We start from the raw sequence: 57,671 nt of genomic DNA, 5'->3' as shown, positions 1-57,671 counted from the left end.
TATGATTTTCCGCTCATCGTATTGACCGGAGGCGCGCAATTCAAGCGCTATCAGCGGCTGCTGGGCGCGAGCGATGCTCAGGTTGCCGCGGCGCAACGCGCATGGAGCGCGATGCACGACGAACAGGCTCGCCTCTCGGTCCGCGGCGTCAACGAGCACGTCCCCGGCGCCGGGCACGACATCCAGCTCGATCGTCCGGACGCGGTGGTTCAGGCCGTGCGTCGCGTCATCAGCGAGAGCACGCCGATATGAGCGTGCACGCGACGATCGAGGACCGCATCGCTGAAGGCCTTCGCGAAAGGATTCTTTCCGGGAAATTGCGGCCCGGCGAACGGCTTCGGCAGGCGGAAATCGCCGAGCAGTTCAGTGCGAGCCACATCCCCGTCCGGGAAGCGCTGCGGCGGCTCAACGCGGAGGGCTTGGTTTCGATCGAATCACGCCGCGGGGCCGTCGTTTCGCAGCTCTCGCAGCGCGAACTCGAAGAGATCATCCGCTTGCGCCAATTGCTCGAAGTCGAACTTCTCACGCAGGCGATCCCGAAGATGACGGATGAGGATTTCGCACGATCGAGAAAAGCGCTGGCAGCGCTCACTTCGAACCGGCGAGGCGGTTCCTACTCGGCCCACAACTGGGCCTTTCACGAGGCGCTCTATCACGCCTCTGGCGCACCGCTGACGTTGAGTCTGGTCGAACGCTTGCACCGCATCGGCGAGCGATACTTCGAACTCAAGCATGACCTCGACGAAGTCAACGCGGAACACGGCGCGCTCCTCGATCTCACGAAGAAACGCGACGTCAAACGCGCAGCCGAGCTACTCTACAAGCACATTGGCCGGCTGAGCGAGCGCATTCCCATCTCAACGCCGACGAACCCTAAGGGTAAGACTCCGGCGGTGAAGACTCGACGCTGATCGCAAGCCGCGTCGAGAACCTACGGGTCGGCTGGCACGGACGCACGACATCCCATAACTTTGACCCCGCGGGCCCAAAGTGCAGACTCAAGCCTCTCGTCGGCGGGAAACGCCGCGGTTCGGTATTCGTACGCCCTCAGTCCATAGACTCGTGCGATTTCACCCCTTCCCGATACGGCGACGCTGAGTTGCGCAGACGGCACGACGCGCGGCGTCTGATTGTACAAGGAAAACGAGACTTCAGGCGCTCGATGGCCGGCATGCGTGGGCATCGTGACACTGCAGGCCGTGACCACGACCGGCAAGAGATTGATACCCGGAACGCCGGTCCTGAATGACGGCCATTCCTTTAACGCGAGAGGCTGAATTGGGATGCCGATGACGGCGGAAGCCTTTCCTGAAAACCTGATCGTTTGCATCGTTGCGAAAGGCGAGATGGGCACGCCGTTCTTGTCACCCGGCTTTGTCGATAGGAGGAACGTGTTGTTGGTGAGGGACATCGACGCGAAAGGGTAGACTGTTCCATCGGCGCCCTGGTCCGGTCCGGTACCGCAAAGGTAGAACGTCGGCCGCGCTGCCAGCAACACCGCAACGCCAGCGTCATCTTCGCTCGAACGGGTGAACGCGACGCGACGAAATTCGTGGGCATTCAAATTGAAGATGAATCCGCCTTGGAAATTTCCGCGGTCAAAACGATCGGTAACAGCCACGTATCGCAGCTTCTTCGGCTCCTGGTTGTACACCGAGAATGAATACGTAACCGTCTGATTCGGAGAGCCAGGGGGCTTGCCGAATCGCAAGCCGCACGAGAGCATGAGTACCGGCGTCTGCTCCGTCTGCACGGGTGTCCCGACCACGAGTTGTGACGACTGGTCCAAGGTTTCCGAGCGAACCGTGGCGGCCCTTATCGCGTCCCTTGCGACGACCGCCTGCGGCGCTCGTGCTGCATAGGTCCGTGCTCCGCCAGCGGTACCTGCCCCCAAACCCACGGCGGCAGCAAACAGGAGCGAAGAGAGACTCAAAATGCCTTTCAAAGGGCGGCTTCTTCTTTCCACCGCAACATCTCCAACGCTGTTACGTTTTTTGCGGAGGCGAACCTTCGCCGCACCTAGCCCGTAGCGATCATGGCGGTGCGCGCGACACGGGGGTTCCGCTCCGTCACATGCAGACCGATATGACCGCGCTAAGGATCGACGTTGATCGCGAACCGCGTCGCGTGGCCGGCGCAGACGAGCCGCTGCGCTTTCACGCGAATAGCAGCGCACGGGAAAACATGGACCGCAAAGCGCGCCGCACGGCCGGAGTGTCTCACTCGTCACTCGATCCCCAATCGACTGGGGAGATCGGCGCGACCCGGAAAAGCGCCCAGTAAGTGGCGGTCCAAAACACCGCCGCTACGAGATTGCCCATAACCACACCGAAAGCGATAAATGGTAATAGGGAGCTGGAGAGATAGATGGATTGGAACGCAATCGCTGGCGAACTAAGTATCCAGTAAACCCGCTGTTTCATTTCGCCCGAGAGCCTTGCTCCCAAGAGCGCGATAAAAGCAAGGGCCAGGGGCCCTGCTAGGATTATCGACGGGACCCCCGCCATAAATGTCAAGCCATAAAAACTCTCCGGAGGCACTCGGTTGTAGAGCGAGAGCATCAGGATCCACGGAGCGAACGAAACAGCAACCGCAAGCGCCGCCGAACCGATCGCACACGAGAATCGTATTTTTTCGATCGACTGCTAACCTCCGATTTCAATTGTGGCAGGTTCCGCCTTGGGACCATCCCGCTTTATGGAGCCGCGTTGATCGCAAGGCGCGACGCGCGCAAGGGAGTCCGGTTCCCTACATGCAAACTTGGCCGTCGTACTCACTCCACGCCGCGAGCTTGTCGCTCTCAAAGGTTAGGCGCACGTAATAGGCATCGCTACACGGCGTGAAGAGTCTCCATGTCTGTCCTACCTCGGCCGTCAAAGTGTTCGCCGATGCTCCCTCAACGCCGCCGATCGGTATGCCCATCGCAAACGCTATTCGCCTTACGTCGGTCACACTCTGCCCTTGTTGCAGCCGGCCTATGAAAGCATCCTGACGCCGCTGTAACCCAGCCTGCGTTGCAAGTCCCCATAGGAAGAACACGACCAGCGCAACTATGGCAAACATGAGCACCCTACGCGCCACCGAGCATCCTCCCAACCGAGCCAGCGAGCGGGCGCAGTAGCGCGCCCAGGCTCCGCTCACAAACAATCACTCAATAGGAATAATCCAGGCTCGTATTCAGCCCATCCTGGATTAGTACTGATCGTTGCCGTCGCTGCCCGCCCTTTCAAGCACGAGTTCATTACCAGCGGCAATTTTCTGGTTTGCTACTGGGAATAGCGCCCGTTCTTCATTGTGCGTTCCTTAAGGATCGACATTGATTGCCAGGCGCGTCGCGCGGTCGGCGCGAGCGAGGGGCACGAGCTTCTCTCGTATGGCTGCGCGGAGCGGCTTTGGTGTTCGCGTCTTCACCGCAATGCGGAAGCGCCACTCGTTGTTGACGCGCGCGATCGCGTACGGCGCCGGCCCGAGCACCTCGCCGATATTCGCGGCGCGCAAGATCTCCGCATAGCGCGCCCCCGCGCTCTGCGCGGCTTTACGGCCGCGCCCGATGACGCCGAAATAGACGAGCCGCGAGAACGGCGGGTAGCGCAGTTCGCGCCGCTGCTCGAGTTCGCCGCGCGCGAACCCCTCGTAGTCGTGCTCTGCGGCGTAGACGATCGCCGGATGCTCCGGCGCGTAGGTCTGCACGATCGCCTCGCCCACGCTCGCGCGCCCGCTGCGCCCGCAGACCTGCGCGATCAGATCGAACGTGCGCTCCGCGGCGCGGAAATCAGGAATGTGCAAACCGACGTCGGCGGCTACGACACCGACCAATGTAACCGTCGGGAAGTCAAGGCCCTTGGCGACCATCTGCGTGCCGACCAGCACGTCGCCGCGCTCGCCGAACTCCGTGAGGAGGCGCGCGTGATCGCCGATGCGCGTCGTCGTATCCGAATCCATCCGCACCACCCGAGCATCCGGAAAAAGCCGTGCCACTTCTTCTGCCACCCGTTCCGTGCCCACGCCGAACTCGCGAATCGTTTCGAGCCCGCACTGCGGGCACACACGCGGCAGCGGCATCTGAAAGTCGCAGTAGTGACAGCGGAGGAGACCTTCGCTGCGATGTGCGGAGAGCGAGACGTCGCAGCGCGGGCAATGCGGCACGTGACCGCAATTACGGCAGAGCACGAAGCCGCCGCTCCCGCGCCGGTTGACGAAGAGCACGCACTTCTCGCCGCGTTCGATCCGCTCGCCGAGTGCCTCCGCAAGCATGGTCGAGAAGATCCGGCGGTTGCCGGATTCGAATTCCTTGGCCAAGTCGACGATATGCACGTGCGGCATCGGCTGCGCGCTCGCGCGTACGCGCAGCGCGACCAACTCGATCTTGCCGCGCAGCGCAGCTTCGTAGCTCTCGAGCGGCGGCGTCGCACTGCCGAGCACCAGCACGCCGTTCGCGGCGCGCATCCGCTCGCGCGCGACGGTGACCGCATGATAGCGCGGCACCGTCTCCTGCTTGTACGAGGTCTCGTGTGCCTCGTCGACCACGCACAGCCGCACATCGCGCAGCGGCGCGTAGATCGCGCTGCGCGCCCCGACCACGATGTCGATCTCGCCGCGCGCGCAGGCTTGCCACGCATCGAAGCGCTCGCGCTCGGAGAGCGCCGAGTGCAGCACCGCAACGCGATCGCCAAAGCTCTCCTCAAAGCGCCGCGCCGTCTGGGGGGTGAGCGAAATCTCGGGCACGAGCACGATTGCGCGCCCGCCCTCGCGCACGACGCGTTTGATCGCCTCGACGTAGACGTAGGTCTTGCCGCTGCCGGTCACCCCGAAGAGCAGCAGCTCGCGAAATGCGCGCGTATCGAGCGCCGACCCGACGCGTTCCAGTGCGACAGCTTGTTCGGGCGTCGGCGGGAACGGCGCATCGCCCAGCGCCTTGAACGAACGCGCGCGTGCCGGTTCCACCTCGCGCTCCTCGAGCGCGCCGGCTTTGACCGCGCGCGCGATCACCGCGTTGGAGAATCCCGCCAGCAGCGCATCGGCGCGCGGCACACCGGGCTGCTCGCGCACGAACACCGCCAGCGCCCGCGCTTTACTCCCGCGAATCGGCGCATCGCCCGGATAGAGCACGCGCATGCGGTATGCACTGGTCTTGGGCTGCACGAAGCGCCGCTCGCGCCGCAGTTCGCCGCTGCGCACGAGCGTTTGCAGGTGCCGCAGCAGGGCGCCGCGGTCACCGGCGCGGCGCGCGTCCGGATGACGCAGCAGCGTTTCGAGCGCGAAGCCGTCGCCGAGCTCTTCCCAAATCAATCGCACGAGCCGCGCCGGAACCGACGGGTAGCGCCGCGGACTCGGCTGCGCGACCGTGCGCACGAAGCTATCGATCGTGCGCGGCAGCGCGCCGGCAAGCACCGCGGCCGAGAGCGCTTCGCCGAGCGTGCACACGTAGTATTCCGCGACGAAGAGCGCGAGATGCAAACCGTCCTCGTCGAACGCACGCGGCACGTCGAGCCGTTCGAGCACCGCCTTGCGTTTGGAATCCGGCGGCGCCTCGTAGGGAGCGGTGACGACGTAGGCCAGCACCTCGCGATTGCCGAGCGGCACGCGAACCACCTCGCCCACCGCTAACTCGAACGCGCCCGCATCATAGGTGAGCGGCAAATCGAAGCGCGACGAGCGAATCGTCGCGAGCGCATCCACCACGCGGGGCATGCGTCAGCCGAACGATTCGGGCGAACGGCGAAGCTGCGCGAGCACGCTGCGCACCGTGCGCTCGGGCACCTCGATGCCGTATTCCACGTCACCGATCGCACGCGGCAGCACGAAACGCAGCTTACCTCCGCGCTTCTTCTTATCGCTCGCCATTGCCGCGAGCGTGGCTTCGACGCCGACCGAGGTGCTCAGCGGCATGCCCAGCAGCGCCATGGTCGCGAGGATGCGAAGATGTTCTTCCTCCGAAAAGCGGCCGGTTCGCATTGCGAGCAGGCCAGCCGCGCGCAAACCCAACGCTACGCCGACGCCATGCGAAACGCGATAGCCGCTGGCCGTTTCCAACGCATGCCCGAACGTGTGACCCAGGTTGAGCAGTTCGCGGATCCCCGCTTCCTGGCGGTCGTCGGCGACGATCATCGTCTTCACCTTGATCGCCTCGGCGACCACTTCGAGCCACGGCCAGCGCCAAAATGCGTGCGGCGCGAGCGCCTCGATCGATTCGAAGAATGCATCGCCCTCGATTATTGCGGCCTTCACCACTTCCGCCAAGCCTTCACGCAGGTGACGATACTCCAGCGTCTGCAACGCGCCCGTGTGTGCGAACACCGCCACCGGGTCGGTGAAGCTGCCGACGATGTTCTTGCCCGCGCGCACGTCGACGCCCGTCTTCCCGCCAACCGCGGCATCGACCATCGCGACCAGCGTGGTCGCGACATGTACATAGGGCACCCCGCGCATATAGGTTGCGGCGCAGAAGCCGAAGAGATCGCTTGCAACGCCGCCGCCTACGCCGATGATCAGCGTGTCGCGCGCTACGCCCAACTCGAGAAGCGCATCGTGCACCATTTCGACCGTCGAGAGCCGTTTGCGGCTCTCGCCCAGCGCGAAGGCGAGCATGCCGAGCGAGCCGGGCAGTTTGTCGATATCAAGCGCGACCCGCACCACGTCGCGATGCGCGTCGCTGAGTATCATGAAACGCTGCCCGCGATGCTCGATGAACGAGCCGAGCGGCGCGCGCACGTCCTCGCCCACGCAAATGGGATAGCGCAGGTCGGTATTGACGATGAAGTCCGAGGCTAGATCTCGATTTTCTTCTTGTGCAGCCACTCGACGATCGCCTCGACGACTTGAGCGGAGCTCATGCCGTCGGCTTCAATGACGCAATCCGCATGCGCGTACTGCGGCATCCGTTTGGTGTAGAGATGCTTGATCCGCGCAAGCGATGGCGTTGGTCCGAGCAGAGGCCGGACGGTGCGGCTCTTGCGCAGGCGCTCCAGCACTTGCTCGGGCGTGACTTTGATGAAGATGCGATAGGCGCGTTTCTTCAGCAGCTTGGCCGAGGGCTCGTAACTGAGCGCGCCGCCGCCGCAGGCCAAGACACCCGCCTCGCCCTCGCTCACCACCGATGCGATGGCGTCGTGCTCATAGTTGCGAAACGCGTCCTCGCCCTCGCTGTAAAAAATGTCGGAGATCGCGCCGTGCTGCTTCACCACGATATCGTCGGTATCGAAAAAGGCACATTTGAGCTTACGCGCGAGGCGCTTGCCGATCGTCGATTTTCCCGACGCCATGAAGCCGACCAGCGCGATGTGCTGCTTCACACACTCTCCGGCGCCGGCGCGAAGAGCGCTGCCGCCGCCTCGTTCGCGCGCCGCAGATTATCGCGCGTTTCTTCGATCGAATCGCCGCCGTATTTTTCGAGCACCGGCGCCACCAGCGCGAGGCGCACCATCGCTTCGCCCACGATGCCCGCCGCCGGCACCACGCACACGTCGCTGCGCACGATCGTCGCCGGCGCGTCGGTTTGCTGGTGCAAATTCACCGACGGCAGCGCTTTCATCAACGTGGGAATCGGCTTCACCGAAATGCGCAGCACGATCGGCTGCCCGTTGCTCATGCCGCCCTCGATACCGCCGGCGCGGTTGCTCCCGCGCACCACCTCGCCGCTTTCCAGCCCGAACGTGTCGTGCGCTTGCGAACCCGGGCGCGACGCGACATCGGCGCCGAGCCCGACTTCCACCGCCTTCACGGTCTGCATGCCCATGAGCGCACCCGCCAGCACGCCGTCGAGCCGGGTTTCGGGTTGACGATTGCTGCCGATGCCGACCGGCAGACCGTCGACCCGCACCACGAACACGCCGCCCAGCGTATCGCCCGCGGCCTTGGCCGCGTCGATCGCCGCGATCATCTTGGCTTGCGTGGCCGGATCGGGATTGCGCACGTCGCTCGCCTCGACGTCGTCCTGGGAAAAATCCTCCAACTCGGGCGAGACCACACTGCCGATTTGATGCACGTAACTGCGCGTGCGGATGCCGAGCGTCTCGAGGAATTGCGCGCAGATCGCGCCGAGGCAGACGCGCATCGCGGTTTCGCGCGCGCTCGCGCGCTCGAGCACGTTGCGCAGATCGCGCTGGCGATATTTAAGCGCGCCGGCGTAATCGGCGTGGCCGGGTCGCGGATTGGTGAGCTGCTTGCCGGCGCCGGTGATCGGATCCATCAGCGCGCGCACGTTCTCGTAATCGCGGTTGCGCACGATCACCGCAATCGGGGAGCCCAACGTTTCGCTGCCGCGGACACCGGCCAGAAATTCGACCTCGTCACGCTCGATTTTCATGCGTTGGCCGCGGCCGTAACCGCCCTGGCGGCGAGCCAGGGTTTGGTTGATGCGTTCGACGTCGAGCCGGAGATGCGCGGGCAGCCCGTCGAGGATTCCGACGAGCGCCGGTCCATGCGATTCGCCCGCCGTGAGATAGCGGAACACAGCGCTCTCTTGGCGGGTTGTGGTGCACGCGCCTCCTGCGGGTACCATGCGAGCATCATGTTGCAAGAACTCGCCGGACTGCGCATCGCCATCCTGGTGGACGACGCGTTCGAACAAGTCGAGATGACCAAACCGCGTGAAGCCTTGAATGAAGCCGGCGCGCAGACCATCTTGATCTCGCCGCAAAGCCCCGAGGTACGGGGCTGGAATCAGCACACGCCGGGCGATACGTTCGCGGTCGACATGCCGCTTTCGCAAGCCCACGCGGGCGATTTCGACGGCCTGCTGCTTCCCGGCGGCGTGATCAACGCCGACACGTTACGGACCAATCCGCAGGCGGTCGAATTCGTGCGCGGATTCGTGGACGCCGGCAAGGCGATCGCCGCGATCTGTCACGCGCCCTGGATGCTGGTGGAAGCAAACGCCGTACGCGACCGCACGCTCACCTCGTGGCCGTCGCTGCAGACCGATATTCGCAACGCCGGCGGCAACTGGGTCGACCGCATGGTGGTGGACGACAACGCGCTGGTGACGAGCCGCAAACCGGATGATATTCCGGCCTTCAACATCGCCGCGATCGCGTGTTTTGCGGGCCACCGCCCGGTCGCCAAGGCGGTTCAGCGCTAGCGACATGAAAAAGAGCCGCCCGATCGGGCGGCCCTGATTTCTCGGGGATTAGCGGCCTTTTTTGCGAGCCGGGCTCTTTTTGGCGGCAGCCTTCCGAGCCGGAGCCTTTTTGGCCGCCGATTTTTTGGCCGTCGACTTTTTGGCCGACGACTTCTTCGCGGCGCCGCCGCGCCGGGCGGTGCCGACGGCTTCCTTCAACGTGCGTCCGGCAATGAATTTCAGCACGCGCTTGGCCGGGACTTTGATCGGCTCGCCCGTCTTCGGATTGCGCGCGATGCGGGCCGCGCGGTCCCGAACTTTGAACTGGCCGAAGGGGGTGAGTTGAACCTTATCGCCCGACTTGAGCACGTCGGTGATCTTCTCCAGCATCGCTTCAATCAGGTCGACGACCTGGCGACGCGGGACATCCATCTCTTCGGCGAGCTCACGAGCTAACTCGTTCTTGGTCATGCTGTCCTTTCGGAAACGTGGGCAGTAATTGACCAAGCGCATTATCGAAAAACCCCCATTTCCCTTGTGGAATTGGGCCCTTCCGAAAATGCTCCGGGGCCCGCGCCGCGAAAAGTCATTCGCCGGATGGGCTGACAAAACGCGTCCCCTGGAGGGCGGCCTGTGAGAAAGCAACTTATCTCCTGCGTTATTTTCAGTGTGACTCTTGCGTACGCAACGGTCGCCCCGAGCCAACCCTTGGCCGCGCAGGATCAATGGCACAATCCGGATATGGCGGAGGATATCGCTGATGCGCTCATCACAAGCGTAGCCATAACGCTCCTGACCGCCGATGACCTGAATGCCTACGCAAATGGCGGAACCTTGTACGGACCGATTCGCTTAAGGTCCGGCGCTCTCGTCAACAAGCCATACAATCCGTTCGTGATCAATGGGAGCCCACTAATCGACGGGCCCGTGACCATCGCCAAGATTGAAGGTCGGCCATTACGGATAGCAGCGGACGTACGCCGCTTCTCGATCCGCGCGATCACGTCCGCGGGCGCCGTCAGAATCCCACGCATTGACCCCGGAAACTTCGAGCAGAGGTACGGGAATTCTCGCTATTATCTGGACACTGGGCCCTTCGTCATGAAAGGGTTCGCAATTCCCGGACCGATCGATGTTCCAGGAGCAGCCGCCGGCGCGCACATCTTTTCCGCACCTCACATCGAGGGCACTATTACGATTTCGAATGCGATCCGGTTCGTTATGAGCCACGGGAACGAATCGATTTTGTTCGAGGGACCGATAACGCTTGAAGGCCCGGTCGACATCGACAGCATTAGTTACGGACCGTTCTCGAACGATATCGGGGGGCTTATTGACAACCCCGGTCTGATCACGGTCACCGGCCCGATCACAATCGACGGGCCAATCGAAGTCGACCTATAGGCTAGTGCGCATGTCCCAAAAGATAGGCGAATATGGACGACACTGCGCCGGAGATAGCCGCCGTAATCGTGCTGAGGTTGTTGGCGCCGGTCGCGTATAACGTCCCCTTCTTATTGACGTCCATTATTACGCAGAGTCCTGACCCACGGTGAATCTCGTACTCCATGTTGTCATTGAAGCAATGAGGGTCCCCGCCCTCGGTCAATAGATGCGTCGTTCTAAATCCTACCTGGTTGAAGATAACCGTGACATTTCCGGACGTGTAAGAGCCGCCGACGTTGAGATAGAACACATCCCTGGATTGACCGTCGACCGTGTCTTGTGACTGCGCGTAGGCAAAGGACGTGATTATCATGCTGGACTGGGGTGTGATCTGGATGGGTAACATACCGTTGAACGCGACGATTCGACACGTCCTTCCAAATCCGACGCGCGGCGTCAGCCCTGAAGAATCGACGCTCGCGGTCCCGATGCTGATGTCCGAGATCGTCAGCGTTCCCGTTAGATAGAGGTCGTTGCAGGAAAGCGCAGTCAATTGCTGCGGGCTTACGAGGTCGGCGAACCCGCCGTAACCCACAAAGCTTGGCGGGGACGGCGCGGGCGTCGCGCCCTTCGGCATCGGCGTTGGCGACGGCGTTGGCGGCGGCGGCGACGCCAGGGCGAGATCCATGCGCGTTACGACCATCTCGCCTGCACCGAAACGAAAACGAAACGGATTCCCCGCTTCCCTGGCCGGGGTCTGCGATGCGTTGAGCGCGGTCAGCAGCGCGAGAAAGTTCTGTCCGGTTGTTGTTTCGTTGGATTGACTCGCGGGCTTTGCGGGGAGCGGCGTTGCCGCCGCACCGGCTGAAGGGCTCGGCGAGGGAGCAGGCAGCACAACCGATACTTCGTCGATGTAAAATCGCTTCGACTGATCGCCTTTGGTTCCGCGGTCGCCGATGGAGAAAAATGCATACGCAAGGTCGTCATTCGACGTCTCGTCGTCGATGTGCAGTGCGAGGCACCTAGGCGTAAGCTTATCAGAGTCCGCCGGGGGAGGCGGCGGCGATGGCACCCCAGGGAGGAGACTTCCAGAGGCAGTGTAGCACGAGGCGGCTGGGTGGCCAAAAAACTTCTGATTCGTGCTAGCCGGCGCGAACTCTGCGCTATTAAACGAGTACTCCCACGTCGCAGGATTAAGGGGGTCCGTCGCTTCGGTGGCTGTAGCGCCCTTGAACGCAAAAGAGAAGTCGTTCTGGCTGAAAACACTCATACTCAACGTGCCCTCGATGCCGGAGACGGGGGGCGCCGGCGTTGCCGAGGGCGATGGCGCTGTGATCGGCTTCTCCGCGTACGTTAGCGTTGCGCTGCTCAGCGTTATCTCCGCAACGCCAAGTGCTGCGCTTGGCGACGGCGACGGCGACTCAGATGGAGCTGGCGATCGCGTCGGCCACGGCGACGGTTTGAACGTTACGTTCATGAGCCAACTCGAGGCGTGTTGATTGAAGGCAACGCCCGTAAGGGCCTGGGCCGCGCCTTTGGGGCACATCTTGGCTTCGGACACCATTCCGTTCCCAATATCCAGCTGTCTCGTATCTGCATCAAGCGTTAGTGAATCGCCGCATACGTAGAGTCGCGGCAGCTGTAGGCCTGCTGCAGCACCACCACTCTGCGAGACCTGTGCCGTTTGGGTGCTGCTCGCAGAGACCTTGCTTGCGAACGTTACGTAATCTGCTCTAAGCGACATTGGGACCGCCGTGCCACCGGCTCCGTTCCCTCCCAAGGATAGGCTTAAGATAGCTTGCCTCGGCACGTGCAACATATACGACGTGCCAGAGCCGCATTGGAAGTCAACAGTATTGAACAGGTCAACGGACGAATTGCTGCGACATTCGAAGCCATCTAATGTTAGCCACCACGGCTGGTGGAAGAACAGATTCGACGTCTTTATAGCGACGAACCATGGCGAACGGCTAACCGCTCGCTTTTCAAGTGAAAGCGAATACGTTTTTCCCGAACCCGAGCCATCCAGTGTCACCAGCGTCTGGCTCTGAAGGTTATGCAGCGTCAGATAGCCGGTCAGATAGAGATGCTCTGCATCGCGCGAGACGAACGCGCGTGACAATGAGAAATTATCGTCGAGTGCGACGTCGCCGATGAAAACCGGGTCCCACGCTGCCCCCTGAAGCAGCTCGACAACCAGTCGCCTCAGTCCGGGACGCGGTAGAGAAAGAAACGCGAGGCGGCTCCGGCAGACCGGCCTCCCTAACTTAAGAAGCGTGATCGTTCCGGACTGGTACGCATAGTGCACGTCGATGCGGTCCTCGTCAGCCTTGGGATCTCTCCTGGTCGCGAGCCTCCTCACAATGCTCGTGTCGTCGAGATCGGTCTTCCAGTGATCCGCCTCGTTTACGGGCGCGCTTACGGTCAGGATTATCGTGCTGTCGTCGGTCGCTAGTGTGCTTGTCGACGACCGAACGTTGCTGGTGGAATGGATGGCTGCTGTGAGTTGACCGCATAGTTCGGCTGCCCCCACGGGCGTGGGCGCGGCCAGCACCAGGGCGGTCGCCAAAGAGAAAAGCAATACACTCCGCATGAAACACCTCTTTCAGTGCGTCCCCCAGCCGCTAAGGATGCCAAGTATGCACGCCTCGTGAAGGCGCGATAACCCTGGTTATTAGAGCATGCGCGAATCCTTGCGCCGACGCAATAGTCCAGCAGGACTATCGAAGAACCGTTCGCGCCAAAAATGCCCCCAGGCCCGTGCCGCGAAGGAACCCGCTAATGAAGAAACTCGCGCTGATGCCGCTTTTGGCATGTGTCTTTCTCGTGCCCCATGCGCTTGCTGCGCGCGCTGCAGCGCCGCCGCTGACCTTAGCGGGCCTACGTTCCTTGGTCGGTGTTTCGCACGTGAACATCAGTTCCGACGGCACAAAGGTCGTCTTTATCGCATCGTACGGCGACTACAAGCACGATAGATACGAGAAACGGTTGATGGAGGTCTCGAGTGCCGGTGGCGCGACCGCGATGCTGACCGGCGTGCTCAAAGGATTGGACGACCCGCAATGGTCGCCTTCCGGCGATCGCATTGCGTACCTCGCCGACGACGATCACGACGTCGCGCAGGTGTATACCGTGTCGGCAAACGGCACGAAGCCCGTGCAAGTCACGCGCGCGAAGCGCGACGTGGAGCAGTACGCGTGGAATCCCGCCGGCACACTGATCGCGTACGTCACCGCAGACGGGCCGGCCGATCCGGCTGCCGCTGCTCGTCACGACGACCTCTGGAGCGTGCACGACGACGGCTTTCTCACCACGTACCAACCGCGACCCTCACATCTTTGGATCGCGCAATCCGACGGCAGCAGCGATCGCCGTTTGACCGAAGGCTCCTGGGGCGTGCTCGAGGCGGCGCCGCCGTTCGTCGGCACGGCAACCGATCCGTCGTGGTCGGCCAACGGCAAATCGATCGTGTTCACGATGCAATCCAACGCCGATGATTCGGACTCCGATCGCACCTCGATCGCGATGGTCGACGTGGCGAGCGGCACGGTGACCAAACTCGATAAGCGTACGCAATACGAATATCAACCCGTCTACGCGCCGCGCGCGAACGACATCGCGTATCTCTACCCGCACGGTCCCGGACCGATCAGCGTGCTCGACGTCTTTATCGGCAACGCGAATTCGAACCGCGACGCCACGCCCGCACTCAATCGCGACGTGACCGACGTCGGCTGGCTACCCGGCAATCGCTTGTTGATGCTCGTGTCCGACGGGCCGCAAACCGCGCTCTACGCGCAAGGCCCCACCGGCCGGGCGGCGCGGCTTCCGCTTGGCGCGCTCAATCCGTCGGAGTTCAGCATCGCAAAGAACGGCGCAATCGCGTTCGTCGCGAGCACGACCGCACAACCGTCGGAAGTCTATCTTCTTCCCGCGGCCGGGGCGACGGTGCGCCGCCTTACGAATCTCAACCCGCGCTTCAATCTCTTCGCCTACGGCAAGAGCGAAGAAATCACGTGGAGAGCGGCCGACGGCACGCGCAGCGACGGCATTTTGACGTATCCGGTCGGCTACGTTGCGGGGAAGAAATATCCGCTGGTGCTGCGCATCCACGGTGGACCCGAGGCATTCACCTCGCTCGCGTTCGAGCCGCTGCGCCAACTTTTCGCCGGGCTCGGCTACTTCGTGTTCGAGCCGAATTACCGCGGCAGCGACAATCTGGGCAACGCGCACGAACACGCGATCTACAAAGATCCGGGCGAAGGCCCGGGCAACGACGTGATGGCCGGCGTCGCTGCGCTCGAGAAAACGGGGATGATCGACACCTCGCGCGAGGCGGTGACCGGTCACTCCTACGGCGGCTACATGACCACGTGGATCATCGGCCACTGGCACCATTGGCGCTCGGCCGTCGTGGGCGACGGCATGGTGGACTGGGTCGAGGAATACAATCTCTCGGGAACCGGCAATCTTGCCTGGACGCGCGATTCGCTCGGCGGCTCGCCGTGGAACCCGCGCGTCGCCCCGCTCTATCGTTCAGGATCACCGATCACGTACGTGCACCAGATCGTCACCCCGACGCTGATCATCTCGGGAACCGCCGACGAACAGGTGCCGGTCTCCGAATCATACGAGTTGTATCACGCGCTGCACGACGAGGGCGTGCCGGTGCGCTTCATCGCGATCCCGACGGCCAAGCATCATCCGAACGATCCGGTTCGCACCGAAGGCTACGACCGCGTGACGCTCGATTGGGTCGAACGGCACATGAGATAAACTCAAAGGTCATTTGCGCGCTCTCGCTAGCGGTTGCCGGGCGTCTCCTTGGGATAGATCACATGTGGCGTGATGAGGAACACGATCTCGTCGCGCTCGTGCGAGGTTTCTTTATTCTGAAAGAACTTCCCAAGAATGGGTATGTCGGCGAGCCCCGGCACTTTCGTGATCGTTTCGCTCGTTACGTCGCGCATCAGGCCGCCCAGCACGATCGTTTGAGAATCGTTGACTCGCAACGTGCTGTCGATTTTTCTATTCGTGATAATCGGGTAACCCGTGTCGGTCAAACCTTCGATTTCGCTGTATTCCGGATGCAATTCAGCGGTAACGACGCCGTCGTCGCCGATCGTGGGCGTCAATCGAAGCTTCACGCCGATGTCCACGAATTGCACGTTCTGGCCACCGAGAACCGACGTATTGAATACGATCGGATACGTCTCGCCGATCAACAGGTCGGCTTCCTTATTGTTGAGCGTAACGAGCTTCGGGGTCGCGAGTATCTGCGCTCGACCCTGCGTAATCAATGCGTTGAGCGTCACGTTTACCGGAACTGAACCGCCGGCAAAGGCGTAGGCGGTCGAACCAAGCGTCGTCGTACCTTGGAGGTTCGTGCCCCCGAATTCGAGCCCAAAGTTGCTGCTGTCGTTCTGTGGCGTCACGTCCGCAACTTTGACCTCGAACATCACCTGCGGGCTCGGACGGTCGAGTGTGGCAAAAAGGGTGGCGACCGTACTTTGCACGCCGTCACTCCCGTCCACGATGACGCCGTTGTGCTCGTCGTCGGCAACGTAGGTCCCTTCGGGAGCGAGAATTTTGAGCTGCTTTATGGCGTCGTCCGCTTTGACGTACTTCAGCGAGTACGACCGCGTCTCGCTCCCGCTCCCTGCTCCTATCGTCGGTGCGTCCAGCGCGGCGATCAAACGGCGAGCGCGAGCCACCGTATCGCCGCTGCCGGTTATGACCACGGCGCTGGTTCGCCGATCCGGCACGATGATCGTGCCTAACGGGAGCGCGGAAACGATCTCCTTGGCCACGTCGTCCGGGTTCGCATGCTCGAGCTGTAACACGACCGTTTGCGCGCCCACATTGGCTTTGCTTTCGTCATAGCGCCGGTTCATCGTGTCGGCAGACCCGACGATCAGGACGTTCCCCTCGCGATGAACCTGCAGGTCGTGCGCGCTGACCAGCACGGCGAGCGCACGCCCGAAGGTTACGTCGTGCAGATGAAGCGTGATCCGCTCCGGCTTCATCGAGTCGTCGGGCACGATGTTCTCGCCCGACTGCGCAGCCAGCAACGCGATCACATCGCTGATGTCGGCATCGTGGACGTCGATGGTTATCAGGTTCGGAGCCGTGGCTCGTGCTGCGCAAAGCACCGCTAAAGCCATGATGAGGAGCGCTGCTTTCACCGCTGTTGCCTATCCAACGGTAGACGCGAGCCGTCGGAAAGGAAGACGCTCGACGAGGTGATTTGAACCACGGTGAGATAGCCGATTTTGTCGCCGACGGCGACGACACGAACGGCGCCATTGATTTCGACGAGCGCTCGGGCAGCGTCGCCAACCACGACCGCCCGCACGATTGGAGCATTCGCCATTGCGCCGGCGTTTGGCGGAAGAACGACGCTGACGTCCGCTTGGAACCGCCGATCCGGAACAAAAGGATCACGTGCGATCGAGTAGTCGGGAAAGGCCATTTGTGACGGGAGCGCCAGCCGCGTGCGAGGCCCGAGGGGTGATTGGGTGCCCGCGGCACCCGCGATCATCGTGCTCTGGCCGGTCAGCGGCAGGACGGCGCAAGCACCAAGTACGAGCATCGCCGCGAATCGCGCCAGCACGCGCCGCTCGCTATCATAGAGGGCCGGCAGCACGTCATACCTCCTTTGGGATGGAACCGGAGTAGCGAAACATCGTTGCACGAATTCGTGCGTTGAGGAGCGGCTTCGGCGAGGCGTCACCGGCATCGGCAAAACTCGCGCTCTCGACCTCGATCAAGACGTCATGACGAGGGAGATCGCCGATAAAATGGAGCAGGTCCCGGAAACGTCCACGCACGTCGATCTCGATCGGCACACCCGTCAACGTCTCGTTCGAGACGGATTGCTTCGCAACGGGCGAAGCAGACGGAGCCGGCTCGGGCACGATCGAGCGAACATCGACCGCGAACACTCGCCCCTCTGCTCCGAGCAGACGTACGGTGGCCGCCAAGGTAGCACTTCGAGACTCCTGGCCGGAGAGCAGACGCACGTCTTGTGAGACACGTTTCGCCAGCGAGCGCAGCTCCACGGCGTGCCGTACCGCGGCTTCGTTTTGATCGGCCTGATCGTAGAGCGTCTTCGCCTGAGCCTCGAGTGCCGCAATATCTTGAGACGTCGGCCACCAAATCAGGGCAAACCCTACGCCAAAGAAGAGCGACGCTGCGAGAATCCACGTCATCCGGACGCCGGCGCGGATATCGAACTTCTCGAGCTTCATCGAAGTTCTCCGACGCGAACCACAAAGGCGATCAGCCGACCGGTCCGATCCCCGTCTTCTTTGCTCGCCCGCACCAAATCAGGGGACGCAACGTGCGAGCTCGACATGAGGTCAGCCAGAGTCTCGCTCAGACCATCAAGGCCTTCCGCACGGCCGTCGATCTCGAGGCCGTCATCGACGCGAGCAATGCTGGTGAGCCACGCGCGATTTGGAACATGATTGGCGATATCGGCCAGTCCGCTGGCGAGGGCAGCGCCGCTGCGGCGGATCTCCCGAAGCCGGGAGTCGATGACCAGGAGCGTCTCCACGCGAGTCTGCCGAATCTTCGCCTGGCTCAACGCCGCGGCGCTCACCGTCAAGCGAAACGACTGCTCTTTCACGTCGTCGCGCGCCTGCGCCAACAGAAACTGTTCGATTCCCCACCACGCGCACACCACGATGGCAGTCGTCAAAAGCGCCGCGAGCGGCGTTCTCAACTGCTCCGGAATTCGACTCGGACGAAGACGCTCTAACGCGTCGGGGCGACCGTCGTGAACATAGTCGAAGCGCATTATGCGGTCAAGCTCCATGCAGCCAGACTCGCCGCCAAGGCCCAATCCGGGGCAGCAACCCGCACGACGTCCTCCGGATAGGCGTCCGTGTGCAACACGTCAGGCACCGGCGTTTCTGTGAGGGCGCCGGTTGCATCTTCTAACTCCCGCGTAAAACTAGGAATGCGTGCCCCATTCCCCGTCACGGCGATTCGATCGACTTTCGCTCTCGTTCGAGCTCGTTCGACCAGCGCCGAGATGTCCGTCACAACGTCCTCGTGCGCAGATACTCCGGCGCCGGCACAACCCAAGATGCGCTTTCTGCGTTCAGCAGTCGGAAGATCGATCGACAACTCTTGCGCGATGCCTCGCGTGATCGCGCCCCCGCCCGACTGGACGACGAACGAAAGCGGCCCGGCGGGACCGAAGACGTGTAGGCTCGATCGTTCCGCCCCCACGTCGACAATCGCATCGCAATCGGGGAACAACCGTCGCAGCGCGAAGGCGTCGTGGTCGATCGCGATGACCCGTAAGCCGGTCAGATGCGCCGTACGGACGCGCGAATCGATGCTCTCCTTTCGAGCAACACCGATTGCGTACGCTTCCGTGTCCCGGTCGATTGGATGAATGCGTACGATCGACTCTTCTTCCTCGAGGTCCCAGCCGGCGAAGCGCTGCGCCTCGAATCGAGCTGCGCGAACGCGTTCCGGCCACGTCATCTTCGGGAAACGAACCGTACGCAGGGCGCAGGCCGGAGCCCCGAGCGCCAACACGCATCGCCGTTCGCGCGTGCCAACCTCTGATAGCGCCTCCTCGACGACGGCCGCGACCAATTCGAGCTGCTCAACGCGCAGCGGTGCAACGGCATCTTCCGGCACATCGCGCGCAGCGACGGCGCGTACGCGGACCTCGCCGTCGTGATTCTTCTCGGCCACAGCGACGCGCACTCTCGTCGAACCGAGATCGATCCCGAGGGGAAGCGGTTTCCAGTCACCCATTGTTGTGCACCGAACGCATGAACACGGCGAAGACGGCGCCGACTGCCAAAAACGGGCCAAATGGAACGCGGTCGCCCCGCCGCACGCGACCCAGCGCGAGCATTGGAAGCGCCCACAGCGCCCCAGCGACGAAGGCAGACCCGATTGCCGTAGCGGCGCCGACACCACCGATGCCGGCGCCGATTACCGCACTAAGCTTCACATCGCCCAGGCCCAGGCCACGCCCACGCGTTGCGTAATGCACTACGATCATCGGGAGGCCGCATGCGCAAGCGCCCAGGAGCGAGCGTGTCGTGTTGCTGCTCGCAAGTGACCAGACCACGATTCCCAGCGCGGTTGAGCCGGTCACCCAGTCATAAATCAAACCGCGGCGCAGATCGGTAACCGCACAGACGCCCGCGCAGACGAGCATCAAGGCCGGACCCAACCACCCGGCACTCATCGCCGTAACCTCGCCAGAGCGGCTCGTACCGGCAGGTAGCGCGGGTCGATCGAGCGGGCCAGCAGCAAGAGCGATATCGCGCTTTGACTCGACGTGCGCCGGGCATCGGCCGCCGCAAGCGCGAGCGCCTCCACGTCGCGGCGCTCTCTACCGACGCGCTCGAACTCGCGTTCCGCCGAATCGTAGTTTTTGAGCAGTTGCAGGCAGAGCGCCCGGTCCATCCGCAGGGTCGTGTCATGCGGATATGCCTGTAACACTCGACCGGCCGTTTCGATCGCATCTCGCAGCTCGCCGCTCCGACGCGAGAGAAACCCTGCGAAGACGTAACGGTCTGCCGCCGCAAGATTCGCGGGATCGACTTCCAAAGCTCGCCGATACATCACCCGAGCACGCGCGCCGCGCGCGTAGAGCAGGACGTCGCCGCGTGTAACCAGCGCTGAAGAGAGCGCTCCCCGCAGCGTAAGAGCCGCGCATGCCAGCGCGACGGTTACCACCGCAAATCGTCGCAGCGTCGCACGCCAGTCGATCATGCCAAGAGCCCGTAGTAGCAGCCCAGCGCAATCATCAGCCCACCGGCGGTTGTCGCAGCCGCGTCTTCGAGCTGTCCGGCCGGCAACAGCCTCTCGGGGAGCGTGAGTCCGATGCCGACGGCTGCAAGCGGCGCCATATGCCCGATTGCAAACGCCCCGACCGTGGCCAGCGAAGAGCCGAAGGAACCCGACGCCGCGGCGGCACCCGCGATCGCCGGCACGACCGGAGTACAACACGGCGAGAATACGAGCCCGAGGGCGGTTCCGCACAGAGCCGGCGCGCCGAGCGATGCGCCCTTCGCATCATGATGACGACAATGGTGATAAACGATGAGTTGACGCAGACCATAGCCGACGAACGAGACCGCCAAAGCCCAGTACAGCTGTTGCGAGAGCGCGAGGGCCGCGGTAACCAGTGACGCAGCCGTTGCGAGCAGCGTATAACATAAAAGCAACCCGGCAGCAAAGAGCACGACGCGAATCCACCTTGCGGTTCCGCTCGACTTTGCCGTGAGCGCGGCCAAGGCAAGATACCGGGGCGCCATACACGGTCCGACGCTCGTTGCGAACCCCGCCGTAAAAGCGGCCGTCAACGCAAAGGCGTTCATAGATTACTGGCTCGCGACTGCCGTGAAGCCCGAGCTCGACGCGTACTGGATATGCTCGGCCGAGGCGGTCCCGCCGAGGGCGCTAAGCGTCGCCGGGTCGTGTTGCCCCGGGCAGATGATCGTGTAACTCGCGTTGCCGCTCGAATAATTCGCGACCTGGTACTGATAGTAGCCGCTCGGGTTGACTGGATCGATCGGCGTTTGACGAAGATATTGGCCGATGTTCGTGTCGGTCGACGTAACGTTCGTGGGGCTGGTTACGTCGGGATAGGCTTCGTGATCCGTTTGATAGAGCTCGAGAGCCGTCGCAATCTCTTTGAGATTACCCTCGCACGCCGCGGTTTGCGCCTGCGCGCGGGCACGCATAAAATTCGGTACCAAGATAGCTACGAGGATGGCGATGATAGCCACCACGATCATCATCTCGATCAACGTAAACCCACGCTCGCCCGCACGCGACATGTACACTCCGTTTCCGGCTACGGCCTTCAATCCGGAGCAGTGCCATCTCTAGGCGCTCATGGGACGCGCATGCGATCGCATTTTCTCGAGCGCATTGCGATGTAGCCGCGTTATGTGGCGTCGCGAGTATCCCAAGCGCCGCGCAATCTCCCCAATCGGCGTATCGATCTCATAGATCTCGCGGATGATCTCTCGCTCGACCCTCGTGAGACTCTCGAGCCACGAGTCGATCGCAACCCGTTCCAGATGGCTGTCGATGGTGTACGAAAGCGATAGCTGTTCGTTCGGGCGTAGCGCATCGACCGACAAGGGTGTACCTTCGTCTCGGTACCGTATCAGCTCGCGAAGCTCATCCACGCAGACGCCAAGATGCTTTGCCATCTCATGTTCGTACGGCTCGCGACCCAGGACGGCGCACAGCTCCCGCTCGGCGGCGGAAAAGCGCCGGTCCAATTCCCGGATCCGGCGCGGCGCGCGCAACACGCGCTCGCTGTCGCGCACATAGTGCATGAGCTCGCCAAGAACCAGGATCCACGCATACGCTTCAAACGGCGTTCCGACATTCGCGTCGAACCGGTCCGCGGCCTTGATCAGACCGATGGCTGCGACCTGCTCGAGATCACGCCGATCGACGCCTGCGCGCATGAATTTGCGCGCGCCGCGTGAGCACAGGTACTGGTATTCGCGAATGGTACGCTCTCGTTCAGATTCGAAAACTATCACTTGATGCTCCCGATCATAGAATAGAGTGGAATCAAAATCGACGCTACGATGAGCCCGACGAGCGCACCGAGCACAATGACGAGGGCCGGTTCAATGATGCCGCTAAGCGTGGTTACAGCCGTCTCGACATCGAGTTCATAGTACTCGGCTGTGCGCAGCAGCATCGTGTCTAGCGTGCCCGTCTCCTCACCGACACGAATGAGTTGTAGAATCAACGGCTCGAAGAGGGAGTTACGTCCGAGCGCCGCGACGATCGTCTCGCCTTCGCGAAGCGACTCATCGAGGTTACGGATCTCGCGAGCATAAGACGCGTTGCCCACGACGTCGTGCGCCGCGTCGAGGGCTACGAGCAACGGTACGCCCGAACGTAACAGCGTGCCGAGCGTGCGTGAAAACCGCGCCAGTACGGCCTTCCCTAGAATGTTACCGAAGAGCGGCATCGAGAGTACGAGCCGATCCAGGCGCTCGGCAACCGGCTCCGCACGCCGCGCCGCCCCGACTGCGCCGATTGCGCCGAGCACGATCAGGGCGAGCGCTATCCACGTAAGCGGAGATCGCAACACGGCTCCCGCCGCAATCAAGATCCGGGTCGTCATCGGCAATGAGACGTGCATCTCGACGAACATTGCGGCAAATGCCGGCACCGTGCTCCCGATCAGGAAGAGCACCAGCGCCAGCGCGGCGCCGGCTACGATCGACGGATAGGCCATTGCGGAACGGACGCGCTTACGAATCGCCGACGCTCGCTCGAGCAACGATGCCAGTCGTTCCAGGACGTCTTCCAATGCCCCGCCGAGCTCGCCGGCACGGACCATCGCGACGAAAAGCGGCGAGAACTCCTTCGGACGCCTCGACATGGCCGTCGAAAGCTCACTCCCCGATTCGATGTCGCAGGATATCGAACGCAGGGCCTCGCGCAGGCGCGGATCGCGGCACGTGTCGACGACGACGTCCAACGCCCGGCGCATCGGGACTCCGGCTCCGATCAGCGTCGCAAACGAGCGGAAAAAAGCGGTTCGCGCCGAGGCGGAGACGGGCCACGACGCGAGCGCCGAACCGACCGCTCCGGCGGCCGACCCCGCGGCCGCGATCGACGTCACGAACAGCGTCCGGGTACGAAGATGTGCCAGTGCCTGATCGCGATTTTCCGCCCGCAACGAGCCGGCTACGAACCGTCCTTCCGCGCTACGAGCAGTATAAGCAAACAGTGACGCCACGGAGCTATTCGACCCCCTCGATCACGCGCCGGCCGTCTTCTTGCGAGATCTCATTGTTCGATACCAGCTCATCGATGTGGTGTTCGAGTGTTTGCATTCCGGCTTGTCTTCCCGTCGTCATCGCGTTATGGATCAGATGCGTGCGCGACTCTCGGATCATGCTGCGAACCGCATCGTTCACGAGCAGAATCTCGACCGCGGCTCGCCGCCCCGGCCGATGCTTGCGGGGCAGAAGACGCTGGCATACAACGGCCGTCAAACTCTGGGCAAGCTGTGAGCGGACATGCGCCTGTTCCGATCCGGCGAATGCGTCGACGATCCGCTCAACCGTTTGCGTCGCCGATCCCGTGTGTACCGTGGTCAACACGAAGTGTCCGGTTTCCGCCGCGGTGAGAGCCGCGCGCATCGTCGCACCATCGCGCATTTCTCCGACCACAATGACGTCGGGATCGGCCCGGAGTGCCCCCAGGAGCGCCGCCGCAAGCGACGACGTGTCGCGACCAACTTCTCGCTGCGTAATCAACGAACGTTTGCTCTCGTGACGATATTCGACGGGATCCTCGATCGTGATCACGCGCCGCGCCGACGTCGCGTTTATCTGTCCGATGAGCGCGGCGAGCGAGGTGGATTTGCCGCTTCCCGTCGGCCCCGCGAAGATTACGAGACCTCGATCGCGCTCCGCCACCGCCGCTACCGCCGCTGGCAGGTGTAAGGACTCCAGGCTTGGGATTTTCCGATTCAATAGCCGGATCGCGACCGTGCAGCCTTGCGATCCGCGGAACCCATGGGCTCGCAGAATCAATTCGTCGTCGCTCACATGCGTCGTCGTTACGTCACTGCCGGACTCAAGCCGCGCAATCGCGTCCGGCGGGAAGAGCGATCGCGCAATCTCGCTCGTATCGATGCTCGAGAGCGGGGAGCCCGGGAGAATCTGCAGGTCGCCGTCGACTCGCAACGCCGGAGAGAGTCCGGGTACGAAATGCACGTCCGATGCGTCGTGCTTGCGCGCAGCGTGCAGAACATCTGCAAGACGAATGTGAGGGATTGTCGCGTTCACGGCCCTTCACCGGATCCGAGAACTCGGGCAAGCTCCTCACGACTGGTCTCTCCCTCCAAAACCAGTTGCAGCCCCTGACTCGTCATCGGCTGGTAGCCGGCCTGCGATGCGACATGCGCAAGTTCCAGCGTTGTTTCGCCATGTGCGATCGCCAACCGCACCGCGCTTGTCGCCGGCAGGTATTCGAATATTCCAATTCGTCCGCGGTACCCCGATCCGCCGCACTGCGAGCAGCCGCGCGGCTCGAACGCGGTTCCGCGGACCGCGATCACCGAGCGCCGGCATTTGCGGCAGAGTCGCCGTACCAGCCGCTGCGCGACGATGGCGGAGAGTCCCGCCGCCAAGGTATGCCGGTTGAGTCCGAGCTCGATCAGCCGCTCAACCCCGCGCGGTGCGTCGCCGGCGTGCAAGGTCGTCATCACCAATTGACCCGAGAGGGCCGCCGACATTGCGACGCTCGCGGACTCGTTATCTCGCATCTCGCCGAGCATGATCACGTTTGGATCCTGCCGGAGTAGGGCGCGCAGGGCGGATGCAAAGGTCACGCCTGCTTTGGGATTGACCTGTACTTGAGCGACTCCGGCCATCTGCACTTCAATCGGATCCTCCACCGTGCAAATGTGCTGGCTATCGAGGTTTCGCTCTGCGATCGATGCATAAAGCGTCGTCGTCTTTCCGCTGCCCGTCGGTCCGCATACCACGACAAACCCGTGCGCGGCATGTACGACCCGGCGATAGCGCGCGAGCATCATCGGAGCCATGCCCAGATCGGCCAGACTTGGAACTTGCGCTTGCATATCGAGCAACCGAATGACGAGCTTTTCGCCCGAAATCGTCGGCATTGATGAAACGCGTGCGTCCAGACTCCGCCCGAGCCGCTCGATTGTATAACGCCCGTCCTGCGGTTGGCGTCGTTCGGCGATGTTCATTGCGGCGAGAAGCTTCACGCGGGAGATCATCGGATAAAAAAGATCGAGCGGCATCCGTTCGCTTTCGCACAAGATTCCGTCGACGCGCAGTCGCACTCGGCCCCCCGCTCGAGTCGGCTCGAGGTGGATATCGGAGGCGTTCACGCGGATCGCATGTTCGTGGAGCCGATCGACCGCGCGTATCGCGGGAGGGTCGACGGCTGCGTCGTCGTCGGCAGACTGCGCTTGTTGCAAGTAATAGCCGGCGATACTGTTGTGAACGGCTTCTCGCGGCGCCTCAACGGCAACCACGCGCAGTCCCGTCACGGCTTGAACGCGATCAACAATGCTCTCGTCAGCCGGCGCAGGAAGAATGATGTGAAGCTCGTTGCCCTCGAGACGACTCGCAAGAACCGAATATCGCACGGCCATTGCCCGCGGTATCAGCGCGAGTGCCTCAGGCGAACTATGGGGAAGTTCCTCCTCGAGCAAACCTGCCCGAGACCCAGCGGAGAGAGCCACTCCCGTAACTCCTGTCGGTGGTGTTAGGAGTCCCGACTCCCGTGAAGAGAAACCCGGATCATCTTTATGACATATCGGAGCCGAGTTCGCAACACGGGGAAATTCACAGCGGCCTTAATGTCCGCCTTGGTTTGCGGCGTGGTACCCCGTGTTAATTGGGGGGCTCTGCTCCCACGGCCCTCGTGTGTTCCGGCAGCCAGCGCTCTACGATGCCGCGCAGTTCCGTCATGAGAATCGGTTTCGAAAGGTAGTCGTCCATGCCGGCGCTCAGGCACGCGTCGCGGTCGCCTTCGAGCGCATTGGCGGTGAGCGCGACGATCGGCACGCGCCGTCCGGTCGGCGCTTCGGATTTGCGAATTGCGCGCGTTGCCGCGAAGCCGTCCATCACCGGCATTTGGCAATCCATGAAGACGATCGCGAACTCTTCGTGCGCTACCGCGTCGACGGCCGCCTGACCGTTGCTGACGATGACGATCTCGCCCGAGCACAGTTTCTCGAGCTGCTTGCGCGTCACGAGCTGATTGACTTCGTTGTCGTCGGCCACGAGTACGCGGCCCTTGCGGCGCGTTTCGCCGGCGGGCTCCGGCGCAGCAGCAGGTGCCGGCGCGATCTCGCCCTTGACGTCGAGCACCTCGATGATGCAATCGAGCAGCTGCGACTGCCGAATCGGCTTGGCGAGGAATGCCGAAAAACCGGCGGCGATCGCGTTTTTGCCGGTCTGGCCGTCGTCGTGCGCGCTGATCATGATCATCGACAGGTTGGCCAGGTGCGGCTCCGCGTGCACGCGCCGGCCGAATTCGAAGCCGTCGATCGCGGGCATGCGCAGATCGACCAGCGCAAAATCGAAGCGCTCGGCGATTTCACGCAGCGCGCTCAGCGCCTGCGTGGGCGATGCAAACGCGGTCACGACGACGTCCCACGAGGCGAGTTGACGGGTCAAGATCGCGCGTGCGTCAGGATCGTCATCGACCACGAACGCGTGCAAGCCCCGCAAGCTGCGCGGCTCCGGGGCTGCGAGCCCGTCCTCGCTCGTGTTCTGGAAGCGAGCGGTGAAGCTAAAGGTCGAACCGCTGCCCTCACGGCTTTCGACGCTTATCTCCCCGCCCATCAATTCCACCAGGCGCTTCGAAATCGTCAAGCCCAAACCCGTGCCGCCGAAGCGCCGAGTCACCGAGGCATCGCCCTGCGTGAACGCCTGAAATAGCCGTGCCAGCACCGCCGGCGACATGCCGATTCCGGTGTCGGAAATCGCGACTTGCACGTACGATTCGCCGGCCGTCCGTTCGACGAGCGTGGCTAAAATCCAGATGCCGCCGGCCTCGGTAAACTTCAGCGCGTTGCTGAGCAGATTGACGAGCACCTGGCGCAGCCGTCCCGGATCGCCCAACAGCCGGCTCGGAATAGCCGGATCGATGTAGGTCATGAGCGAGAGCTGCTTTGCATGCGCCTGCGCCGCGAGCAAGTCGGCCACGCCTTCGATCACGCGGACCGGTTCGAACGGGATCACCTCGAGGTCCAGCTTGCCGGCTTCGATCTTCGAGAAGTCGAGGATGTCGTTGATGATCGCCAGCAGCGCGTACGCCGAGTCGCGAATCGTCGTTCCATACTCACGCTGCTCGGGCGAGAGCTTCGAGGTCATCAGCAGATCGCACATCCCGATGATGCCGTTCATCGGCGTGCGAATCTCGTGGCTCATCGTCGCCACGAACTCACTCTTGAGCTGCACGGCCTCCACGGCTTGATCGAGTGCGCGCGCCAGATCCTCGCGCACGCGCTGCAATTCGGCATTTTCGATGCGCGAGCGCGCCGCCTCGTGCCGGCTCTCAACCGTGATCGCGCGGGCGGTTGCGCGGCGATTGCTCTCTTCTTTTTGTGCGTCAAACGCGCGGCGCAGAAAATCGAGCGCGCGCCGCTCGTCGCCCACCGCTTCCCACGCCTCCGAAAGCTGCGCGAGCAGCGTCGAGGGCGCGACCCACTTATGCATGGCTTGACCGAGCGCGAGAACGTGCTCGAGGTAGTGAATCCGCGCGCTCGGCGTGGTCATGCCGTCGGGCGCAGGCAAGTCGTGCCGTTGATAGATCTCGGCCAAGGCGGAGGGAATCCCGATCGTTTGCGTCTCGATACGCGTTTCGGCGACCATCCGCTCCGTTTCGCGGATGCGCTCGAGCGCTTCGGCCGGTCGACCGGCCAGCGAGAGCGCGCGCGCCTCCGCGACGTAGGCGCCGATTAGCCCCTCGACGTGACCTTCTTCGTAGAAGAGCTTCGCGGCGGCACCGAGTTGCCGCAGCGCTCCCTCCGCGTCGCCTTGCGCGAGCAGCGCCTCCCCGAGCGCCGCATACGCCGACCCTTTATTGGCGCCGCCGGGGAACGGTTCGAAACACGCGACGGCTTCTTCGAGCGCTTCACGACTGCGCTCGACCTGTCCGAGATCGAGCAGCAACTCGCCCAGGCGCATCAGACATAATCCCACCAGCGCGGGCCAGCGCGCCGTGCGCGCCGGGCCAAGCGCGCTTTCGATCAGTTCCGAGGCTCCGTCGTAGTCGCCGAGTTCGCGAAATTTGCCGGCGGCGTTGAGCGCCGAAATGATTGCATGCCGAACCAAACCCGATCCGCGCGCCGCGTGCGAGGCTTGGATATGCCGCGCCGCCGAGCGCGCAACGTCGCCGTCGCGCGCGGCCAGCACGCCTTCCGTCGCCGCGCGCAACGCCTCGATACCCGGATGCTCCGCGTCCGTCGCGCGTAATCCGGCGATCTTCGCGGCCATTGCATCCGGCTCGCGAAAGGCGAGATAAAACGTGAGCCACGCATCGGCAAAGGCCAGCCGCAGCCGGTCGCCCGCGCGCGTGTAGCGATCGCACGCATCTTCGCACGCGCCGATCGCGCGATCCATATTGCCGCGGGCGTGCGCAACGATCCGCTCGGCCATGAACGCATCGCCCTCGCCCGAGAGGTCGCCGGCCTCGTGGAACGCGTTGCGCGCCGCGGCGACGAACGATTGCGCTTCGTCGAGCCTGCCGAGCAGAGCGCCCGTCTCGGCCCGCACTAGCGCCAGCCGCGCCGACACCGTCCTGCTCGCTTGCCGTTCGAGCGTTTCAAGCAGTTCCTCGGCCTCGTTCGTCAAAGCAAACGCTCGCCGGCTATCTCGCTGGCGCAAATGCCACGCCAACGCGACCAATAGTTGCAGGCGCGGCTCGCCGCCGAGCGTTGCGAGCAAGGGCTCCAGCGCCGCGACGTCGGCGTCGAGCACATATAATTCCAGGGGCTGGAGGGCGAGCATTTGCTCGCCTTATTCTACGGGATGCGCCCCCATCGCCTCGATCTCCGCGCGCATTTGCGCCCAGCCGCGAAAATTCGCGTGAAAGCCCGCATCGCCGGCCGGCGTCGCCACGTGCTCGAACGGGCTCAGGTGCCGATCCGTCCACAATCGTCGGCACAGCTCGATATCGCGTTCGATGTCGCGCTTGCCCTCGTGCGTCAGGTACGAAACGCGCGCGCATCGTGCGGCGCTGATCTTCTTCAACTCCTCGATCGGCAACCCGCGTTCGTCGTCTTGCACGAGGGGAAGATGCCACTCACCGGGCGCGACCGGCGTTGGTTCCGACGCATCCATTGCCGCCCGCATGTGCTGCGCGGCGACGCGAATCTCCGGCTGCGCGTTCGGCGCCAGCCGAAGGGCGAAGAAATTCTTCCACTCCGTCGCGGTGACGATCACCGCGTGCCACATGAACGGCTCCAGCGGCCGATTGATCACTTGTTTATGGACGTTGAATGCCTGCAGCTTGCGAACGTGTTCCACCGCGCTGTCGCGCGCGCGGAGCCATTCCGCTTTCGCTTCTTCCGTTTGTTCCGTCGTCAGCGCTTCACTCGCCGACATACCCGGCTTGTTGACGCCCCATTCCACCGGCAACGCGGGATTTTCAAGCACGCGTTCGATGAGCTTCTTCGTCGGTATTGCTCTGCTGCTCGCGCTATTCCGTGAAAAGACGCGATGCGTGTTGAATTCCGCGAGGATGAAGCGCGGGAAACGCACTTCGAGCGTCGTCAAACGGATGCCCGCGGGGCTGACCGAATCGGCCAGCACCCGGGCGGCAAAGCCCTGGTCGTCCACGGTTTGTTTCTAGCCGCGATACCGCAAGAACGCGGGCACTTCGATGTCGTCCATGTTCACCGGCGTCACGGCGTCGAGCTTGCCGCTCTCGAACGCGTGTCCGGCCGAGGGACGATAGGCGCGCGGTGCGCCGAACCCGGCGGCCAAGACCGTCACGCGCACCTTGCCGGCCATCGACGGATCGACCGAAGCGCCGAAGATGATCTGCGCGTCCGAGTCGACCGCGCGGCTGATCATTTCCGCCGCCTCGTTCACCTCGTACATCGCCATGTCGGCGCCGCCGGTGATGTTGAAGATCACGCCGCGCGCGCCTTCGATCGTCGTTTCCAGCAGCGGCGAGGCGATGGCCTTCTGCGCGGCGTCGGCGGCGCGGTGCTCGCCCGAGCCTTCGCCGATGCCCATCATCGCACTGCCCGCATCGCTCATGATCGTCTTCACGTCGGCGAAATCCAGATTGATCAACCCGGGCTGCGTGATCAGATCGCTGATGCCTTGAATTCCTTGGCGCAGGACGTCGTCCGCGTAGGCGAAGGCCTCATTGAGCGGCGTGCGTTTCTCGATCACCTGGAGAATGCGCTCGTTCGGAATCGTGATCAAGGTGTCGACCTTCGCCTCGAGTTCGGCGATCGCGTGCTCGGCGGTTTGCATGCGCTTGCGTCCTTCGAACGCGAACGGTTTGGTGACGACCGCGATCGTGAGCGCGCCGGAATCGCGCGCAAGCTCGGCGATCACCGGCGCCGCACCGCTGCCCGTGCCGCCGCCCATGCCGGCGGTGATGAACACCAGATCCGAGCCGTCGAGGATCATCGCCAGATCTTCGCGCGAGGCTTCCGCCGCTTCACGCCCCAGCACCGGATTCGCACCGGCGCCCAGGCCGCGCGTCTGGCCGCCGCCGATATGCACGGTGTTCTCGGTGCGCGCGCTGCGCAGCGCCTGCACGTCGGAATTCACCGCGTAGAACTCGACACCGGTGAGGCCCGCCTCGATCATGCGATTGACGGCATTGCAGCCGCCGCCGCCGACGCCGATTACCTTGATCGCCGCGGCATGTTCGGGTTGAAAGCGACGTGCATCTGCCATCTGAGCTTGCTCCTCGATGAAGGTGAGTTGTGTGGGGTTCTTCTTCCGGGTCACAGTGATTCCGTGTCAATTCCAAAGATCTGAAAACCATCGCCGGACTTTCGTTACGATCGATCCGCCGCCGCGCCGCACGCCGTTGCCTTCTTCCATCTCGCCGTTATGACCGAAGAGCACCAAGCCGATCGCGGTGGCGTACTGCGGCTGGCTCATTGCGTCGGTGAGACCGGTGAGCGTCGTCGGCGAACCGACCCGCGTCGGCAATCCGAACACGTCCTCGGAGATCGGCGCCAGGCCCGGCAAGAGGGCGCCTCCGCCGGTGATCACCACTTCGCCCAGCACCAAATCACGCGGCACGTTCTCGATGATCTTTTGCTTGGCCATGCGCAGCGTTTCCAGCACGCGCGGAACGACGATCGCGCGCAATTGCGCGGTCGTGAATTCCTTGTTCGTGCGGCCGTCCAATCCGTACACCGCGAAGGTTTGCTCGCCGTCCTCGGCCACGCCCGCGCCGTACTGCTTCTTCACCTCTTCGGCTTGCGCGAGCGAGGTCTTCAACCCGAGCGAAATGTCGCTGGTGAGAATGTTCCCGCCCACCGGAATGGTCGACGTAAAGATCGCGCTCCCGAGCGAGTAGACCGCGATGTCGGTCGTACCGCCGCCGATATCCAGCAGCACGACGCCGACTTGTTTTTCTTCCGGCAGCAGGGTCGAGGCGGAGCTGGCGAGCGGTTCGAACACGAGGCCCGCCGCTTCCAAACCGGCACGGTGCACGCACTTTAGCACGTTGGTGATGAAACTCGAACCGCCGGTGATGATGTGCGTGTCGACTTCCAAACGTCCGCCGGCCATCCCGATCGGATCTTCCACGCCTTCTTGTCCGTCGACGGTGAAGTAGCGCGGCAGCGCGTGAATGATTTGACGATCGGCGGGAAGATTGATGATCTTGCTCGCGTCGATCACGCGGCGCACGTCGGCGTTGCTCACTTCGCGATCGTCGCTCGTCGTCGCGACGACGGCGCGATTGTTGGTACTGCGGATGTGGTCGCCGGTGATCCCGACGTACACGTCGGCGATGTGGACTCCCGCCATCCGCTCGGCACGTTCGGTGGCCGCTTCGATCGACTTGATCGTCTCCTCGAGGTCGATCACCACGCCTTTGCGCATCCCCAGCGACGGGGCTTCGCCGACCCCGACGATCTCCAAGCCGCTGGGGCCTTCCACGGCGACGACCGCGCAGGTCTTGGTCGTCCCGATATCGAGCCCGCAAACGGTCTCGTGCTTCATCCGTTAGGTCACCTGTGCTCCGAAGGCGGCGATTTAACCGCTATATATTGTGTTGCCCCTCGACAATCCCTACTATTCCTGGTACTAAAAGAGGGAACCGTCAGGGCTTGGCGCACCACCGGCGGACTCCTTGAGGACAGCGTGGGGACAGCCTGCGGATAAGCAGCCCCGACGTTATCCACAGCTGAACAACGGAGCCATAAATACCCATCACAGGACGGCCGATGTAGCTAATGATGATACAGCGCCGCACGAGTTTAGAACGCGGGCTCTTGACGGCCTTTGGCTTGGTGGTCCTCGTGATGATCGCCATGGTCCCGGTCATGCTCTGGGCCTTGAACGGGATCTCTAACCAGGCAGAGGTGCTCAACTCGCGAGTTATCGCGGGCCAAGAGGCCTATTCCAAGGTCGCCTCCGACGCCGACAGCCTGCGGGCTGCCACGCTCGAAGCCGCGACCGCATCCGATCCGGCTGCCGCCGCCAAGCAGCTCGCCCTCTCCAACACCCTGGTCACACAGTTCCCGGAAGACGCGCGCAAGATGGTCAAGATCTTCTGTCCGACCAGCACCGCCAGCAAAAGCGGAGCGGACATGACGACCTCGGCGTGCGCCGGCAACAGCGACGAGATCGCCAAACAGATCGGCCCGCTCGTCGACGCGTTCAGCTCGAGCGCGAGCGCGTACGATTTCCAAGCGCTCTCGGCCGTGAGCCTGTTGCAGAACGGCAAGAGCAAAGCCGCGCTCGCGCAGATCAACGGCCCCTCCGGCGCCGCCTACGAAAAGCAGAGCAGCGATGGGCAAGCGATGCTCAACGCGCTCACTACGCTCGCGAACGATCGCTACAGTAAGCTGCTCGCCGCACGAACCACGAGCCTGTACACCCTCCTGGGCGGGCTGCTGGTCGCGATCATCCTCATCGTGCTCTTCTACAGCTGGCTACGCAGCATCGTCTTGCGCAGCATCGGCCGCTGCGTCGAAATTTTCGAATCGATGGGTACCGGCGATCTCTCGCAGCGCATCAACTGGCATGGCCAGGATCTGCTCGGCCGGCTCGGCCAAGCGATCGACGAGTTCTCCGACCGCATCTCGTCGATGATCGGCCGAATCCAGCGAGCCTCGCTTACCGTGCAGACCAAATCCGAACACAGCAGCAAGCTCGCGCTGCAGGTCGACAGCCGTATGAAGGAAGAGCTGGTCGCGCTGGTCGAGGCGCGCCAGTATTCCAACAGCGTCGCGGGCGCGGGCGGCACTGTCGCCGACAACGCCGAGGCCCTTGCGCGGCGGGTGTCCGATATTTCGAGCGCGGTCGCGCAGATGACCGCGTCGATTCAAGAGATGGATCAAAATCTCTTGAATCTCGCGACCGTAGTCGAACAAGCCGTGGCCAACACGCAGGAAATGTCGGCGTCGATCGTGCAGGTCGCCGGCAACGCCGAGCGCGTGCGCTCGGAATCGAACGTGACCGACCAGCAGGTGCGCGAAGGCCGCAACGAAGTGCTCGCGCTCTCCAAGGGCATGGGCTCGATCAGCGACACGGTCGCCGACGTCGTGACCGAAATGCAGAGCCTCGACGGCGCATCGCGGCAGATCGGTGAGATCCTCGGCTTGATCGAAGAGATCGCGGACCAGACGAACCTGCTCGCGCTCAACGCCGCGATCGAAGCGGCACGCGCCGGCGAACACGGCCGCGGCTTCGCGGTCGTCGCCGACGAAGTGCGCAAGCTGGCCGAGAACTCCGCCAGCTCGACCAAACAGATCGGGCAACTCGTCGCCGATATCCAGCGCCGCACCTCGGCCGTACTCGAGCGCACCGCTCGCGCAAACAACCTCGTGCAGAACAACGCCGAGTCGGCGCGCAACGTCACGCAGATGATCGAGACGATCAGCACGCGCGTTACCGAAGTCGCGCAACTGGTCAGCGACATCAGCATCGCAACCACCGAGCAGGCGCGAGCGTCCGAAGAACTCGCAAAAGCGAGCGAGCAAATGGGGGCGATGACCCACGAAGCCGCCGCGACGATGCGCGAGCAGGCCGTCACGTCCAACCAGATTCTCGAGAGCGTCTCCGAGATCGAAAACCGCACGGCCCAAGTGGCGCGGGCCTCGACCGAGCAGCAGACTTCGGTTCAGGCCGTGGGCGACCGCATCGAGAAACAGCAGGATCTGGTCGGTGAGAACGCCCTGGCGGTCGGCACCATGGCGACCAGCGCGGAAGAGGTGCAGTCCGAGGCCAGCGAGCTGCGCGAACTGGTGGGTCAGTTCCAAACCGGCCAGTTGGCCTTTGAAGACGGGGCAGCCCCGCGTCCTTCGGCCCTGGAAGACCCGGGCGCACTTGCGCTATCATCTTAGGCTAGGTAGTTCCCAAAGCGGAGTTGACGTGCAGAAAAAACTTAGCCTCCTCACCCTCCTCGCGGCCCTCGCGGTGCTCACCGTGCCGGGCATCGCGATGGCCGCAAATACGATCGATGCCTCGCTGATACCCGACGGCACCTATACGGTCAAAATCGAGAAGGTGATCGACAACAAGCACATTCAGGTGGCGATGGACAACGGCGCCGAAACCACGCTTACGGCCGGACGCGAGACCGTTGACTTCAGCAAATGCAAGCCCGGCGACCAGTTGAAACTCTCCACCATCAAAGGCGCGGTAATGGTGTACGCCGATCTGAGCAGTCACTGACGCTATCCGGTTTTTCTAAGCAATGAATCGCGAGCCGCGTGCACAACGCGGCTCGCCTGCTTTCCATGAGAAGCGCGTGAGAAAGAAGCCGAAAACGCCGTTGGTTCGAACTGGTTCGGGCTGGGCACCGTTACCTCCGAAGGCAAGTACTCACCGTGAGGTATGCAATGAATACAAAAATCATCTCCGCGCTTCTGGCTCTCTCGCTGTTCCTCGGTCTCTCCACGGCGTTCGCCCCGCCTGCGTCCGCGCAAGGCTACGGCCCGGTTTACACTACGTGGCAGCCCGGATGGGATCGATTCCAATACGATCGCCGTCACGTCGTGTTGGGTACGGTCGTGCACTTCCGTCCGTATCGCGTCGACGTCCGGCGTCGCAACGGAAACGTTCTGACGATCGATCTGAAACCCGGCACCGTGATTCATCCGACCGGCGCCACGCCTCGCTGGGGCGACCGGATCGCGGTCTACGGCTATTGGAGCAACGGCACGTTCATCGCGAACGGCCTGGTCCTTCGTTAAGGAAGCTTCAGAGCTTCCTTAAAGCCTATTTCGCGTAGATCACCACCGGGGTGGTGATCGCCCGCAGATCGATCGCGGCGACCTTGCGCCGGCCGCGATCGACTACTTGCAGGATCGGTTCGATGAGCGGGATTTTCTGCGTTACGCTCGCGCGATCGCCAAGCATTACCTGCACGCCGTTGCGCAGTACCACGGTCACGTCACCGAATCGGTCGAAGCCGAGGGAACGCGCATCGACGTCTGCGGCCGCCAAATCCGCCGCGCAAGCGGCTAACGTCTGAACGTCCGCGCTCGAGATGCCCGCGCCCGGCGCGGGCAGCGCGGGCAGTACGACCCGCAGCACCGGAAGCGTGCCGGCGAGCGCCGGCGGCGCACCGTTCTGCAGCACGCGCAGCGTGCGATCGACGGTGACGCGCGCGCCGTTACTGTCGACGAAGGCGAAGGGCACCCGTTCGGTGACCCGAATCGCGATCGTGTCCGGCGGCCGCCGCGCGATGCGCGCCGTGTCGATGTAGGGGATCGCCTCGATCCGAGCAGCCATGGCACGCGTGTTCTGCAGCCACATGTTCCGCGCCAGATTGATGTGCGCGCGCTCGACGATCTGGTCCTTGGACACGACGCGATTACCCTCGACGTCGATCGTATGCGGATACAGCGCGGGCCAGGTCGAAAGCAGGTAGAGTCCAACGGCCGCCAATATCGCCAGGACCGCGAGCAAGAGGCGGAACGGGCGCAGTACGCGCGTGGGCGAACCGCGGCGACGGCGCGCCCGCTCGGGCCGGCCCCTCATGCCACGATGTACCGCTCGATCGCTTCGGCCACGCCGTCTGCTTCCACGTCACCGACAACGCCTTGCGCCACCGCGCGCAGTTCCTTGGGCGCGCTGCCCATTGCGATCCCGAGGCCCGCCGCCTCGAGCAGCGGTGCGTCGTTCCACGAATCGCCGATCGCGGCGACGTCGCGCATGTCGACACCGACGCCGGCTGCTACAAAGCGAAGCGCTTCGCCCTTATTGACGCGCGGGTCCAGGATTTCGACGAACTCGGGGTAGCTGCGCGTGACGTAGACTTGCGATCCGAGCCGCTCAGAGAAAAGCGCGGCCATTTCTTGCGCGCGTGGCGGATCGTCGATCACCACCGCTTTGGTCGCCGCACTGAACGCGAACGTCTCGCGCAAAGACGGAACGATGACCGGCTGGACTTCCGAGAGCGAAGCATAGAGCTGCGAAAAGCGGTTGTCCACTTCGCAATAGTAGAGATCGTTGCGGTAGAGCTGCAGGTGCACGTTCGCTTCGCCGGCGAGGCCGATGATTTCGCTCACGACGTCCGGCTCCAGCGGCGTATCGCGCAACACCTCGTCGCTCAGCGGGTCGACGATTGCCGCACCTTGATAGCAGATGAGCGGCGTTTCGAAGCCGAGCTCGCGCGCAAAGGGGACCGCGGCGCGGTACATCCGGCCGGTGACGATACACCCGCGTATGCCCGCATCGAGCATCCGTGCAACGGCCGCGCGCACCCGCGCCGAGATCACGAGATCGCGTCCAACCAGCGTCCCGTCGAGGTCGAAAGCAACAAGCTTCATTCCGTATACGTCATCGTGAGGTGCGAACGCAGTGAGCCTCGAACGATCATTCCGTATACGTCATCCTGAGGTGCGAACGCAGTGAGCCTCGAAGGATCATGCGCCGCTGCGCATCCTCGCCGTTTGCGCGTGATGCGGCAAATCTTCGAATTCGCACAGTGCCGCCAGCGGCAGGGCGTCGGCGAGCATGCGCTCGCGCGAGTTCTCCACCACGCTGAAGCTGCGCAAAAAGTCGTCCAGCCGTAAGCCCGACGCGAAGCGCGCCATGCCCGAGGGCGGCAACACGTTATTGGTTCCGGCGAGATAGTCGCCCGACGCGAGCGGCGTCATGTCGCCAACCAGCACGGTTCCGACGTGGCGCACGCGGGCGAGATACGGTTCGGGATCACGCACTTGTAAGGCGAGGCGCTCGGGCGCGATCGCTTCGATCGTATCGAAGAGTTCCGCGCGGTTTTGCGCGTGCAGCAAGGAGCATGCGCCGTCGATGACGTGCGCGAGCGTCTCGCCGTGCGGGAGTGTGCGCACGTCGAAAGTATCGAGCAGCTGCGCGACCGCTTCGAGCAGCGGGCGAGATTCCGAAAGGACCGCGACGCGCGCAAACATGTCACGCTCGGCTTGCGCGAGCAGCTCACCCGCGACGTACTCGCTGCTCGCGCCGTCATCGGCAACCACGAGCACCTCCGGCGGTCCGGAAAGACCGTCGATGCCGCACACACCGTAGATCTGGCGCTTCGCTTCGCTCACGATCGCGCCGCCCCAGCCCACGATCTTGTTGACGCGCGCGATCGAATCGGTGCCGTACGCCGCAGCAGCGATCGCGTGCGCACCGCCGACCGCGTAGAGCTCGTCGACCTCGCAGAGGCTGCAGGCGTAGAGCACCGCCGGGTGCACGACGCCGCCCGGGCGCGGCGGACAGAGCACGATCGTCCGCGAAACGCCGGCGATTTTGGCGGGCACGGCACTCATCAGCACCGCCGATGCGGCGGCAACGCGGCCCCCGTGCACGTACGCCGCCACCGCGTCCAGCGCGCGATAGCGCAGGCTGTAGCGGGTTCCGTCCTCGTCCACGTAGGCCAGATCGGCCGGGCGCTGCCGTTCGTGAAAGCGCCCGATGCGCTCTTTGGCCAAGTGCAGCGCCTCGGCGATCTCCGGCGGCACGAGCGCTCGCGCGCCGTCATGCATCGGAATCGGCACCCGCAGCTTCGAGAGATCGTAGTTCGCGTCGTCGTAGCGGCGGGTGAAGTCGACCAGCGCGCCGTCGCCGCGAACCCGCACGGCCACGATGATTTCGGCCACCGAGCTCACCAGCTCGGGCGAGGGTGCCCAGCCGTCGCGGCGCATCCCCACCGCTCGCGCCCGTTCGGCGCACGGGATGACGCTAAGCGTCATTCCTCACGTTCCCGCGCCCAAAGATGCGCTCGAGCTCGCTGCGAAGCTGATGATCGGCGGCGATCGTGCGCGCGAGCCGCTGCGTTTTTCCGCGCGCGTGCATCACGACCGGCACCTGGCCCGGCCACTCGTCGACGAGCGCCGCCAACCGATCGATCTGGTCGCGCGAACCGACGTGCACGTGCCATTCGCGCACGTCCAACGGGGGCAGCGTCACGCGCGCGGGCATCTCGAACGGCGCCACGTCGTTGGCGCTGACCGAAAGATCCACCGGCCCTTCCTCTCCCGGCGCCGCGCCCGGACGCTCGCGCAGCCGCAGCCGTCCTTTGACGACCAGAATCTCGTCCTCGACGAACATGTTCTGAACCGCCGGATACAACTTCGAGAACACGATGACGTCGCACGATCCGCTCGTGTCTTCGAGCTGCGCGATCAGCATTTGCTGACCGGCCTTGGTGAGCGTGCGCCGCACCGAGGTCACCATGCCCGCGACGGTGACGAACCCGTCGTCTTCCACCTCGCGCAGATCCTTGACCGGCATCGCGCCCGTGCGGGCCAGGGCATCGGCCAGACCCGCGAGCGGGTGACCCGAAACGAAGATGCCGAGCGTTTCTTTCTCCCACGCAAGCGTCTCGCGCGGGCTCGGCGCCGGAAGCGGCGGCAGGACCGGAACCAGCGCGGGCGCGTGCTCGGCGGCATCACCGAAAAGCGAAAATTGACCGAGTTCCTTCTCGCGCGTTGCATGGGCCGCGAGATCGAGCGCGCCGTCGAGCGCGCCCAGCTTTTGCGCGCGGTTCCCCGGAAGCGCGTCGAGCGCACCGCATTTGATCAGCGCTTCGAAGACCCGGCGATTCACCTGCTTGGAATCGACGCGTTTGGCCAAATCGAAAAGGTCGGTAAACTTTCCGTCGCGCTCACGCGACTCGATGATGCTGCGCACCGCGCCCTCGCCGACGCCTTTCACCGCGGCCAGCCCGAAGCGAATGTGATCGCCGACGACCGCGAAGTCGGTCAGCGACTCGTTGATGTCGGGCGGCAGCACGGTGATCCCGATCTTCTTCGCCTCTTCGATATACTCGACCAATTTGTCGGTCTTGTCTTTCACCGACGTCATCAGCGCGCACAGATATTGTAGCGGGTGATTCGCCTTGAGGTACGCGGTTTGATAGGTGATCCAGCCGTATGCCGCCGCGTGCGACTTGTTGAAACCGTAGCCGGCGAACGGTTCGATGAACGCGAAGATCTGCTCGGCCAGTTTGTCGTCGACGCCGGACGTGCTCTTTGCGCCCTCGATGAACATTTTGCGATAGACGGGGACCTTGTCTTTTTGCTTCTTCCCCATCACCTTGCGCAGCTCGTCGGCCTCGCTCATCGAAAAGCCCGCGACGTCGCGCGCAATCTGCATGATCTGCTCTTGGTAGCAGGGGACCGAGTAGGTCTCCGCAAGGATCGGCTCGAGCTTCGGATGCAGAGACTTTTGCTTGCTCCGGCCGTGCTTGTTGGCGATATATTGCGGAATCCACTCCATCGGCCCGGGACGATAGAGCGCGACGAGCGCGATGATGTCTTCGAAGCGCGAGGGCTTCAACTCGATGCACACGCGAGTCATGCCCTCGGACTCGACCTGGAACACGCCCATCGTTTCCCCACGGCTGAGCATGTCGTAGGTTTTTTTGTCGTCGTCGCGGATCTTCGCGAGATCGAAAGTGCCGTCGACGGTGCGGCGGATCTCCTCGGCAGCGCGGTTCATCACGGTGAGGTTCCGCAAACCCAAGAAATCCATCTTGAGCAGCCCGATCTTCTCGACCCATTCCATGTCGAATTGCGTGTTCACGCCGCCGTCGTTGAAGCGCACCAGCGGGGCGTACTCGACCAGCGGACCCGCCGAGATCACCACGCCCGCCGCGTGCGTGCCCGCGTTGCGCGCCAGACCCTCGATGTCTTTGGCGGTGTCCAGCAGCTTGCGGATCTGGGGACTCCCGGCGGCGACCATCTTCAGCTCGGGAATTTGCTCGAGCGCCTGCTCGATCGAGAGGCCGCCCGGCCCCGACGGGATCATCTTCGCGACCCGATCGACGTCGGGCAGCGGAACGCCGAGCGCGCGTCCCGCGTCGCGCACCGCCGCACGCGCCGCCATCGTGCCGAACGTCACGATCTGCGCAACGCGATCCTTGCCGTACTTTTCGGTCACGTAGGCGATCACTTCGTCGCGGCGCTCGACGCAAAAATCGGTGTCGATATCCGGCATCGAGATGCGATCCGGATTGAGGAAGCGCTCGAAGAATAGATTGAACTTGAGCGGATCGAGATCGGTGATTTTCAAACAGTAGGACGCCAACGAACCGACGGCTGAACCGCGACCGGGACCGACCGGAATATCGTGATCGCGCGCGTATTTGATGAAATCCCAGACGATCAGAAAGTACGACGCGAAGCCCATCGTGTTGATGACGTCGAGTTCGTAATCCAAGCGTTCGCGCAATGCTTCGTCGGTCGCGGCGCGCTGCGCGCCGTAGCGATCGGCCAAGCCCGCCTCGCAAATTTCGCGCAAGTACGATTCCGCGGTGCGCTCTGGCTGTGCCGGCTCCTCCGGCACCGGATACTGCGGCAGGTGGAAGATCTTCTCGGGAATCTTGATGTCGACGCGCCCCGCGATCTTCACCGTATTCTCACACGCCTCGGGAAGATCGCTCCACAGCTCGTACATCTCTTCGGCGGACTTGACGTAGAACTGATCCGAATAGAATTTCATCCGGCTCGTGTCGGAAACCGTTTTTCCGGTACCGATGCAGAGCAGCACGTCGTGCGCGGGCGCATCGCGCTGGTCGAGATAGTGCGAGTCGTTGGTCGCGACGATGGGCACGGAAAGTTCACGCGCGACCTTGACCAGCCCGGTATTGATCGCTTCCTCCTCGGGCATGCCGTGGCGCATGACCTCGATGTAGAAGCGGTCGCCGAAGATGTCGACGTAGGTCTTGGCGTTGCGCAGTGCGGTCGCGTAGTCGTTTTTGAGCAGCGGTGCGGCTACCAGGCCGGACATGCACCCCGAGAGCACGATCAAGCCGTCGTGGTGCTTGGCCAAGAGGTCCAAGTCGATTCGGGGCTTGTAGTAGTACCCTTCCAGAAAGCCTTTGGAGATCAAGGCGGTGAGATTCCGGTACCCGATCAGGTCGGCCGCCAGAAGCGTGACGTGAGCCTCCTCCCGGACGGTCCGGTCGAAACGTCCCCGGGGGGCGATATAGGCTTCGCAGCCGATTATGGGGGTCAAGCTGGTGTCCCGGGCGGCGTAGTAGAATTCCATCGCCCCATACATCACGCCGTGGTCCGTAAGGGCGACGGCGGGCGCCCCGTCCTCGGCGGTCCTCCGGCAGAGCCGGTCGACCCGGCAAGCCCCGTCCAGCAACGAATACTCGGAGTGAACGTGAAGATGTACGAACTGTCTCAAGTCTTACAAGCCTGACCTAAAGAATACTCGAAAGCTAGACGTTACCTTAAACGATGGGCGCCAACCTGTCCGCCGGCTCCGCAGAAGCCGTCGAACTCCTCCAAGAGATCGAACGGCTGCGCGGTCGCATTGCCATTTTGGAAGCCGAACGGGACGAATACGCACAACAGAACGCCGAACTCTTCGTTCTGCAACAGGTCTTTTCCACCATCAACTCCACGCTCGAGATCAACGACATCCTCTCGATGGTTCTGCGCGGTGTGGTCGAAGCCCTGAAATTCAAGCGTGTCGTGCTCTTCGACGTGATCGACGACGACGCCATCGTTCGCCGCCTCGAATGCGACGAAAACGGCACGGTCAATCACGCGCTCGACCCCCGCGGTTTTCGCGCCGACTCGACGCTGGCCGACGTTTCGCAAGGAAAGCTGCAGCTCGCCTACGGCACCGCCGATGACGACGATGCACCGCTCGAGGATTCGCGCGGTTCATACTGCATCGCGCCGCTGGTTGCACGCGACGTCGTGCGGGGCATGCTCTACGCCGACGATCCGCCCGGCAACGAGATCACCGAAAACCAACTGCGAGTTCTGCTCGACTTCGCCTCGCAGGCGGCTATCGCCGTCGAGAACGCGCGTCTCTACGAGGAGACGCGCCGGCTGCTGGAAGAGACTCAGCGCCTTGCCAATACCGATTCGCTGACCGGCATTCCCAACCGGCGCGCGCTCACCGAGCTGCTCGAGCGCGAGCTCCACACCTCCGAGCGCTACGACACGCCGTTCGCGTTCGTGATCTGCGACCTCGACGACCTGAAAAAGATCAACGACTCGGGCGGTCATTCGCTGGGCGATCTTGCCCTCAAGCGCTTTGCCCAGGTCCTCAAAAAGAACGCCCGCAAAGGCGATATCATCGCCCGGTATGCGGGCGATGAGTTCGTGCTGATCATGGCCCAGAGCGATCGCGACCAGACGGGCCGCGGCGTGGAGCGGATCATGTCGGCCCTCCGCCGCAACGGCCTGGCCACCTCGATCGGCGTCGCGATGTTTCCCAACGACGGCATCGACGGTCAGACGCTCTTTTTCGCTGCCGACGAAGCCCTCTACCAGGCCAAGCAGGCTGGAAAGAACCAGTTCCGCTTCTATAACCGGAACAAAGGCGAGGGCGGCCAGGCGGACGCCAGCGCCTAGGGCGGGGCGCCTCGTGCGGCTTCCCCTCGATAATAGTCGTGGCTGCAGCCCAAAAAGCGGATAGTATAAAGAAGCAATGATCAAGCACGACGTCGTCGTCATCGGCGGCGGCCTCGCCGGCATGCGCGCTGCGGTGGAAGCCGCGGAGGGCGGAGCCGACGTCGCCATCGTCTCAAAAATGCATCCCGTCCGCTCGCACTCGGGGGCTGCCCAAGGCGGCATCAACGCCGCCCTTGGAAATCGCGAAGATGATTCCCCCGATGCCCACACCTTCGACACCGTCAAAGGCTCCGATTATCTGGGCGATCAAGACGCCATCGCCGCGATGTGCGAGGACGCGCCCAATCAAATCATTTGGCTCGAGCACCGCGGCTGCATCTTCTCGCGCCTTCCCGACGGCCGCATCGCCCAGCGCCCGTTCGGCGGCGCCGGCTCTCCGCGTACGTGCTACTCGGCCGACGTGACGGGCCTGGTGATCCTGCACACGTTGTGGGAACAGCTCGAGCGTTTCGGCGTGAAGGTCTACGAAGAATATTTCTGCACCGCGCTCGCGATCGACGGCGGCGTCGGCACCGGCGTGATCGCCTATAACATGCGCAACGGCGATCTCGAGCATATCGTCGCGAAGGCCACGATTTTCGCGACCGGCGGCGCCGGCCGCATGTTCTTGAAGACGACCAACGGCTACGCCTCGACGGCGGACGGCATGGGCATCTGCTACAAAGCCGGCATCCCGCTGATGGACATGGAATTCATGCAATTCCATCCGACGACGCTCAAAGAGAACGGCGTGCTGATGACCGAAGGCGCGCGCGGCGAGGGCGCCTATCTGCTCAACGCGCAGGGCGAACGCTTCATGTTCAAGTACGCGCCGAACAAAGGGGAACTCGCCTCGCGCGACGTGGTATCACGTGCCGAGTGGACCGAGATCCTGGAGGGACGCGGCATCGACGGCTGCGTGCTGCTCGACATGCGCCACCTCGGCCGCGAGAAAATTCTCGAACGTCTCCCCCAGATTCGCGAGCTCGCGCTCGACGCGACCGGCAAGGACGCCGTGAACGAACCGATTCCGATTCTCCCCGGCGCCCACTACTTCATGGGCGGCATCGAGACCGACAAATTCGGCGCGACGCGCGTCCCCGGCGTGTACGCCGCCGGCGAGTGCGCGTGCGTGAGCGTCCACGGCGCGAACCGGCTGGGCGGCAATTCGCTGCTCGAAACGATCGTCTTCGGCTCGCGTTCCGCCAAGCACGCCGTCGACTACATCAAGAAGGTCGGCGACGGGAAGCCCTCGGACCGCACGCTGCGGGCCGAGCAAGATCGCGTGGCCGCGCTCCTGGGGAGCAAGGGCGGCACGCGCGCGCCGAAACTGCGCCGCGCGATGAACGAGACGATGAGCGAAAACGCGTTCATCTTCCGCGACGAGAAGGGTCTGGCCAAGGCGGTCCAAGACATGGATCGCGTGCGCAAAGAATTCGATGCCGGCGTCTACGTAATGGACAAATCCAAAACGTTCAACACCGACCTCGTCTCGACGTTCGAAACCGACTTCCTGATCGACGCCGCGTATGCGCTGGCGAAGGGTGCGTTCGAACGCAAAGAATCACGCGGCGCCCAGGCACGCACCGATTATCCTGAGCGCGACGATGCGAACTGGATGAAACACACGCTGGCGTGGCGGCAACCGGACGGCTCGCCGCGGCTGGACTATTCGCGCGGCGTCACCATCACCAAGTTCGCTCCCGAAGTGAGAACGTATTAGTCATGGCTAAGGTAAAGCTCGATCTCTTTCGCTTCGACGAGGCCGTCGACACGGTTCCCCACCGCGATCTCGTCGAGGTCGAGGTTCCGGAAACCACGACCGTGCTCGACGCGCTCGAAACCGCCAAGGCGGAGGTCGACGGATCGATCAGCTTCCGCCGCTCGTGCCGTTCCGCGATCTGCGGCTCGTGCTCGATGAACATCAACGGCATCACCGGGCTTGCCTGCAAGACCAACTGCAAGGACGTGATCAAGGCCGACGGGACGATTTCGGTCGACCCGATGCCGAATTTCCAGCCGATGAAGGACATGGTCGTGCATATGGACCCGTTCTGGGACAAGTACGCACGGCTAAAACCGTACTTGCAGCCGGCCGATCGCGACGAAGATCATCCGCGCGAGCGCCGCGTCTCGCCCGACGACATGAAAAAACTGGTCGCCGTCGCCAACTGCATCATGTGCGCGACGTGTTACGCGCTGTGTCCGGTGGTCAGCGTCGACCCCGCCTTTGCCGGACCGGCCGCAATCGCCTACGCCTACCGCTTCATCGAAGACGTCCGCGATGCCAAGCGTGCCGATCGCATCGCGCAGATTTCTGAAGATTATCTTTGGCTCTGCGCGCACTGCTACGCGTGCTCGTACTGCCCCAAACACGTCGATCCGAACGATCGCATCATCGACGTCAAACGCGCCTCGATCAAGGACCGCGTGCTGATGAACGAGAGCGGCCCCCGCCACGCGCTCGTCGTCTCCAAGACGATCAAGCAAACCGGCATGCTGGCCGAGACCGAGGTGATCCTCGGCACCGTCGGGCGCTTCAACGTCCGCGGTCTGCTCAAAGTCACGCCGTTGGCGCTGCGAATGGTCGCGCGCGGCAAGCTGACGCCGGTCGAGATGGCGGTTGGGGGAACCGCTCCCATGTTGGGCGTTCCTTCGATCAAGCCGATTCCGAAAGTCGACGAAGTCCGTACTATTTTCGAGTCCTTGGAGGTTCCGGTTAGCTGATGTCTGCAACGCTATTGCCCGAAGAAAAGGCGATCGACTCGCACAAGGCCTCGCGTTCGCGTGAAACGCGCCGCTACGGATTCTTCCCAGGATGCGTGGCCAAAGAGTCGTGCAAAGAACTCTTCAACTCGACGATGCTGCTGGCGGACAAACTCGGCATCGAATTGGTCGAGCTCACCGCGGCATCGTGCTGCGGCGCCTCCGTCGTCAACGACGTCAACCGCGACGTCGCGCGCGTGCTCAACGCGCGCACCTACGCTCAGGCCGAGGCGCTCGGCCTCGACGACGTGATCACGATCTGCTCCACCTGCACCGGCCACATGCGCGCCGCCAACAAGGAACTGCTCGAGAGCGAAGAGCGCATGGCACAGGCCAACGCGATTCTCGGCAAGTTCGGCGCCAAATACCAGGGCAACGTGATGGTGCGCCATCTGCTCTGGCTGCTGATCGACGACATCGGCCTCGATTGCCTTCGCGAAATGGTCGTGCGTCCGCTCAACGGGCTCAAAGTGGCGCCCTTCTACGGCTGCCACATCATCCGGCCCGAGAGCGTGAACGGCTGGGAGTCGGCGCGCAATCCGCACTCGCTCGAGGACGTGATCGCGGCGATCGGCGGCGAGCCGGTCGACTACGCCGGCAAGACGCGCTGCTGCGGCTTCCACATTCAGCTCGAGAAAGAGGGCACCGCCGCCGACATGGTCGGTCAAAACATGCGCATTGCCAAGGACCATGGCGCAGAAGCCGTGATCACGCCGTGCCCGCTCTGCCATTTGGCGCTCGATGGATATCAGCAAGATTCGGCGGCACGCTGGGGCCGGACCGATCTGCCGACGTTTCATCTCCCGCAGTTGGTCGCGTTTGCGCTCGGCGTGCCGGCGGAGAAGCTCGGGCTCAACAAACACCTGATCGATCCGCGAGCGATCATGGTGGAACGCGAGCTGATCAGCTAGCGAATCAATTTGAGCCGGCGGTCGGCGAAAACGCGGACGTGCGACTCGTAGTTGCGCTCCATCCCGTGCTCGCTGTGCACGCGCGTGCGCACGATGTAGTCGACGCTTCCGTCGGGGTGCCGCGTGCTCGCGCTGAAGTGCATGAGGTGACGCCCGGTGCGCTGCACCAGCCGCCCGTGCTTGCACAGCAAAATTCCGATCGCGTGCTCGAGATTGAGCGACGGATGCACGGGCGGCTGGGCCGGGGCGGCGGACTGCTTCGAAAACCAGGTACTCACGTTAGTATTATCGGATGCGTACGGTGACCAGCGGTTTCGAGCCGGTAAAGATCGCCCGGCCTTAACGTAGATTTGATCGACACGAGAACGGTACCGGGCTCCGGCAGGCCAATGAGGAAGCGGCAATGTCATGGTTCAAGGGTAAGGCTTCATCCAAACCGGCGAGCGTCGACGAGCCCAAGCCGAGGCCGGCCCACGCCCACCACGAACCGCACGTTTCCCGCGAGATGCACGAGCGCCTCGCCCACTTTTTGGTAACCCACAAGCGCCTCGAACTCCGGAACGGACATCCCCTCATGCACGTGATCGGGGTTTCGCACAATCACCACGACGGTAGCATCGACTACGCGGTGCGTTCGCGGATACGCGGGATCGACGGGAAGGACCACCGCTTCGATTCGCAGATCCGCATCTACGCGACCGGTCACCTACGCCTGCTTCGATAGAACCAATTCCCGGATCGCTGCATTCGCCGCCAGCGCGGCGGCGCGGCGCGCCTCGTTGGGATCGTCGCGCACCGGCACCACCGCGCGCATCGTGGCGTTCGCTTCAAAGAAGAGCACGTTCCCCCGCGCGTCGAGCCCGAAGTCGATGCCGAAGTACTCGAGACCGATTCGCTGCGCCGCGGTTTCGATCGCGCGCATCGCGCGCTCGCCGATCGCGGTCCGCATGTTACGCAGAAACGCTTCTTCTTCTGCGACGGCCTCGGGCGTGCGCGCCAGATCCGCCGAAAAATAGTGCACCTTCCAGTGCGTCGACCTCGCAAGATGCACCGGATAGAGCCGGCCGCCGATCGAGAGCACACGATATTTGCGGTAAGCTCCGTCGGCGCCGCGCGCGTCGAGCAGCTCGATCGTCAGGAGGCGTTCGCCCGGGAGGGCCGCCGCAACAGATTCCAGTTCGCTCCGATCGCGCGCGAGTTCGAAGAATTCGCCGGCATGATATCCCGGCGCTCGCACCAGCACCGGATACCGTTCGACCCGCGCGAGCTCGTCGCGTCCGACGGCCTCGATATGGGGCACGATCAGACCGTCGATGTTGCGCAGGCGCTGCGCGACCTGCACGCGCCCGGTTTCGCGCACCAGTTCCGGCGGATTGATCGCCGTCGCGCCGTGCGCCTGCAGCAACGCGTGCGCGGAGAGGAGCGAGCCTTCACAAAGATCCGCATCGCCGATCCCGTTGAAGATCACGTCGTGCGGCGGCAGCGGCAAGTCGGCTTCGTAGTAGTCGGTGAAGAGTTTGACCACCATGAAGGTGCGATCGTCGAACGGAACGTCGGTCGGTACGTTCCCGCGATACGCCGAGCAGAGGAGCAAGACCGAGACCGGCGCTCCTGCGCCGCGAAACGCGCTCACGACAACCGGCATCGCCGCAAATCCCGCCTGCCGGTGTTCTTCTGCCGCCTCATGTTCGCCAAGCCGTCCGAGGACGTGACTGAGCCCTTGATGCGCGGGTGAAAAAGCAGGGTCGAGCGCGATCGCGCGCTCGTAGAGCTGCCGTGCCTCGGGCAAATCGCCCGATTCCAGCAATGCGTTGCCGAGGTTTGCCAGCGAGCGAAGGTCGCTCGGATCGTGCTTGAGGGCTTCGGCGTACGTCAGGCGCGCAGCGCTGCGATAGCCGGCGTTGTACAGCAGCGTCCCCAGATTCCCGAGCGCGGCGACGTGGGATCCGTTGCGCTTGATCACTTCGATGTAGGCGTCGCGCGCCTCGTCGTTGCGCCCGAGCTGATCGAGGATGCAGGCGCGCGCAAAGAGCAGCTCCGGATTGCCGGGATTTTGCTGGAGCCGTTCGTCGATATCGCGCAGATCGCGCATATTCGCGAATGAGGGAAGCACAGCGAAAGGGTGGTGCGCGCGGATCGCCAAGGCTTCCTTCCCGCCCGACGGAGGAGCCCGGCCATGCAGCTCGAGCCATACATCCTTTTCCACGGGACCGGGTTGTTCGGTCAATTGACCGACCGGTTCGGCATCCAATGGATGGTCTCGGCGAACGAGTGAGCACGCTCGTCCACCCGGCGACGCCAACCGAAATTGACCGGTCGCTGAGCGAACTTCGCGAAGGCGCAAAGCGGTGGGTCGCGTTGCGCGTCTCGGCCAAAGCCGATCTCCTCGAGCGGGTTCGTGAGTCCGTCTATGGTCAGGCGGCGCGTTGGGCGCAAGCCGGCGCACAGGCAAAGGGCATCGCGAATACGCCCCTCGCGGGCGAAGAATGGGTGAGCGGACCCTGGGCGGTGCTCTATGCGCTCAACCGCTACATTCGCACCCTGCGTGCGATCGCGCGTGACGGATCACCGTACGTTCCCGCCGGCCGCGTGCATGAGCGGCCCGATGGTCGTCTCGCTGTCGACGTCTTCCCGAACGGCCTCTACGACTACGTGCTGCTCTCGGGAGTTCACGCACAGGTCTGGATGCAGCCGGGCGTGACGCGCGAGAATCTCGCGTCCACGGCAGCCGTGTGGTACAAGCAATCCGCGCCGCAGCCCCGCGTCGCGCTGGTGCTCGGCGCCGGCAACATCTCCGCGATTGCGCCGCTCGACGTGCTGTACAAATTGATCGCCGACGGCGCAGTTTGCATCCTCAAGATGAACCCGATCAATGACTATCTCGGGCCGGTCTTCGAGGACGCGCTGCGCCCACTCGTCGAAGGCGGGTTTTTGCGATTCGCATACGGTGACGCCGAGGTCGGCAAGTTGCTCACCTCGCATCCGCTCGTCGACGAGATTCACGTCACCGGCAGCGATCGCACGTTCAATGCGATCGTCGCGGGCGGCGCGAACAAACCGATCACCGCCGAACTGGGCAACGTCAGCCCGACGATCGTCGTGCCCGGGCCGTGGAGCGCGGCCGACTTTCGTTTTCAAGCCGAGCAAATCGTCACCCAGAAGCTCCACAACGACGGGTTCAACTGCATCGCCGCACAGGTGCTCGTGCTGCCGCGCGATTGGGACGGCACGCCGCGTCTGATAACGCAGATCGAAGCAGTGATGCGCGATGCGTTCGATCGTCCGGCCTATTATCCGGGCGCGGCCGATCGCTGCCTGCGCTTAGCCGCGGGACACGACGCCGAGCCCTACGGGCGCAGCGGCGAAGGCTTCACGCCGCGCACGCTGGTTCGGATAGGCGATGCCGGCGCAGCCGATCCGAATTTCGAGATCGAGGCGTTCGCGAGCGTGCTCGCCGTCACGACCCTGCCCGGCGATACGGCGGCGTTCTTGCGCGATGCCGTCTCATTTGCCAACGACCGGCTATGGGGAACGCTGGGCGCCAATCTGGTGGTGCATCCGAAGACCCTGCACGAGCACGCAGGTGATCTGGATGCCGCGGTGGCGGGTCTTCGCTATGGCTGCGTAGCGGTCAACGCTTGGACCGGCGTGGGCTTCCTGCTCACCGAGACGACGTGGGGTGCCTATCCCGGCCATACGATGAGCGACGTGGGCAGCGGCATCGGCGTCGTGCACAACGCGTACCTCTTCGACCGCGCCGAGAAGAGCGTCGTCTGGGCACCCTTTGCACCGTTCCCGCGCAGCTTTGCCGGCTATGGTGGAACGCTGATGCCCAAGCCGCCGTGGTTCATTAGCAATCGGCTCGCCGATAAGATCGGCGAAGCGCTGGTCGATTTCGAGATGCGTCAGACGCCGCTGAACGCAGCCAAAGTCGCGATGCTCGCTATGCGCGCTTAGGAGGCGTCGAGTCGACCAAGTAGCTCACGCGACGCGGAATCGTCCCACATTAATCCGTGTCGCGATCGATTTCCGTTGCGAGCTCGTCGCGCAGCTCGCGCTTCTTGCGTTTGCGGTTGTAGCGGGTGAGCGTTTCGTGCGCCCCGGCCGGACGCAGATTCGTCGGCGGCCACAACCGCGGCACGAGTTTCATCTTCCGCCGCTTCTTCTTACGCATGACGCTCATAGCGTAACAGATCGCGCTTGTACGCGCGAACGACCCGGTCGAACCGCATGCCCAAGCGATACGCTAACGCGATCGACGCCGCGTTGTCGGGGTTGATCAGCGCGTAAACGGCGGACAGCTGCCGAGAGCGCAGGCAATACTCGATAACCGCCGATGCGGCCTCCTGGGCGTACCCCTGGCGCCACACTGCCGAGTCGAAGACCCAAGCGATCTCGACGTAGCCTTCGGGCATCTTGCGCGGGCCGCAGCGTCCGATCAGCGCGCCGTCGCTCTTGCGCACGACAGGCCAGCATGAAAACCCGTCGCGCTCTTGCAAACCCGTCTCTCGCGCAATCCACGCCTGCACCTGTTCCATCGTGGGCTTCTGTGTGATCAGATAACGCGCGACTTCAGGCTTCTGCGCGATCGCATAAAGTGCCGGTGCATCGCCCGGCATCCAGGTGCGCAGGATCAACCGCTCGGTCTCGATATAGCTCACTGACCGATGGCGCCCGCACTCCGCAACATCCGCAGCACGCGCTCGACCGGGAGTCCGTATACGGTCGCGCCGCCGCGACCGGTCATCGTCTTTGCCTCGAAAAGCGCGTCGTAGATCGCCGCCTGCGTCGCCTCGGCGGTCGCGCTGTAAAGCGCGTTGAGCACGTCGTCGTCTTCGACGATGCGCTTCACCGGTGCGCTGACCTCGAAATTGCCGGTGCGTTGAAACACCTCGGTCGTCGAAAAACCGACGAACAGATCGCCGCTTCCGACATCTGAGGTCAGGCCCGTCCGCCCCATGCCCAGGCCCGCTCGCAACAAGAGCGCGCGGATTTCGCGGCTGTCCAGCGGCGCATCGGTCGCGACGACGATGATGATGCTGCCGCTCGCCGCCCGCCCGTGCAGCGAGGCCGCCGAGACGCGTTTGGGATAGACCGTCCGGTATTCGCTCTTGAGCCGCTCGCCGACCGGAACGCCGACGATCGTGAGCGCATCGCGCAAACTGCCGGTGTTGTCGTTCACCAGCACGCCGACGCGATAGCCGCCCAGACTCGCCGGCAGCACGCGCGATGCCGAGCCGATGCCCGCCTTGAAGCCGAAGGCCCGCATCCCCGTTCCCGCGCCGACGCTGCCGCGCGCGAACTGGCCCGGCACGGCGGCGTCGAGCAGCGCCCGGACGTCGCCGGGCCCGACCGGACGCCGCTGAATGTCGGTAAGCAACTGGTCGTCGCACTCCGCCACGACCGGCAGCGGGACGTCGTCCGTGATCCCGACCTGCGGGTGGTGCTCGATCACCCAATCCACGACGCCGTCGTCGGCCCGGCCGATATCCAGGGTGTCGGTGAGCACGATCGGTTCCTCGAGATAACCGGCGGCCTCGATCCAGTGCGTTCCGGTCATTTCGCCGTTCCCGTTGAAGCTCAGGAACGCTGCGGCCACCTTGCGGTCCCACGGATCGGCGTTGGGGAGAACGGCCGTCGCCCCCGTCCGGATGTCCTGGCCCCGGATCAGCGTGAGATTGGCAACCCGGACGCCTGCGACATCAGTTATCGCGTCCAGCGGCCCGGAGGGGAAGAATCCAAAGTGGAAGGGCAAAACGGCTACGGCGCGGCCCCCGCAGGCCAAGGCAACGATGATCGAGCCCGCGGCGATAGAAGCGCATAGCACTAGGGGAAAACGCTTTGGCATGGCCCTCTCCTTTGAACTCCGTGCAGGCGCGGCCTGCGCACCTCAAAAAGTAGGTTAAATGCTTACCGTTCCGGACAAACTCAAAGCCGCCAATCTGTGGGAGAATCTCACCCCGCCGCAGCTCATCGAACACGCGCTGCGCCGCGGCGAAGGCGTGCTGGGCCGCGATGGGCAGTTCATCGTCGATACGCGCCCGCACACCGGACGCTCCCCGAAAGACAAGGCGTTCGTCAAAGAGCCCTCGAGCGAAAGACATATCGATTGGGGCGACACCAACCGTCCGATCGACGCCGGCGTCTTCGACGCCTTGCTCGACAAGGTCGAAGCGTATTTCTCCGAGCGCGACGTCTACGCGCTGGATTGCTACGTCGGAGCGGACGAGCGCTACCGCGTGCCGATTCGCGTCTACACCGAGTTCGCGTGGCACAATCTTTTTGCGCATCATATGTTCATTACACCTGAAACGCCCGTGCCCGGATTCGTTCCGGAATTCACGGTGATCGACGCGGCGCAATTTCAGGCCGATCCCGGGCGCGACGGTGTGCCGAGTTCCACTTTCATTTTGGTGAACTTCGCACGGCGCATGATCCTGATCGGCGGCACGAAGTACGCCGGCGAGATCAAGAAATCGATCTTCACCGTGATGAATTATCTCTTGCCGCTCCGTGAGACGCTGCCGATGCACAGCTCGGCGAACGCCGGCGCGAGCGGTGACGTCGCGATCTACTTCGGCCTTTCGGGAACCGGTAAAACGACGCTCTCCTCGGATCCGCACCGGCCGCTGATCGGCGACGACGAGCACGGCTGGTCGAATGACGGCGTGTTCAATTTCGAAGGCGGCTGCTATGCCAAGGTGATTCGCCTCTCGGCTACGGCCGAGCCCGAGATTTGGGCGGCGACCCACCGCTTCTCCACGGTGATCGAAAACGTCGTGTACGACGATCGCACGCGCGAACTCGACGTCGACTCCGAAGCCAAGACCGAGAATACGCGCTCCGCGTATCCGCTCGAATACATTCCGAACATCGTGCCCGGCAGCATGGGCGGCCATCCCAAGACGATCATCATGCTCACCGCCGACGCATTCGGCGTGCTTCCGCCGATCTCCAAACTCAGCCGGGATCAGGCGATGTATCATTTCCTCTCCGGCTACACCGCCAAAGTTGCCGGCACCGAGCGCGGCGTGACTGAACCGACGGCTACGTTCTCGACCTGCTTCGGAGCGCCGTTCATGGTCCATCACCCCACGGTCTACGCGAAATTACTCGGCGAGCGCATCGATCGCCACGAAGTGGACTGCTGGCTCGTGAACACGGGCTGGACGGGCGGCAAGTACGGCGTGGGCAAGCGGATGTCGATCGCGCACACGCGCGCCATGGTCAACGCCGCGATCGAAAAACGCATCCAGGGCGAATTTGAAACCGAGCCGTTCTTCGGTCTGAAGATTCCCAAGAGCGTTCCGGGGATTCCGGCCGAGGTCCTCAACCCGCGCAATGCTTGGCCGGACAAAAACGGATACGACGAGCAGGCGCGCAAACTCGCGCAGCTCTTCTACGACAACTTCAAACGATTCGAAGCACACGCATCCCCGGCGGTTAACGCGGTCGCGATCAAGCCCGCCGCCAAGTGAATCCTCGCGCGCGTGCACGAATTCTACGGGTTCGATCACATCGACTGCCGCGTGCGCTCGCTCGCGGCAGTCGAGGCGTTTTACGACGATTTGATGCCGGAGGTCGGCCTGACCGAAAAGCGCTACGCCTACGTCGATCCTGACGGCGAATGGCACCGCGAATTCGACGCGTACAACGCGATCGAATATTATGAGGCTGCGCACCCCACCAAGCCGCGCCGCTTCTTCGGCGTAATCGAGAACCCGCTTCACCGCAACAACGACACCCGCATCGCGTTTCGCGTCGCCTACGAGCGGCTCGACGAGCTGATCGCCGTGCTGCGCCGCATCGGTGCAGCCGGAATCGAGCTCAGCGAGGAGATGGAAACCTATCCCGCGGTCTTCTTCGAGGACCCGGCCGGAACCAAACTCGAACTGATCGGCCGCGAAGTCTGATCAAAATGCCACGCGGCACGCGCCGCTTGGATCGACCGATACGGTGAGCTGCGCGAAACGGTCGACGTAATAGTCGGCGCGCGAACATGCGCTCGCGGAGCGCCCGCGCAGGATGAAAAGCGCGTCCATTCCGGCGGCGCGCGCGGAATCGACGCCGGAGGATGAATCCTCGACGGCTAGCGCCGATGAAGGTTCGATCGCCAGGCGCTCGGCTGCGAGCCGGTAAGGGTCGGGTGAGGGCTTTCCGTGCAGCACGTCGTCGGCGCTCACCAGCACCGGCGGCACGAGCAGTCCGGCGCGCGTAATCACGGCAGCGGCCGCGCGCCGGGGCATCGACGTCACGATCGCCCAACGCGCCGCTCCAAGTCCCGCCAGCGTCTCGCGCGCTCCGGCGATCGCCGATCCTTCGTCGGAGATCAGCGTCCCGAACAGATCGAAGCAGATCGCCGCGTAGGAAAGCTCCATGGGTAGCGTGCATTCTCCGCGCATGAGCGATACTCTCGCAATTCTCGTGGGCGGTGGTCCCGCACCCGGCATCAACGGCGTCATTGCGTCCGCGACGATCGAAGCGATCAACGCGGGGCTGCGCGTGATCGGTATCTACGACGGCTATCGCGACCTCGTCGACGGCTCGCCGGTAAAGACCACCGTGATGACGATTGACGACGCGACCCGGATTCAAGGCAGCGGCGGTTCGTTCTTGCGCACCTCGCGCACCAACCCGGCCAAGGACGCCGCATCCCTCGATCGCACGGTGCACTCGCTCGACGTGCTCGGCGTGCGCTACTTGATCTGCATCGGGGGCGATGACACGACCTTCGGCGCCGCACGCATCGCCGAGCACACCAAAGGGCGCATCGGCGTCGCGACGGTTCCCAAGACGATCGACAACGATTTGCCCCTTCCCGACAATGCGCCGACGTTCGGATTCGAAACCGCGCGATCGGTCGGGGCGCAGATCATCGAAAGTCTCCTGGAAGACGCGCGCACGACCGTTCGCTGGTACATCGTCGTGAGCATGGGACGCAAATCCGGCGCGCTCGCGCTCGGCATGGCCAACGCGGCCGGCGCAACATTGGCGGTGATCCCGGAAGAGTTTCCCGGTGGTACGCTCGACCTCGAGTCGGTCGTTGACCTGCTGGCCGGCGCGATCGTGAAACGCCGCGCGCAAGGACGCGATTACGGCGTCGCGGTCGTGGCCGAGGGCATCGTCGAGCGTGTTTCCGCCGACACGCTCAAGGCACTGGAAAACGTCGCGCGCGACGCGTACGGCCACGTGCGCCTGGCCGATGTGCCGATCGGCGCATTGCTGCGCGATCGCGTGCGCGAACGCCTTACCCGCCTCGGCATCGAGGCAACCGTGCTCACCAAGGATATCGGTTACGAACTGCGCTGCGCAAAACCGGTGGCCTTCGACATCGACTACACGCGCACGCTCGGATACGGCGCCGTTCGCTACCTGCTGGGCGGCGGCAGCGGCGCATTGATCGCGCTCTCCGGGGGTCGCGTGCAACCGGTCTCGCTGGAGAGTTTGCTCGATCCGGCGACGGGGCGCATCCGCACGCGCCTGGTCGACGTGCACGCCGAGGCGTTCGCCGTCGCGCGCGACTATATGGTGCGCCTGGACAAGCGCGATCTCGAGCCACCCCACGTCGCGCAGCTCGCCGCGCAAACGAATCTCGACGAGCGGGCGTTTGCCGAGCAATTCGGACGAGCTAGCATCCCGATGTGAAGACGGCCAGGGTGTGCGGGCCCGAGGACGACGAGAGCCCGCGAAATTTCTATCGCGGGCTCATCGTGTCTATAATCTGGCGTCGACCTACTTTCGAGGGGCCCTGCGGCCCGACTATCATTGGCGCTGGCGGGCTTAACTGCCGTGTTCGGGATGGGAACGGGTGGGACCCCGCCGCTATGGACGCCAGAAACTTGTTGGGGTTTCCCAAACGACGTGGGTCGTTTGGGGGTCCCAAACTGGATCCCCATCCGCGATGACGAGCCGGAGCTCCAGTCGATCGCGGGTGGGAAATTCGGGTACCCAAACCGCGCTAGCGGTTTGGGCCCAAAGCTGTACAGAGAAGAACTTCCAGGTGCCAACTATGAAGGCGTAAGCGTAGTTAAAAATATCCGAGCGATTAGTACCGGTCAGCTTCACACCTTACGGTGCTTCCACCCCCGGCCTATCAACGTGGTGGTCTACCACGACTCTTCACCCTTACGGGATTGAAGTCTCATCTTGGGGTCAGTTTCACGCTTATATGCTTTCAGCGTTTATCTGATCCGAACATAGCTACCCGGCTATGCCCCTGGCGGGACAACCGGTTCACCAGCGGTTCGTTCGACTCGGTCCTCTCGTACTAGAGTCCACGCCCCTCAAACTTCCTACGCCCACAGCGGATAGGGACCGAACTGTCTCACGACGTTCTGAACCCAGATCGCGTACCGCTTTAATGGGCGAACAGCCCAACCCTTGGGACCTACTTCAGCCCCAGGATGCGACGAGCCGACATCGAGGTGCCAAACCGGGCCGTCGATGTGGACTCTTGGGCCCGATAAGCCTGTTATCCCCGGAGTACCTTTTGTCCGTTGAGCGACGGCGCTTCCACTTGCTACCGCCGGATCACTAAGGCCTGCTTTCGCACCTGCTCGACCTGTCGGTCTCGCAGTCAAGCTCCCTTGCTGCCTTTACACTCTACGCACGATTTCCGACCGTGCTGAGGGAACCTTTGCGCGCCTCCGTTACATTTTGGGAGGCGACCGCCCCAGTCAAACTACCCACCTGTCACTGTCCGGTGCCCCGATTCAGGGCGCACCGTTAGAGATCCAATACACCAAGGGTGGTATCTCAAGGTTGGCTCCACGCCAGCCGCAGCCGACGCTTCCAAGCCTCCCACCTATCCTGAGCGAAATGGATCGAACCCCAATACCAAGTTGTAGTAAAGGTTCACGGGGTCTTTCCGTCTAGCCGCGGGTACTCGGCATCTTCACCGAGACTGCAATTTCACCGAGCCCCTCGTTGAGACAGCGTTCAAGTCGTTACGCCATTCGTGCAGGTCGGAACTTACCCGACAAGGAATTTCGCT

52 protein-coding genes and 2 rRNA genes (1 of these 54 running past the window's edge) are annotated in these 57,671 nt (G+C 63.3%); 16 read left to right on the top strand and 38 right to left on the bottom strand.

From position 1 onward, the window contains the following. Positions 1 to 252: the end of an alpha/beta hydrolase gene (locus tag VMF11_00720; GenBank protein ID HTU68814.1), read on the top strand. It extends 690 nt beyond the left edge of the window; the window shows 252 of its 942 coding nt (coding positions 691-942); the start codon falls outside the window, past its left edge; its stop codon occupies positions 250 to 252. After that, positions 249 to 911 carry a GntR family transcriptional regulator gene (locus VMF11_00715; GenBank protein HTU68813.1) on the top strand — a complete coding sequence of 221 codons (663 nt, stop codon included), beginning with the start codon at positions 249 to 251 and terminating at the stop codon, positions 909 to 911. Before VMF11_00720 ends, VMF11_00715 begins: the two co-directional genes overlap by 4 nt. A gap of 20 nt (positions 912 to 931) precedes the next feature. Here VMF11_00715 and VMF11_00710 read toward each other — a convergent pair whose 3' ends face one another. The 6 genes from VMF11_00710 to aroC form a co-directional block, all read right to left on the bottom strand. After that, entirely contained in the window at positions 932 to 1,945 is a 1,014-nt protein-coding gene (locus VMF11_00710; GenBank protein ID HTU68812.1) for a hypothetical protein, read from the bottom strand. An 803-nt stretch (positions 1,946 to 2,748) separates the two neighbouring features. Next, a complete protein-coding gene (locus tag VMF11_00705; protein HTU68811.1) occupies positions 2,749 to 3,063 on the bottom strand; it encodes a hypothetical protein in 315 nt (104 codons plus the stop codon). Between the two features lie 240 nt (positions 3,064 to 3,303). Further along, a complete protein-coding gene (priA, locus tag VMF11_00700; protein ID HTU68810.1) occupies positions 3,304 to 5,691 on the bottom strand; it encodes a primosomal protein N' in 2,388 nt (795 codons plus the stop codon). 3 nt (positions 5,692 to 5,694) lie between these two features. Next, the gene (locus VMF11_00695) at positions 5,695 to 6,798 is read right to left on the bottom strand and encodes a 3-dehydroquinate synthase family protein (protein ID HTU68809.1); all 1,104 of its coding nucleotides are present in this window, start codon (positions 6,796 to 6,798) and stop codon (positions 5,695 to 5,697) included. After that, a complete protein-coding gene (locus VMF11_00690) occupies positions 6,768 to 7,292 on the bottom strand; it encodes a shikimate kinase (protein ID HTU68808.1) in 525 nt (174 codons plus the stop codon). Before VMF11_00690 ends, VMF11_00695 begins: the two co-directional genes overlap by 31 nt. Further along, positions 7,289 to 8,452 (bottom strand): chorismate synthase, encoded by a 1,164-nt coding sequence (gene aroC / locus VMF11_00685; GenBank protein HTU68807.1) that lies wholly within the window; start codon positions 8,450 to 8,452, stop codon positions 7,289 to 7,291. The genes VMF11_00690 and aroC overlap by 4 nt, the downstream gene beginning before the upstream one ends. A gap of 57 nt (positions 8,453 to 8,509) precedes the next feature. Here aroC and VMF11_00680 point away from each other — a divergent pair, with 57 nt between their 5' ends. Continuing rightward, the gene (locus tag VMF11_00680) at positions 8,510 to 9,079 is read left to right on the top strand and encodes a type 1 glutamine amidotransferase domain-containing protein (GenBank protein ID HTU68806.1); all 570 of its coding nucleotides are present in this window, start codon (positions 8,510 to 8,512) and stop codon (positions 9,077 to 9,079) included. Between the two features lie 48 nt (positions 9,080 to 9,127). Here the strand turns inward: VMF11_00680 and VMF11_00675 are convergent, their stop codons facing one another. Continuing rightward, complete coding sequence (locus VMF11_00675) at positions 9,128 to 9,571, bottom strand: HU family DNA-binding protein (GenBank protein HTU68805.1); 444 nt, start codon at positions 9,569 to 9,571, stop codon at positions 9,128 to 9,130. Between the two features lie 120 nt (positions 9,572 to 9,691). Here VMF11_00675 and VMF11_00670 point away from each other — a divergent pair, with 120 nt between their 5' ends. Beyond that, entirely contained in the window at positions 9,692 to 10,462 is a 771-nt protein-coding gene (locus VMF11_00670; protein HTU68804.1) for a hypothetical protein, read from the top strand. Position 10,463: 1 nt separating this feature from the next. Here VMF11_00670 and VMF11_00665 read toward each other — a convergent pair whose 3' ends face one another. Next, positions 10,464 to 13,013 (bottom strand): hypothetical protein, encoded by a 2,550-nt coding sequence (locus VMF11_00665; GenBank protein ID HTU68803.1) that lies wholly within the window; start codon positions 13,011 to 13,013, stop codon positions 10,464 to 10,466. Positions 13,014 to 13,225: 212 nt separating this feature from the next. On the opposite strand from VMF11_00665, the gene VMF11_00660 reads away from it, so the two are divergent. Next, positions 13,226 to 15,220, top strand: coding sequence for a S9 family peptidase (locus tag VMF11_00660; GenBank protein HTU68802.1), 1,995 nt, complete (start codon positions 13,226 to 13,228; stop codon positions 15,218 to 15,220). A gap of 26 nt (positions 15,221 to 15,246) precedes the next feature. On the opposite strand, the gene VMF11_00655 is transcribed toward VMF11_00660, so the two are convergent. From VMF11_00655 to ftsA, 17 genes are all read right to left on the bottom strand, one after another. Beyond that, positions 15,247 to 16,629, bottom strand: coding sequence for a secretin N-terminal domain-containing protein (locus VMF11_00655; protein HTU68801.1), 1,383 nt, complete (start codon positions 16,627 to 16,629; stop codon positions 15,247 to 15,249). Continuing rightward, positions 16,626 to 17,090, bottom strand: a complete 465-nt coding sequence (locus VMF11_00650; protein HTU68800.1) for a hypothetical protein — start codon at positions 17,088 to 17,090, stop codon at positions 16,626 to 16,628. Before VMF11_00650 ends, VMF11_00655 begins: the two co-directional genes overlap by 4 nt. Before the next feature lies 1 nt (position 17,091). Beyond that, positions 17,092 to 17,694 (bottom strand): type 4a pilus biogenesis protein PilO, encoded by a 603-nt coding sequence (gene pilO / locus VMF11_00645; GenBank protein HTU68799.1) that lies wholly within the window; start codon positions 17,692 to 17,694, stop codon positions 17,092 to 17,094. Then, positions 17,691 to 18,263, bottom strand: coding sequence for a PilN domain-containing protein (locus tag VMF11_00640; GenBank protein ID HTU68798.1), 573 nt, complete (start codon positions 18,261 to 18,263; stop codon positions 17,691 to 17,693). Before VMF11_00640 ends, pilO begins: the two co-directional genes overlap by 4 nt. Next, entirely contained in the window at positions 18,245 to 19,222 is a 978-nt protein-coding gene (gene pilM, locus VMF11_00635) for a pilus assembly protein PilM (protein ID HTU68797.1), read from the bottom strand. Before pilM ends, VMF11_00640 begins: the two co-directional genes overlap by 19 nt. Further along, entirely contained in the window at positions 19,215 to 19,664 is a 450-nt protein-coding gene (locus VMF11_00630) for an A24 family peptidase (protein ID HTU68796.1), read from the bottom strand. The genes pilM and VMF11_00630 overlap by 8 nt, the downstream gene beginning before the upstream one ends. Next, positions 19,661 to 20,194 carry a tetratricopeptide repeat protein gene (locus VMF11_00625; protein ID HTU68795.1) on the bottom strand — a complete coding sequence of 178 codons (534 nt, stop codon included), beginning with the start codon at positions 20,192 to 20,194 and terminating at the stop codon, positions 19,661 to 19,663. Before VMF11_00625 ends, VMF11_00630 begins: the two co-directional genes overlap by 4 nt. Then, complete coding sequence (locus VMF11_00620) at positions 20,191 to 20,802, bottom strand: cytochrome c biogenesis protein CcdA (GenBank protein HTU68794.1); 612 nt, start codon at positions 20,800 to 20,802, stop codon at positions 20,191 to 20,193. The genes VMF11_00625 and VMF11_00620 overlap by 4 nt, the downstream gene beginning before the upstream one ends. Before the next feature lie 3 nt (positions 20,803 to 20,805). Beyond that, on the bottom strand, positions 20,806 to 21,264 hold the full coding sequence (locus VMF11_00615; protein ID HTU68793.1) for a prepilin-type N-terminal cleavage/methylation domain-containing protein: 459 nt from the start codon (positions 21,262 to 21,264) through the stop codon (positions 20,806 to 20,808). A 48-nt stretch (positions 21,265 to 21,312) separates the two neighbouring features. Further along, positions 21,313 to 21,987: a sigma-70 family RNA polymerase sigma factor gene (locus VMF11_00610; GenBank protein HTU68792.1), complete on the bottom strand. Its 675-nt coding sequence runs from the start codon at positions 21,985 to 21,987 to the stop codon at positions 21,313 to 21,315. Further along, positions 21,984 to 23,144 (bottom strand): type II secretion system F family protein, encoded by a 1,161-nt coding sequence (locus VMF11_00605; GenBank protein ID HTU68791.1) that lies wholly within the window; start codon positions 23,142 to 23,144, stop codon positions 21,984 to 21,986. Before VMF11_00605 ends, VMF11_00610 begins: the two co-directional genes overlap by 4 nt. A gap of 64 nt (positions 23,145 to 23,208) precedes the next feature. Then, positions 23,209 to 24,261, bottom strand: a complete 1,053-nt coding sequence (locus tag VMF11_00600; GenBank protein HTU68790.1) for a PilT/PilU family type 4a pilus ATPase — start codon at positions 24,259 to 24,261, stop codon at positions 23,209 to 23,211. After that, on the bottom strand, positions 24,258 to 25,691 hold the full coding sequence (locus VMF11_00595; protein ID HTU68789.1) for a GspE/PulE family protein: 1,434 nt from the start codon (positions 25,689 to 25,691) through the stop codon (positions 24,258 to 24,260). The genes VMF11_00600 and VMF11_00595 overlap by 4 nt, the downstream gene beginning before the upstream one ends. 151 nt (positions 25,692 to 25,842) lie before the next feature. Then, a complete protein-coding gene (locus tag VMF11_00590; protein ID HTU68788.1) occupies positions 25,843 to 28,968 on the bottom strand; it encodes a response regulator in 3,126 nt (1,041 codons plus the stop codon). 9 nt (positions 28,969 to 28,977) lie between these two features. Next, positions 28,978 to 29,799: an FAD-dependent thymidylate synthase gene (locus tag VMF11_00585; GenBank protein HTU68787.1), complete on the bottom strand. Its 822-nt coding sequence runs from the start codon at positions 29,797 to 29,799 to the stop codon at positions 28,978 to 28,980. A gap of 9 nt (positions 29,800 to 29,808) precedes the next feature. Then, positions 29,809 to 30,879 carry a cell division protein FtsZ gene (gene ftsZ / locus VMF11_00580; protein ID HTU68786.1) on the bottom strand — a complete coding sequence of 357 codons (1,071 nt, stop codon included), beginning with the start codon at positions 30,877 to 30,879 and terminating at the stop codon, positions 29,809 to 29,811. Between the two features lie 66 nt (positions 30,880 to 30,945). Further along, entirely contained in the window at positions 30,946 to 32,163 is a 1,218-nt protein-coding gene (gene ftsA, locus VMF11_00575; protein HTU68785.1) for a cell division protein FtsA, read from the bottom strand. A gap of 272 nt (positions 32,164 to 32,435) precedes the next feature. On the opposite strand from ftsA, the gene VMF11_00570 reads away from it, so the two are divergent. The 3 genes from VMF11_00570 to VMF11_00560 all read left to right on the top strand — a co-directional run bounded on the left by VMF11_00570 (position 32,436) and on the right by VMF11_00560 (position 35,363). After that, positions 32,436 to 34,511 (top strand): methyl-accepting chemotaxis protein, encoded by a 2,076-nt coding sequence (locus VMF11_00570; GenBank protein HTU68784.1) that lies wholly within the window; start codon positions 32,436 to 32,438, stop codon positions 34,509 to 34,511. A 28-nt stretch (positions 34,512 to 34,539) separates the two neighbouring features. Then, positions 34,540 to 34,842: a hypothetical protein gene (locus tag VMF11_00565; GenBank protein ID HTU68783.1), complete on the top strand. Its 303-nt coding sequence runs from the start codon at positions 34,540 to 34,542 to the stop codon at positions 34,840 to 34,842. Between the two features lie 167 nt (positions 34,843 to 35,009). Further along, positions 35,010 to 35,363 carry a hypothetical protein gene (locus VMF11_00560; GenBank protein HTU68782.1) on the top strand — a complete coding sequence of 118 codons (354 nt, stop codon included), beginning with the start codon at positions 35,010 to 35,012 and terminating at the stop codon, positions 35,361 to 35,363. 25 nt (positions 35,364 to 35,388) lie between these two features. Here the strand turns inward: VMF11_00560 and VMF11_00555 are convergent, their stop codons facing one another. From VMF11_00555 to VMF11_00540, 4 genes are all read right to left on the bottom strand, one after another. Then, positions 35,389 to 36,153 (bottom strand): FtsQ-type POTRA domain-containing protein, encoded by a 765-nt coding sequence (locus tag VMF11_00555; protein HTU68781.1) that lies wholly within the window; start codon positions 36,151 to 36,153, stop codon positions 35,389 to 35,391. Then, positions 36,150 to 36,944 (bottom strand): Cof-type HAD-IIB family hydrolase, encoded by a 795-nt coding sequence (locus tag VMF11_00550; GenBank protein ID HTU68780.1) that lies wholly within the window; start codon positions 36,942 to 36,944, stop codon positions 36,150 to 36,152. The genes VMF11_00555 and VMF11_00550 overlap by 4 nt, the downstream gene beginning before the upstream one ends. Before the next feature lie 96 nt (positions 36,945 to 37,040). Continuing rightward, positions 37,041 to 38,333, bottom strand: a complete 1,293-nt coding sequence (gene hisD / locus VMF11_00545; GenBank protein ID HTU68779.1) for a histidinol dehydrogenase — start codon at positions 38,331 to 38,333, stop codon at positions 37,041 to 37,043. Next, positions 38,323 to 41,778, bottom strand: coding sequence for a DNA polymerase III subunit alpha (locus tag VMF11_00540; GenBank protein HTU68778.1), 3,456 nt, complete (start codon positions 41,776 to 41,778; stop codon positions 38,323 to 38,325). Before VMF11_00540 ends, hisD begins: the two co-directional genes overlap by 11 nt. A 53-nt stretch (positions 41,779 to 41,831) precedes the next feature. Here VMF11_00540 and VMF11_00535 point away from each other — a divergent pair, with 53 nt between their 5' ends. The 4 genes from VMF11_00535 to VMF11_00520 all read left to right on the top strand — a co-directional run bounded on the left by VMF11_00535 (position 41,832) and on the right by VMF11_00520 (position 46,678). Beyond that, complete coding sequence (locus VMF11_00535) at positions 41,832 to 42,962, top strand: GGDEF domain-containing protein (protein ID HTU68777.1); 1,131 nt, start codon at positions 41,832 to 41,834, stop codon at positions 42,960 to 42,962. A 76-nt stretch (positions 42,963 to 43,038) separates the two neighbouring features. After that, positions 43,039 to 44,724: an FAD-dependent oxidoreductase gene (locus VMF11_00530; GenBank protein ID HTU68776.1), complete on the top strand. Its 1,686-nt coding sequence runs from the start codon at positions 43,039 to 43,041 to the stop codon at positions 44,722 to 44,724. A 2-nt stretch (positions 44,725 to 44,726) separates the two neighbouring features. Beyond that, a complete protein-coding gene (locus VMF11_00525; protein HTU68775.1) occupies positions 44,727 to 45,728 on the top strand; it encodes a succinate dehydrogenase/fumarate reductase iron-sulfur subunit in 1,002 nt (333 codons plus the stop codon). Further along, positions 45,728 to 46,678, top strand: coding sequence for a CoB--CoM heterodisulfide reductase iron-sulfur subunit B family protein (locus VMF11_00520; protein ID HTU68774.1), 951 nt, complete (start codon positions 45,728 to 45,730; stop codon positions 46,676 to 46,678). Before VMF11_00525 ends, VMF11_00520 begins: the two co-directional genes overlap by 1 nt. On the opposite strand, the gene VMF11_00515 is transcribed toward VMF11_00520, so the two are convergent. The 3 genes from VMF11_00515 to VMF11_00505 form a co-directional block, all read right to left on the bottom strand. Then, positions 46,675 to 46,956 (bottom strand): hypothetical protein, encoded by a 282-nt coding sequence (locus VMF11_00515; protein HTU68773.1) that lies wholly within the window; start codon positions 46,954 to 46,956, stop codon positions 46,675 to 46,677. The genes VMF11_00520 and VMF11_00515 overlap by 4 nt on opposite strands. A 149-nt stretch (positions 46,957 to 47,105) precedes the next feature. After that, positions 47,106 to 47,384, bottom strand: a complete 279-nt coding sequence (locus VMF11_00510) for a hypothetical protein (protein ID HTU68772.1) — start codon at positions 47,382 to 47,384, stop codon at positions 47,106 to 47,108. After that, positions 47,385 to 48,770: a tetratricopeptide repeat protein gene (locus VMF11_00505; protein ID HTU68771.1), complete on the bottom strand. Its 1,386-nt coding sequence runs from the start codon at positions 48,768 to 48,770 to the stop codon at positions 47,385 to 47,387. Between the two features lie 179 nt (positions 48,771 to 48,949). On the opposite strand from VMF11_00505, the gene VMF11_00500 reads away from it, so the two are divergent. After that, positions 48,950 to 50,635 (top strand): aldehyde dehydrogenase family protein, encoded by a 1,686-nt coding sequence (locus tag VMF11_00500; protein HTU68770.1) that lies wholly within the window; start codon positions 48,950 to 48,952, stop codon positions 50,633 to 50,635. Positions 50,636 to 50,684: 49 nt separating this feature from the next. Here VMF11_00500 and VMF11_00495 read toward each other — a convergent pair whose 3' ends face one another. Genes VMF11_00495 through VMF11_00485 form a run of 3 tightly spaced genes read right to left on the bottom strand, consistent with a single transcriptional unit; the run spans position 50,685 to position 52,505 of the window. Continuing rightward, a complete protein-coding gene (locus VMF11_00495) occupies positions 50,685 to 50,828 on the bottom strand; it encodes a hypothetical protein (protein HTU68769.1) in 144 nt (47 codons plus the stop codon). Positions 50,829 to 50,844: 16 nt separating this feature from the next. Then, entirely contained in the window at positions 50,845 to 51,339 is a 495-nt protein-coding gene (locus VMF11_00490) for a GNAT family N-acetyltransferase (protein HTU68768.1), read from the bottom strand. Continuing rightward, positions 51,336 to 52,505, bottom strand: a complete 1,170-nt coding sequence (locus VMF11_00485) for a P1 family peptidase (protein HTU68767.1) — start codon at positions 52,503 to 52,505, stop codon at positions 51,336 to 51,338. The genes VMF11_00490 and VMF11_00485 overlap by 4 nt, the downstream gene beginning before the upstream one ends. Positions 52,506 to 52,584: 79 nt before the next feature. Here VMF11_00485 and pckA point away from each other — a divergent pair, with 79 nt between their 5' ends. Then, positions 52,585 to 54,156, top strand: a complete 1,572-nt coding sequence (pckA, locus tag VMF11_00480; GenBank protein HTU68766.1) for a phosphoenolpyruvate carboxykinase (ATP) — start codon at positions 52,585 to 52,587, stop codon at positions 54,154 to 54,156. Between the two features lie 12 nt (positions 54,157 to 54,168). After that, positions 54,169 to 54,591, top strand: coding sequence for a VOC family protein (locus tag VMF11_00475; protein ID HTU68765.1), 423 nt, complete (start codon positions 54,169 to 54,171; stop codon positions 54,589 to 54,591). Here the strand turns inward: VMF11_00475 and VMF11_00470 are convergent, their stop codons facing one another. Further along, entirely contained in the window at positions 54,592 to 55,056 is a 465-nt protein-coding gene (locus VMF11_00470) for an HAD-IA family hydrolase (GenBank protein HTU68764.1), read from the bottom strand. Positions 55,057 to 55,078: 22 nt separating this feature from the next. Between VMF11_00470 and pfp the strand changes: the two genes are divergently transcribed. Then, positions 55,079 to 56,323, top strand: coding sequence for a diphosphate--fructose-6-phosphate 1-phosphotransferase (gene pfp, locus VMF11_00465; GenBank protein HTU68763.1), 1,245 nt, complete (start codon positions 55,079 to 55,081; stop codon positions 56,321 to 56,323). 74 nt (positions 56,324 to 56,397) lie between these two features. On the opposite strand, the gene rrf is transcribed toward pfp, so the two are convergent. After that, a 5S ribosomal RNA gene (gene rrf / locus VMF11_00460) occupies positions 56,398 to 56,514 on the bottom strand. A gap of 188 nt (positions 56,515 to 56,702) precedes the next feature. Continuing rightward, positions 56,703 to 57,671, bottom strand: a 23S ribosomal RNA gene (locus tag VMF11_00455); the annotation flags it as partial.

It is taken from the genome of Candidatus Baltobacteraceae bacterium (assembly GCA_035502855.1).
Taxonomy (GTDB): Bacteria; Vulcanimicrobiota; Vulcanimicrobiia; order Vulcanimicrobiales; family Vulcanimicrobiaceae; genus Aquilonibacter.
This window is presented reverse-complemented; position numbering and strand designations above follow the sequence as displayed.

Bases quoted from the DNA above. Each gene is read 5' to 3' on its own strand.
- VMF11_00550 (HTU68780.1), bottom strand. From the start codon at position 36,944: ATGAAGCTTGTTGCTTTCGACCTCGACGGGACGCTGGTTGGACGCGAT.
- pckA (HTU68766.1), top strand. From the start codon at position 52,585: ATGCTTACCGTTCCGGACAAACTCAAAGCCGCCAATCTGTGGGAGAAT.
- VMF11_00505 (HTU68771.1), bottom strand. From the start codon at position 48,770: ATGCGCGATCTGCGCGATATCGACGAACGGCTCCAGCAAAATCCCGGC.
- VMF11_00630 (HTU68796.1), bottom strand. From the start codon at position 19,664: ATGAGTGCCGGGTGGTTGGGTCCGGCCTTGATGCTCGTCTGCGCGGGC.
- VMF11_00535 (HTU68777.1), top strand. From the start codon at position 41,832: ATGGGCGCCAACCTGTCCGCCGGCTCCGCAGAAGCCGTCGAACTCCTC.
- VMF11_00715 (HTU68813.1), top strand. From the start codon at position 249: ATGAGCGTGCACGCGACGATCGAGGACCGCATCGCTGAAGGCCTTCGC.
- VMF11_00620 (HTU68794.1), bottom strand. From the start codon at position 20,802: ATGAACGCCTTTGCGTTGACGGCCGCTTTTACGGCGGGGTTCGCAACG.
- priA (HTU68810.1), bottom strand. From the start codon at position 5,691: ATGCCCCGCGTGGTGGATGCGCTCGCGACGATTCGCTCGTCGCGCTTC.
- VMF11_00470 (HTU68764.1), bottom strand. From the start codon at position 55,056: ATGGAGCTTTCCTACGCGGCGATCTGCTTCGATCTGTTCGGGACGCTG.
- hisD (HTU68779.1), bottom strand. From the start codon at position 38,333: ATGACGCTTAGCGTCATCCCGTGCGCCGAACGGGCGCGAGCGGTGGGG.
- VMF11_00530 (HTU68776.1), top strand. From the start codon at position 43,039: ATGATCAAGCACGACGTCGTCGTCATCGGCGGCGGCCTCGCCGGCATG.
- ftsZ (HTU68786.1), bottom strand. From the start codon at position 30,879: ATGGCAGATGCACGTCGCTTTCAACCCGAACATGCCGCGGCGATCAAG.
- VMF11_00675 (HTU68805.1), bottom strand. From the start codon at position 9,571: ATGCGCTTGGTCAATTACTGCCCACGTTTCCGAAAGGACAGCATGACC.
- VMF11_00705 (HTU68811.1), bottom strand. From the start codon at position 3,063: ATGTTTGCCATAGTTGCGCTGGTCGTGTTCTTCCTATGGGGACTTGCA.
- VMF11_00525 (HTU68775.1), top strand. From the start codon at position 44,727: ATGGCTAAGGTAAAGCTCGATCTCTTTCGCTTCGACGAGGCCGTCGAC.
- VMF11_00560 (HTU68782.1), top strand. From the start codon at position 35,010: ATGAATACAAAAATCATCTCCGCGCTTCTGGCTCTCTCGCTGTTCCTC.
- VMF11_00590 (HTU68788.1), bottom strand. From the start codon at position 28,968: ATGCTCGCCCTCCAGCCCCTGGAATTATATGTGCTCGACGCCGACGTC.
- VMF11_00495 (HTU68769.1), bottom strand. From the start codon at position 50,828: ATGAAACTCGTGCCGCGGTTGTGGCCGCCGACGAATCTGCGTCCGGCC.
- ftsA (HTU68785.1), bottom strand. From the start codon at position 32,163: ATGAAGCACGAGACCGTTTGCGGGCTCGATATCGGGACGACCAAGACC.
- pilO (HTU68799.1), bottom strand. From the start codon at position 17,694: ATGAAGCTCGAGAAGTTCGATATCCGCGCCGGCGTCCGGATGACGTGG.
- VMF11_00640 (HTU68798.1), bottom strand. From the start codon at position 18,263: ATGGAGCTTGACCGCATAATGCGCTTCGACTATGTTCACGACGGTCGC.
- pilM (HTU68797.1), bottom strand. From the start codon at position 19,222: ATGGGTGACTGGAAACCGCTTCCCCTCGGGATCGATCTCGGTTCGACG.
- VMF11_00615 (HTU68793.1), bottom strand. From the start codon at position 21,264: ATGTCGCGTGCGGGCGAGCGTGGGTTTACGTTGATCGAGATGATGATC.
- VMF11_00660 (HTU68802.1), top strand. From the start codon at position 13,226: ATGAAGAAACTCGCGCTGATGCCGCTTTTGGCATGTGTCTTTCTCGTG.
- VMF11_00625 (HTU68795.1), bottom strand. From the start codon at position 20,194: ATGATCGACTGGCGTGCGACGCTGCGACGATTTGCGGTGGTAACCGTC.
- VMF11_00555 (HTU68781.1), bottom strand. From the start codon at position 36,153: ATGAGGGGCCGGCCCGAGCGGGCGCGCCGTCGCCGCGGTTCGCCCACG.
- VMF11_00520 (HTU68774.1), top strand. From the start codon at position 45,728: ATGTCTGCAACGCTATTGCCCGAAGAAAAGGCGATCGACTCGCACAAG.
- VMF11_00680 (HTU68806.1), top strand. From the start codon at position 8,510: ATGTTGCAAGAACTCGCCGGACTGCGCATCGCCATCCTGGTGGACGAC.
- pfp (HTU68763.1), top strand. From the start codon at position 55,079: ATGAGCGATACTCTCGCAATTCTCGTGGGCGGTGGTCCCGCACCCGGC.